The 57,671-nt window shown below is 60.6% G+C and carries 52 protein-coding genes, 1 tRNA gene and 3 pseudogenes (2 of these 56 cut by a window edge); 15 read left to right on the forward strand and 41 right to left on the reverse strand.

All coding sequences use genetic code 11. The annotated features are described in order from the left end of the window. Together KQH60_RS10930 and acnA are read left to right on the forward strand one after the other, a co-directional pair. Positions 1 to 247 carry the 3' portion of a hypothetical protein gene (locus tag KQH60_RS10930; RefSeq protein WP_237576795.1) on the forward strand. 11 nt of this gene lie to the left of the window's left edge, so only the last 247 of its 258 coding nucleotides appear in the window; the start codon falls outside the window, past its left edge; its stop codon occupies positions 245 to 247. A gap of 34 nt (positions 248 to 281) precedes the next feature. Beyond that, entirely contained in the window at positions 282 to 2,996 is a 2,715-nt protein-coding gene (acnA, locus tag KQH60_RS10935) for an aconitate hydratase AcnA (protein WP_237576477.1), read from the forward strand. A gap of 146 nt (positions 2,997 to 3,142) precedes the next feature. Here acnA and KQH60_RS10940 read toward each other — a convergent pair whose 3' ends face one another. Further along, positions 3,143 to 4,207 carry a 2,3-butanediol dehydrogenase gene (locus KQH60_RS10940; RefSeq protein WP_237576756.1) on the reverse strand — a complete coding sequence of 355 codons (1,065 nt, stop codon included), beginning with the start codon at positions 4,205 to 4,207 and terminating at the stop codon, positions 3,143 to 3,145. Between the two features lie 680 nt (positions 4,208 to 4,887). Here KQH60_RS10940 and KQH60_RS10945 point away from each other — a divergent pair. From KQH60_RS10945 to KQH60_RS10960, 4 genes are all read left to right on the forward strand, one after another. Continuing rightward, complete coding sequence (locus KQH60_RS10945) at positions 4,888 to 6,105, forward strand: DUF2863 family protein (protein WP_237576478.1); 1,218 nt, start codon at positions 4,888 to 4,890, stop codon at positions 6,103 to 6,105. Between the two features lie 186 nt (positions 6,106 to 6,291). After that, complete coding sequence (locus KQH60_RS10950) at positions 6,292 to 7,146, forward strand: response regulator transcription factor (protein ID WP_237576479.1); 855 nt, start codon at positions 6,292 to 6,294, stop codon at positions 7,144 to 7,146. Positions 7,147 to 7,215: 69 nt separating this feature from the next. Next, the gene (locus KQH60_RS10955) at positions 7,216 to 7,908 is read left to right on the forward strand and encodes an energy-coupling factor ABC transporter permease (protein ID WP_237576757.1); all 693 of its coding nucleotides are present in this window, start codon (positions 7,216 to 7,218) and stop codon (positions 7,906 to 7,908) included. 226 nt (positions 7,909 to 8,134) lie between these two features. After that, positions 8,135 to 8,713, forward strand: a complete 579-nt coding sequence (locus KQH60_RS10960) for a BspC domain-containing protein (protein ID WP_237576480.1) — start codon at positions 8,135 to 8,137, stop codon at positions 8,711 to 8,713. 58 nt (positions 8,714 to 8,771) lie between these two features. Here KQH60_RS10960 and KQH60_RS10965 read toward each other — a convergent pair whose 3' ends face one another. Then, entirely contained in the window at positions 8,772 to 9,914 is a 1,143-nt protein-coding gene (locus tag KQH60_RS10965; protein WP_237576481.1) for a M14-type cytosolic carboxypeptidase, read from the reverse strand. A 24-nt stretch (positions 9,915 to 9,938) separates the two neighbouring features. Further along, positions 9,939 to 10,721 (reverse strand): peroxide stress protein YaaA, encoded by a 783-nt coding sequence (yaaA, locus tag KQH60_RS10970; RefSeq protein WP_237576482.1) that lies wholly within the window; start codon positions 10,719 to 10,721, stop codon positions 9,939 to 9,941. Between the two features lie 153 nt (positions 10,722 to 10,874). On the opposite strand from yaaA, the gene KQH60_RS10975 reads away from it, so the two are divergent. After that, positions 10,875 to 11,417, forward strand: a complete 543-nt coding sequence (locus KQH60_RS10975) for a PIN domain-containing protein (RefSeq protein WP_237576758.1) — start codon at positions 10,875 to 10,877, stop codon at positions 11,415 to 11,417. A 59-nt stretch (positions 11,418 to 11,476) separates the two neighbouring features. Further along, a complete protein-coding gene (locus tag KQH60_RS10980; protein WP_237576483.1) occupies positions 11,477 to 12,661 on the forward strand; it encodes a pyridoxal phosphate-dependent aminotransferase in 1,185 nt (394 codons plus the stop codon). Positions 12,662 to 12,713: 52 nt separating this feature from the next. On the opposite strand, the pseudogene KQH60_RS10985 reads toward KQH60_RS10980, so the two are convergent. Beyond that, positions 12,714 to 13,370, reverse strand: a pseudogene (locus tag KQH60_RS10985) (glutathione S-transferase family protein). Positions 13,371 to 13,584: 214 nt separating this feature from the next. On the opposite strand from KQH60_RS10985, the gene KQH60_RS10990 reads away from it, so the two are divergent. The 3 genes and pseudogenes from KQH60_RS10990 (at position 13,585) to KQH60_RS11000 (ending at position 15,602) form a co-directional block, all read left to right on the forward strand. Next, positions 13,585 to 14,364: an oxepin-CoA hydrolase, alternative type gene (locus KQH60_RS10990; RefSeq protein WP_237576484.1), complete on the forward strand. Its 780-nt coding sequence runs from the start codon at positions 13,585 to 13,587 to the stop codon at positions 14,362 to 14,364. Between the two features lie 59 nt (positions 14,365 to 14,423). Then, positions 14,424 to 14,758, forward strand: a pseudogene (locus tag KQH60_RS10995) (acyl-CoA dehydrogenase family protein); the annotation flags it as partial. Positions 14,759 to 14,909: 151 nt separating this feature from the next. Then, on the forward strand, positions 14,910 to 15,602 hold the full coding sequence (locus tag KQH60_RS11000; RefSeq protein ID WP_237576485.1) for a glutathione binding-like protein: 693 nt from the start codon (positions 14,910 to 14,912) through the stop codon (positions 15,600 to 15,602). A 195-nt stretch (positions 15,603 to 15,797) separates the two neighbouring features. Here the strand turns inward: KQH60_RS11000 and KQH60_RS11005 are convergent, their stop codons facing one another. Both KQH60_RS11005 and KQH60_RS11010 read right to left on the reverse strand, forming a co-directional pair. Continuing rightward, on the reverse strand, positions 15,798 to 16,253 hold the full coding sequence (locus KQH60_RS11005; protein WP_237576759.1) for a DUF1178 family protein: 456 nt from the start codon (positions 16,251 to 16,253) through the stop codon (positions 15,798 to 15,800). A gap of 73 nt (positions 16,254 to 16,326) precedes the next feature. Further along, the gene (locus tag KQH60_RS11010) at positions 16,327 to 16,650 is read right to left on the reverse strand and encodes a hypothetical protein (RefSeq protein WP_237576486.1); all 324 of its coding nucleotides are present in this window, start codon (positions 16,648 to 16,650) and stop codon (positions 16,327 to 16,329) included. A 906-nt stretch (positions 16,651 to 17,556) separates the two neighbouring features. Here KQH60_RS11010 and ribA point away from each other — a divergent pair. Then, entirely contained in the window at positions 17,557 to 18,207 is a 651-nt protein-coding gene (ribA, locus tag KQH60_RS11015) for a GTP cyclohydrolase II (RefSeq protein WP_237576487.1), read from the forward strand. 81 nt (positions 18,208 to 18,288) lie between these two features. Here the strand turns inward: ribA and KQH60_RS11020 are convergent, their stop codons facing one another. From KQH60_RS11020 to cofC, 4 genes are all read right to left on the reverse strand, one after another. Then, positions 18,289 to 20,130 carry an ABC transporter ATP-binding protein/permease gene (locus tag KQH60_RS11020; protein WP_237576760.1) on the reverse strand — a complete coding sequence of 614 codons (1,842 nt, stop codon included), beginning with the start codon at positions 20,128 to 20,130 and terminating at the stop codon, positions 18,289 to 18,291. Positions 20,131 to 20,238: 108 nt separating this feature from the next. After that, complete coding sequence (gene cofD / locus KQH60_RS11025; RefSeq protein ID WP_237576489.1) at positions 20,239 to 21,225, reverse strand: 2-phospho-L-lactate transferase; 987 nt, start codon at positions 21,223 to 21,225, stop codon at positions 20,239 to 20,241. A gap of 209 nt (positions 21,226 to 21,434) precedes the next feature. Next, the gene (cofH, locus tag KQH60_RS11030; RefSeq protein ID WP_237576490.1) at positions 21,435 to 23,927 is read right to left on the reverse strand and encodes a 5-amino-6-(D-ribitylamino)uracil--L-tyrosine 4-hydroxyphenyl transferase CofH; all 2,493 of its coding nucleotides are present in this window, start codon (positions 23,925 to 23,927) and stop codon (positions 21,435 to 21,437) included. Continuing rightward, complete coding sequence (gene cofC, locus KQH60_RS11035; RefSeq protein ID WP_237576491.1) at positions 23,915 to 24,565, reverse strand: 2-phospho-L-lactate guanylyltransferase; 651 nt, start codon at positions 24,563 to 24,565, stop codon at positions 23,915 to 23,917. Before cofC ends, cofH begins: the two co-directional genes overlap by 13 nt. Before the next feature lie 341 nt (positions 24,566 to 24,906). Here cofC and cofE point away from each other — a divergent pair, with 341 nt between their 5' ends. Next, the gene (gene cofE / locus KQH60_RS11040; protein ID WP_237576492.1) at positions 24,907 to 25,689 is read left to right on the forward strand and encodes a coenzyme F420-0:L-glutamate ligase; all 783 of its coding nucleotides are present in this window, start codon (positions 24,907 to 24,909) and stop codon (positions 25,687 to 25,689) included. A gap of 26 nt (positions 25,690 to 25,715) precedes the next feature. Continuing rightward, a pseudogene (locus tag KQH60_RS11045) lies at positions 25,716 to 25,877 on the forward strand (IS3 family transposase); the annotation flags it as partial. Positions 25,878 to 26,056: 179 nt separating this feature from the next. Here the strand turns inward: KQH60_RS11045 and KQH60_RS11050 are convergent. The 25 genes from KQH60_RS11050 to KQH60_RS11170 form a co-directional block, all read right to left on the reverse strand. Further along, entirely contained in the window at positions 26,057 to 27,010 is a 954-nt protein-coding gene (locus tag KQH60_RS11050; RefSeq protein WP_237576493.1) for a triacylglycerol lipase, read from the reverse strand. Positions 27,011 to 27,079: 69 nt separating this feature from the next. After that, a complete protein-coding gene (locus KQH60_RS11055) occupies positions 27,080 to 27,559 on the reverse strand; it encodes a hypothetical protein (protein ID WP_237576494.1) in 480 nt (159 codons plus the stop codon). 7 nt (positions 27,560 to 27,566) lie between these two features. Then, positions 27,567 to 28,157: an NUDIX domain-containing protein gene (locus KQH60_RS11060; RefSeq protein ID WP_237576495.1), complete on the reverse strand. Its 591-nt coding sequence runs from the start codon at positions 28,155 to 28,157 to the stop codon at positions 27,567 to 27,569. Between the two features lie 27 nt (positions 28,158 to 28,184). Further along, positions 28,185 to 28,499: a DUF2818 family protein gene (locus KQH60_RS11065; RefSeq protein WP_237576496.1), complete on the reverse strand. Its 315-nt coding sequence runs from the start codon at positions 28,497 to 28,499 to the stop codon at positions 28,185 to 28,187. A 14-nt stretch (positions 28,500 to 28,513) separates the two neighbouring features. Continuing rightward, positions 28,514 to 29,986, reverse strand: coding sequence for an NADH-quinone oxidoreductase subunit NuoN (gene nuoN, locus KQH60_RS11070; protein ID WP_237576497.1), 1,473 nt, complete (start codon positions 29,984 to 29,986; stop codon positions 28,514 to 28,516). Positions 29,987 to 30,004: 18 nt separating this feature from the next. Next, positions 30,005 to 31,501 carry an NADH-quinone oxidoreductase subunit M gene (locus tag KQH60_RS11075; protein ID WP_237576499.1) on the reverse strand — a complete coding sequence of 499 codons (1,497 nt, stop codon included), beginning with the start codon at positions 31,499 to 31,501 and terminating at the stop codon, positions 30,005 to 30,007. Positions 31,502 to 31,514: 13 nt separating this feature from the next. Continuing rightward, positions 31,515 to 33,557, reverse strand: a complete 2,043-nt coding sequence (gene nuoL / locus KQH60_RS11080; RefSeq protein WP_237576500.1) for an NADH-quinone oxidoreductase subunit L — start codon at positions 33,555 to 33,557, stop codon at positions 31,515 to 31,517. 21 nt (positions 33,558 to 33,578) lie between these two features. Beyond that, positions 33,579 to 33,884, reverse strand: a complete 306-nt coding sequence (gene nuoK, locus KQH60_RS11085; protein WP_041753724.1) for an NADH-quinone oxidoreductase subunit NuoK — start codon at positions 33,882 to 33,884, stop codon at positions 33,579 to 33,581. A gap of 22 nt (positions 33,885 to 33,906) precedes the next feature. Then, positions 33,907 to 34,599, reverse strand: coding sequence for an NADH-quinone oxidoreductase subunit J (locus KQH60_RS11090; protein WP_237576501.1), 693 nt, complete (start codon positions 34,597 to 34,599; stop codon positions 33,907 to 33,909). A 67-nt stretch (positions 34,600 to 34,666) separates the two neighbouring features. Next, positions 34,667 to 35,155, reverse strand: a complete 489-nt coding sequence (nuoI, locus tag KQH60_RS11095; protein ID WP_237576503.1) for an NADH-quinone oxidoreductase subunit NuoI — start codon at positions 35,153 to 35,155, stop codon at positions 34,667 to 34,669. Positions 35,156 to 35,164: 9 nt separating this feature from the next. Further along, complete coding sequence (gene nuoH, locus KQH60_RS11100; protein WP_237576504.1) at positions 35,165 to 36,229, reverse strand: NADH-quinone oxidoreductase subunit NuoH; 1,065 nt, start codon at positions 36,227 to 36,229, stop codon at positions 35,165 to 35,167. Further along, on the reverse strand, positions 36,230 to 38,560 hold the full coding sequence (nuoG, locus tag KQH60_RS11105; RefSeq protein ID WP_237576505.1) for an NADH-quinone oxidoreductase subunit NuoG: 2,331 nt from the start codon (positions 38,558 to 38,560) through the stop codon (positions 36,230 to 36,232). A gap of 71 nt (positions 38,561 to 38,631) precedes the next feature. Further along, positions 38,632 to 39,957 (reverse strand): NADH-quinone oxidoreductase subunit NuoF, encoded by a 1,326-nt coding sequence (nuoF, locus tag KQH60_RS11110; protein ID WP_237576506.1) that lies wholly within the window; start codon positions 39,955 to 39,957, stop codon positions 38,632 to 38,634. After that, the gene (gene nuoE, locus KQH60_RS11115; protein ID WP_076786431.1) at positions 39,954 to 40,430 is read right to left on the reverse strand and encodes an NADH-quinone oxidoreductase subunit NuoE; all 477 of its coding nucleotides are present in this window, start codon (positions 40,428 to 40,430) and stop codon (positions 39,954 to 39,956) included. Before nuoE ends, nuoF begins: the two co-directional genes overlap by 4 nt. 121 nt (positions 40,431 to 40,551) lie before the next feature. Further along, positions 40,552 to 41,805: an NADH-quinone oxidoreductase subunit D gene (locus tag KQH60_RS11120; RefSeq protein ID WP_237576508.1), complete on the reverse strand. Its 1,254-nt coding sequence runs from the start codon at positions 41,803 to 41,805 to the stop codon at positions 40,552 to 40,554. An 83-nt stretch (positions 41,806 to 41,888) separates the two neighbouring features. Beyond that, positions 41,889 to 42,491, reverse strand: a complete 603-nt coding sequence (locus KQH60_RS11125; protein ID WP_237576509.1) for an NADH-quinone oxidoreductase subunit C — start codon at positions 42,489 to 42,491, stop codon at positions 41,889 to 41,891. Between the two features lie 15 nt (positions 42,492 to 42,506). Then, complete coding sequence (locus KQH60_RS11130; protein ID WP_237576510.1) at positions 42,507 to 42,986, reverse strand: NADH-quinone oxidoreductase subunit B family protein; 480 nt, start codon at positions 42,984 to 42,986, stop codon at positions 42,507 to 42,509. 59 nt (positions 42,987 to 43,045) lie between these two features. Next, a complete protein-coding gene (locus KQH60_RS11135) occupies positions 43,046 to 43,405 on the reverse strand; it encodes an NADH-quinone oxidoreductase subunit A (RefSeq protein WP_237576511.1) in 360 nt (119 codons plus the stop codon). Positions 43,406 to 43,570: 165 nt separating this feature from the next. Beyond that, positions 43,571 to 43,655, reverse strand: a tRNA-Leu gene (locus KQH60_RS11140). A 164-nt stretch (positions 43,656 to 43,819) separates the two neighbouring features. Next, a complete protein-coding gene (secG, locus tag KQH60_RS11145; RefSeq protein ID WP_237576761.1) occupies positions 43,820 to 44,212 on the reverse strand; it encodes a preprotein translocase subunit SecG in 393 nt (130 codons plus the stop codon). 5 nt (positions 44,213 to 44,217) lie between these two features. Next, positions 44,218 to 45,009: a triose-phosphate isomerase gene (gene tpiA / locus KQH60_RS11150; protein WP_237576512.1), complete on the reverse strand. Its 792-nt coding sequence runs from the start codon at positions 45,007 to 45,009 to the stop codon at positions 44,218 to 44,220. Positions 45,010 to 45,114: 105 nt separating this feature from the next. After that, positions 45,115 to 46,119: an NAD(P)H-quinone oxidoreductase gene (locus tag KQH60_RS11155; RefSeq protein ID WP_237576513.1), complete on the reverse strand. Its 1,005-nt coding sequence runs from the start codon at positions 46,117 to 46,119 to the stop codon at positions 45,115 to 45,117. 154 nt (positions 46,120 to 46,273) lie between these two features. Continuing rightward, positions 46,274 to 48,457: a polyribonucleotide nucleotidyltransferase gene (gene pnp, locus KQH60_RS11160; RefSeq protein WP_237576514.1), complete on the reverse strand. Its 2,184-nt coding sequence runs from the start codon at positions 48,455 to 48,457 to the stop codon at positions 46,274 to 46,276. A gap of 276 nt (positions 48,458 to 48,733) precedes the next feature. Then, positions 48,734 to 49,003: a 30S ribosomal protein S15 gene (gene rpsO, locus KQH60_RS11165; RefSeq protein WP_237576515.1), complete on the reverse strand. Its 270-nt coding sequence runs from the start codon at positions 49,001 to 49,003 to the stop codon at positions 48,734 to 48,736. Positions 49,004 to 49,101: 98 nt separating this feature from the next. Further along, on the reverse strand, positions 49,102 to 50,397 hold the full coding sequence (locus KQH60_RS11170) for a branched-chain amino acid ABC transporter substrate-binding protein (RefSeq protein ID WP_237576762.1): 1,296 nt from the start codon (positions 50,395 to 50,397) through the stop codon (positions 49,102 to 49,104). Between the two features lie 284 nt (positions 50,398 to 50,681). Between KQH60_RS11170 and KQH60_RS11175 the strand changes: the two genes are divergently transcribed. Next, positions 50,682 to 51,224: a hypothetical protein gene (locus KQH60_RS11175; RefSeq protein ID WP_237576516.1), complete on the forward strand. Its 543-nt coding sequence runs from the start codon at positions 50,682 to 50,684 to the stop codon at positions 51,222 to 51,224. A gap of 184 nt (positions 51,225 to 51,408) precedes the next feature. On the opposite strand, the gene KQH60_RS11180 is transcribed toward KQH60_RS11175, so the two are convergent. From KQH60_RS11180 to KQH60_RS11205, 6 genes are all read right to left on the reverse strand, one after another. After that, complete coding sequence (locus KQH60_RS11180; RefSeq protein ID WP_237576517.1) at positions 51,409 to 52,953, reverse strand: 2-isopropylmalate synthase; 1,545 nt, start codon at positions 52,951 to 52,953, stop codon at positions 51,409 to 51,411. Between the two features lie 263 nt (positions 52,954 to 53,216). Beyond that, complete coding sequence (gene pssA, locus KQH60_RS11185; RefSeq protein ID WP_237576518.1) at positions 53,217 to 54,209, reverse strand: CDP-diacylglycerol--serine O-phosphatidyltransferase; 993 nt, start codon at positions 54,207 to 54,209, stop codon at positions 53,217 to 53,219. Positions 54,210 to 54,228: 19 nt separating this feature from the next. After that, positions 54,229 to 54,867 (reverse strand): phosphatidylserine decarboxylase, encoded by a 639-nt coding sequence (locus tag KQH60_RS11190; RefSeq protein ID WP_237576519.1) that lies wholly within the window; start codon positions 54,865 to 54,867, stop codon positions 54,229 to 54,231. A gap of 155 nt (positions 54,868 to 55,022) precedes the next feature. Then, complete coding sequence (gene ilvC, locus KQH60_RS11195) at positions 55,023 to 56,039, reverse strand: ketol-acid reductoisomerase (protein ID WP_237576520.1); 1,017 nt, start codon at positions 56,037 to 56,039, stop codon at positions 55,023 to 55,025. A gap of 85 nt (positions 56,040 to 56,124) precedes the next feature. Beyond that, on the reverse strand, positions 56,125 to 56,616 hold the full coding sequence (gene ilvN / locus KQH60_RS11200) for an acetolactate synthase small subunit (protein ID WP_237576522.1): 492 nt from the start codon (positions 56,614 to 56,616) through the stop codon (positions 56,125 to 56,127). Between the two features lie 115 nt (positions 56,617 to 56,731). Next, positions 56,732 to 57,671 carry the 3' portion of an acetolactate synthase 3 catalytic subunit gene (locus tag KQH60_RS11205; protein WP_237576523.1) on the reverse strand. It continues 830 nt past the right edge of the window, so 940 of the gene's 1,770 nt are visible here — the last part of the coding sequence; its start codon lies beyond the right edge, outside the window; the stop codon is at positions 56,732 to 56,734.

Genomic DNA, 57,671 nt, shown 5'->3' on the forward strand with positions numbered 1-57,671 from the left:
GATCTCGAACGTGCGACCTGAATCGGATTCCGTGCGGGTCAACATCGTCGACTACGTGCAGCACGACCGCGTCAACAGCGCGCTCGCGCTGGAAACGGCGCGCTACTGCCTGCTCGACAAGTTCCGCGCGAATCTTACGCGGCGCTTCGCCGACAAGCAGCGCAACGCCATTGTCGACGTCTCGTTGGACCCGGCCCGCCTCGAGGCGACGCCCGCCAACGAGCATGTCGATTTGTACGTGATTTGACTGAACCCACGCGTATCAACCCAAGGGAAACACCATGGCCCACAATCTCCACAAAACGCTCAAGGAATTCGACAGCGGCTCAGGCAAGGGTAAGTACTACTCGTTGCCGCAGCTCGGCAAGGCCCTCGGTATCAAGATCGACCGCCTGCCCGTGTCGATTCGTATCGTGCTCGAATCCGTGCTGCGCAATTACGATGGCAAGAAGATCAGTGACGAGCACGTCGAGCAGTTGGCGAAGTGGCAGCCCAACGCCGCACGCACCGACGAGATCCCGTTTGTCGTGTCGCGCGTCGTGTTGCAGGACTTTACCGGCGTGCCGCTGCTGGCCGACATCGCGGCAATGCGCGGCGTCGCGCAGCGCGCCGGCAAGAATCCGAAGCGCATCGAGCCGTTAGTGCCGGTCGACCTGGTCGTGGACCATTCGGTACAGATCGACTACTTCCGGCAGAAGGATGCGCTGGACTTGAACATGAAGCTGGAGTTCGAGCGCAATAAAGAGCGCTACCAGTTCATGAAATGGGGGATGCAGGCATTCGATACGTTCAAGGTCGTGCCACCGGGCGTGGGCATCGTGCACCAGGTGAACCTGGAATACCTGGCGCGTGGCATGCACAAGAAGAGCGTGGACGGCGACACGGTTTATTACCCCGACACGCTGGTGGGCACCGACAGCCATACGACGATGATCAACGGCATCGGCGTGGTCGGCTGGGGCGTCGGTGGCATCGAGGCTGAGGCGGGCATGCTCGGCCAGCCAGTGTATTTCCTGACGCCTGACGTGGTCGGCGTCGAACTCAAGGGTCGGCTGCGCGAAGGCGTCACCGCGACGGACCTGGTGTTGACGATCACCGAGATGCTGCGCAAGGAGAAGGTGGTCGGCAAGTTCGTCGAATTCTTTGGCGAAGGTACCGCGTCGCTGACGCTGCCGGACCGCGCCACGATCGGTAACATGGCGCCGGAATATGGCGCGACGATGGGCTTCTTCCCGGTTGACGACAAGACGATCGACTACTTCAAGGGCACGGGCCGCACGAACGAAGAAATTGCCGCGTTCGAGAACTACTTCAAGGCGCAAGGTCTGTATGGCATCCCGGGCGCCGGCCAAATCGACTACACGAAGACGCTGACGTTAGACCTGAGTACGGTCGCGCCGTCGCTTGCCGGTCCGAAGCGCCCGCAGGACCGGATCGAGATCGGCAACGTGAAGAGCACGTTCGCCGACCTGTTCTCGCTGCCGGTCGCGCAAAACGGCTTCGCGAAGCAGGCCGGCGACCTAAGCAAAATATACAAGACCACCGATGGCGTTGAGTTAAAGAACGGCGACGTGCTGATCGCCGCGATCACCTCGTGCACAAACACATCGAACCCGAGCGTGCTGATCGCCGCCGGCCTGCTCGCGAAGAAGGCCGTTGACGCGGGCCTCACAGTGGCCCCGCACATCAAGACGTCACTCGCGCCGGGATCGCGGATCGTCACGGAATACCTGAGAGCCACCGGCCTGCTGCCCTACCTGGAGAAGCTCGGCTTCACGGTCGCGGCGTATGGCTGCACGACTTGTATCGGCAACGCCGGTGACTTGACCCCGCCGCTCAACGATGCAATCGTCAAGCATGACGTGGTCGCCGCCGCGGTGCTATCGGGCAACCGTAACTTCGAAGCACGGATCCACCCGAACATCCGCGCGAACTTCCTCGCCTCGCCACCGCTGGTAGTCGCGTACGCGATCGCGGGCACGATCACACGCGATCTGATGACCGAGCCGGTCGGCAAGGGCAAGGGCGGCCGCGACATCTACCTGGGCGACATCTGGCCGTCCAGCGATGAAGTCAACCAGCTGCTCAAGTACGCGTTGGACGCAAAGAAGTTCAAGCAGAACTACTCGCAGTTGACCAAGAAAGGCGACTTGTGGAGTCAGATCGAGGGCGCCGAAGGCCAGGTTTACGACTGGCCGCAGTCCACCTATATCGCCGAGCCGCCATTCTTCGGCGAGCACTTCTCGATGCAGCCGGCCCAATCGATCACGCCGGTCAAGAACGCCCGGGCACTGGGCATCTTCGGCGACTCGGTGACGACCGACCACATCAGTCCGGCCGGATCGATCAAGGAAGACTCGCCGGCCGGCCGCTGGCTGAAGGAGAACGGCGTGCAGAAGGCTGACTTTAACAGCTACGGCTCGCGGCGCGGCAACCACGACGTGATGATGCGCGGCACGTTCGCCAATGTGCGGATCAAAAACTTGATGATTCCAGCCAAGCCGGACGGCTCACGGGTGGAAGGTGGCTTGACCATTCACCAGCCGAGCGGCGAACAGACGTCAATCTATGATGCCGCGATGAAGTACATCGCCGAAGGCACGCCGACCATTGTATTCGCCGGCGAAGAGTACGGCACCGGCTCGTCGCGTGACTGGGCGGCCAAGGGCACGTACCTGCTCGGCGTGAAGGCGGTCGTGGCGCGCAGCTTTGAGCGCATCCACCGCTCGAACCTGGTGGGCATGGGCGTGCTGCCGCTGCAGTTCATCAATGAGGACAGCGTGCAGTCGCTCGGCATCACCGGCGAGGAAAGTTACGACATTGAGGGCCTCACGGATGAGTTCAAACCGCAACAGGAAGTCACGCTGGTCATCCGCGGCAAAAACGGTGTGAAGAAGGTGCCGGTGCTGCTGCGCATCGACACGCCGATCGAGGTCGACTACTACAAGCACGGCGGGATTCTGCCGTTCGTGCTGCGCCAGTTGCTGGCCGCATAACGCACGCCGTTGCAGACGCCGCACCGGACCTGCTGTACCGGTGCGGCAATGGAAAAGTCCGACGCCACTGCACCCCAAAGGTTGGATCGGCGTCCAACTTTTGGGGTGTAGTTCAACGGCGTCGGGCTTTTTTGACTTCGCGCGCGTCAGGCGGCGACTGGCGACACGATGATCTTGACGTTCGCGTCCTTATTGTGGACCAACTCCTCGAATCCTTTGCTCACGATGTCAGACAGCGCGATGCGACCGGTAATCAGCGGCTGCACGTCGATGCGCCCATCCGCAACATAGCGGATCACATCGGCGAATTCACCGTTGTAGGCTAGCGAGCCGATGACTTCCTTCTCGGTCGAGACGAGCTCAAAGAAATTGAACTCGCTCGGCTCCTCAAAGATACCGACCATCACGCACTTGCCGGCCTTGCGGATCACGTCGATCGCCAGCTTGGCCGTGGTGCGATGGCCGATGCACTCGAATGACACGTCCGCGCCATAACCACCGGTCAACGCGCGCACCTGTTCAATCGCGTCACCCTGAGTCGGGTCGATCACCGTCGTGGCGCCGATCTCCAGCGCCTTCTTCTTGCGCGCAGCGGACATTTCGAGCGCGATGATACGGCCAGCGCCGGCGGCCTTGGCGGACATGATCGTGCACAACCCGATGGTACCGCCGCCCACCACCACCACGGTCTGCCCGACGATGCTGCCAGCCTTCTTCACCGCGTGCAGCCCAACGGCGAGCGGCTCAATCAGCGCACCAGCCTCGGTCGGAAAATTATCCGGCAGTTTGTAGAGCAACTCCGCCGGCACATTCACGTACTCGGCGAACGCCCCGTTGTTCATCAGGCCGGTGAACGCTAGGTTTTCGCACATGTTATACAGGCCATGCTTGCAGTAGTAGCACGTGCCGCAGTGCTGGCATGCATCCGCCGTGACCCGCTCGCCGACGCGCAAACCGCTTACGCCAGCGCCGATGTCGGCGATCTCGCCACTGAATTCATGCCCGAGAATGCACTGGCCCTTCAGTCCAGTCAGCGGGTGAGGACGCTCGACCGGAATGAACACGGGTCCCGCTACATATTCATGTAGGTCGGAGCCGCAGATACCGCACCAGTGCACCCGGATCTTGACCCACCCTGGCGGAGGGGCGTCGGGAACCCGCACCTGCTCGACGCGAATGTCCTTGCGGCCGCGCCAAACGGCAGCTTTCATGCTGGGTTGCTGTACGGAAGTTGTATCGTTCATGATTGTGCCTCCATCCTAGTTGTTCGACACCCAATCAACGCATGGGCCAGCCAGGCACCACGCGTGCCAGCGTGTCTGCGTGCTATATGTGCTTTATGCCTGCATGCCGGGGGCTTGGCTCACCGCGTACGCTATACCTGCATGCTTGCGCGGCGGCCGCTACTTGCACGACGGTCATGAGTTGCGCGCTGGTATGCCAATGCAGGAACAGTGCCAGCCGGCGGACCTGCGGCAGGCTCGTCCACGGGCGGCACGATGTGGCAATGCAACGGGCCCGTAAAAGTCAGTACATCGGTGCAGTCCTGGATCCGCCGTGGCCGCAGTGCTGCGCCGCGCAACGCCGCCCAGCCGGGCGCGGACTGGCCGCCGGCGGCTTGCGCTAAGACGCGGCGTCGCAGCGCACGTGAGACCGTCGTCTCTGATGTCTTCCGTGCTTGTTTGGCCTTCCTTGCGACCGAAACCCGTGGCAGCGTGCCCGTGAGACGCGTGTATCACGCAAGCGCATCGCAACTTCGACACGACGCAGTCCTGCTGCGGCAGCGAACGCGCCATTGCACGAAAGCCCCCCTCCATGGACGACGGAAAATGTACCGTCAGCCCCGATCCGGACTAAAATGTAAGGTTCTTTGCACCTGAATTGGCACATCATGCGCTCGCGTATCGCTAAACGTCTCCCACCTGACGCCGACAAGCTGGTCGGTCTGTCACTCGCGCTTTTCGCGTCCGGCAGCCGCATCGAAGACCGCTTCTGGGAAGCAAAGCTCGATGCGCTCATCGAAAAAGTGATCCGCAATGGCAACCAGACGACACTGGATGCCGCGCTAGACCATTTGCAGCAAAACCATGCGGACGCCTATGGCGCCCTCGCCGACATGGCCGAGACCCATAGCGAATCGTTCCGCATCGAGCACGACGGTCAACCGTACGACGTGCTGCTGATCGCGGCACCGGTGCTCGCATGGACACGCTACATGATCCCATCCGGCCCGCTGAAAGGCGACGTCGTCGATGCGCTGCGCGCGCAGTTGCAAGCGCACATCTTCGCGGCACGGGCGCGCGTCGCGTTGGCGCCGTACCTGTACAGCATCGATCAGTTACCGCGCCATCACGTCGAGACCTTCCGGCTCGCGCAGCAACTTAGCCAAGCGGCGCTGAGCGGCGGCACGGCCAAGCTGAATCTCGGCGATCTTCCAGAAACATCGCCGATCCTCGCTGATCCTCGCTTCCTGCTGTCCGTGGTCGCCGTGCCGGCCGGCGAGCCACTGTTTCGCTGGCAGGAGGAGGAGAACGGTGCACGCGTCGAGCGCGGGCAATGCCTGGAACAATGGCGTGCGCAAGGCGGCATGAACCTGTTGGGCGTGCTGCCCGGCTGCGAATTCGACTGCTTGCTGCCGGACGCCTATTACTCGGCCTGCCGCGACGCGGACGAACAAATCCGCCCGCATACCGTGCGCACCGCAGTCAGGTATCTGGGCGACACGATCGGCGCCAAACCGGATGAACTGCGTGCGGTTGTCGCTGGGTTTGGCGAACGGCACGTAGACGAATATCGGATCGCTTTCACCCGGCGCGGCAGCAACGACGTGATCTACGGCGTGGTATGGCCGTTGTACGGCCGCGAAAACGGCGATCTCGGCCCGGATGACGACGTGCCGCCCGATGAGGACCCGGCCGGCGGCATGCTTGATGATGTCATCGGATTGCTCAAGCAAATCGGTGTCACCGATATCCGCCGTCACGCGGCACGATTCGAACCGGAGTACTGCGACGATTGTGGCGTACCACTGTATGCCGACCCACTCGGCGAAATCGTGCATGCCGAGATGCCTGAGGATGCCGAACCAGCGCAACCTCACTTTCACTGAAACCCGCGCTTCTCCCGCCCGCCACGTGCGTCGCGTTATCGGCCGAAGCGCCATCGCGACGCGGCCCGACTGGCCTTTTGGCTAATGCCGGCCCACTGCTGTTCTTGCCATCATTGATCTCTGACGCCCGCCGCGCTGGCCAACGCGGCGGTGCGGTTGTGTGGACTCAGTCAGGGAGAAGTGGTCATGAAAGTCTGCTTGCTGAATGAGCAAGCCGAGAGGCGCGAAGGGCTGAAAACATTGCTGCGCCAGATCAATCGACATGCATCATTCTACGATGCGCGTGACTGGCGACAAGCGCAGCGCATACTGCAACATGCCTGCCCGGACATGCTCGTCATCGACTGGCAAGACGGGATGAATGTGCAGGATATCTTTGATCTCCGGCGCCATTATCCCAACCTGCCGATCGCGGCGTTGGTCGATGATGACAGCCCGACGCGGGTCCGATCGCTGGTCGACGCTGGCGTGCTCGGCGTCGTGCCGCGGCGCCTCAATCCGCGTCTGATCGTTCGCGCGTTCGAGATCGTGCTGCTCGGCGGCCACTACGTGCCGCCCAGTGGGCTGAATCTGCACACGCCCACCGTTGTCCCAATCAATACGTACGAGGACAGCTCGCTGAACCGAGCAGCCTGCCGACGCCAAAGTGCGTCGTCTGGCCTACTGTCGCCGCGCCAGGAGCAAATCCTGCGACTTGTGCACATGGGCGCGACCAATAAAAGCATCGCACGCGCGCTGGGCATCAGCGAAGGAACGGTCAAGATCCATCTCGGCGCGATCTTCGAGAAGCTCGGCGCGACCAACCGCGCGGCCGCGGTGGCAATCTACAACGGCTGGCAGACTGGCGCGCTGGAAGTGCTGCGTGATGCGACCCAGCAGGCGCGGCAGCCGGTCTACGGCGAGGCCGGGCCGACGCCGCTGCGCGCGGCCACCCGCGAGTACCGGCGGCGCGACGCAGCCAATGGGCACGACCATACGGTACTGCAAGCCGCGGAGCCGGACGACGTGCCCTACAAGGTGATTCCGCGCAAGCGTCGCTGAATTGCAACGTCGCGTGCGGGCGTGCGATCTGCTTCCATCGGGAGCCGCGCAGCGAGTAATATGTCTGGTATGGGATTCCTCTATACGTCGTTACCATTGTGGTTGGCGATAGGCGGCAACCTTGCCGCTGTGGCCCTGCTTGCGCTCGCGGCACGAAAGCAGTCTTTCGCGCGGTTGCACGACGACACGCTCCAGCATCTGTGGCTCGGCATGACCGTGGCCATCGCGGTCATGTGGGCCATGAATGCATGGCTAAACGATGGCCCGGTAATGCATCTGCTTGGCGCGACACTGATGGTCACGCTGTTCGACTGGTCACTCGCGCTGGTGTCGATGGCGGCGATATGCACGCTCGTGGCGGCGGTCCTCGGCACACCGTGGGATGGCGTGGGCCTGACCTTTATCCTATTTGGGGCGGCGCCGGTCTTCGTCTCGACGCTGCTACAGCGAGCCATTGCCGCATGGTTACCCCGAAACTTGTTGGTGTTCATCTTCGGTCACGGCTTCGTGACCGCCGCGCTGGCGCTAGGCGCCGCCTGTGCCGGCGCACTGGGCCTGCAACTGATGCTTGCCCACGGCAATACGGCTGTGATCCCGCCCAGCTACGGGATGGCCGTCGGCGTGCTTGCCTCTGCCGAAGCGTGGTTCTGCGGCATGCTGACCGCGCTGTTTGCCGTCTATCGCCCGGCGTGGGTCACCACGTACGATGTGCGCCGCTATCGGTTCAATCGCAGCCACGTGGACCGGGGCCCGCGCGCGTGACCAGCGACCTGTCGGTCCGCTATATCGCATGCGACGGTGGCCGCGCGCTATGCCGTTCGGCCACGACGGTACACTTTCCGTTTTGCGTTAAGATGGCGTTCCAGCCCAACCGCGGGCCTCTGAGCGTATCCAAGTCCGGACCTGTGACACCGCGTGCGAATCCACTGGCCGCACGTCCGCTCACATCGACCGCGGCTTTTTCACGGCACCTAGCAACCAGGATTAGATGGATCGTAACTCTACGTCGCGCCCGATACAGCGACTGATCGGCGCCATGGCCTCATGCGCGCTGGCGGCCATGGCGATCGCCATTCCCACGATGGCCCGCGCCGATCAAGTCGAACACCACAACGAGCTAGTCTATCAATTCATCACGCAAATGAGCGCCAATCCGCTGGTCGCGGACTGCGCAGCGCACGGCGACTTTATCGTTGGCACGTCGAGCGCGTTCGACCATGTCGAGTTTCCACACAGTTCGTTCGATCCCGCGCACGCCGAGGTCAAGCCATGGCATGGCTCGTTCGACCGGGGCAAGCAGCGGGTCAAGGTCGACTCGGTCGTCACCGTCGAAGGGGTCGGCGTGCGTAAGGATGGTTCGACGATGCCCGACGCGCTTAAATTCCGCTGCGGGTATGTCGACGCGAAAATGCTTGCCTTTAGTTGGAACGATCCGGTCGCGCCGTTCAAGCGCGCCACGCCAAGCCGCCAAGCCGGTAAGGCCAAAAAGGCACTGCGCGGCTCAGGCCGCAAGAGCCCAGCGAAGGCGGCGGGCAAAGGCACTGGCAAGAAAGGCCGGCGGCGCTGAGCCCGCCGTGCACGCGCCCGGATGTGACGCGTGCTGCGCGCACGATGGCCGCGGCGCGTCACACCGCGTCGAGTTGCCAGCTGATGGCCTGTAGCATCGCCGCGCCCAGCGACGCACTGCGCGCGCCGTTCCAGCCGACGTGCGAGTCGGGCAGGTTCGCATCGTCCTTGAACGGCATTTCAAGCGTGAGCGATAGGCACTTGAACGTGTGGCCGACATACTTGGAGGCGAGCTTGAGCGCATCCTGCTGGTAACGCCCGGGCTTGTATCCGTGCTCATCCTGGAAGTGCGCGCTGGCGCGCTTGAAATGGCGGATGAATTCGTCGTGCACACGGCGTTGCGCGTCGGAGAAGTCGGGCAGCATTTCCGAGCCGGCAACGAAGACGTAGGGTAGCGCTTCATCGCCATGGATATCGAAGAACATGTCGCAACCGCTCGCATGGATGGCGTCGCGTACGGCCAGCACTTCGGGGCTGCGGCGCGGGTCCGGCTGCAGCCATTCCCGGTTCAGGTTCGCGCCAGCGGCGTTGGTGCGCAAGTTACCCAGCGCGCTGCCATCCGGGTTCATGTTGGGTACCACGTGAAAGACCGCGCGTTCGAGCACGATGCGGCCCAGCGGGTCGCCCCGCCAATCGCCAAGGCCACACAAGCGCCTAAGCAGCCCCTCGACGAACCACTGCGCCATCGTCTCGCCCGGATGCTGCCTTGCGATGATCCAGATATTGCGCTTGTGCGGCGCCGGTTCGCCAACGGTCAGCAGATCCAGCGCACGTGCCTGCACGGTACGGGTCAGTTCGGTTAAGCGCACACCGGGCTGCTGGGCCAGCGTATCGACCAACTGCGCATGTCGCGCATACGGATACGGCTCGAAATACGCGTAATAGACCCGGTCGCGCGCCGGCCGATGGCAGATGCGCAGCACTTGACCATCGTACGTGGTGGGCACCCGGAACCAGTCGATGCCATCATGACTTGCGGCAGCCTGATAACCGTGCCATCCATCCGGAAAAGCACTGTGCGACGCGTTCTCGAACGTGATCGTGCAGTCCACGTCTTTCGCACCGCTCAGCGAGAAATAGAACCACTGCGCAAACGTCGCTTGGGTGTCGGCGCGCAGCCGCAATCGAATGTCGTCCGCGCGCTCGCACGATACGACATCGATTGCCCCTGAATCGAATTGACTACTGATGTGAATGCTCATGGGTCGGGTCCACAACGAATCAAGTCAGTTGGCCTGCTTGCGACGAAATACATAGGTCGAATCGTTCGACGCCTTCGCATCGAACCGATAGCCATCGGCATCGAACGCGACGAGCCCGGCCGGTTCGTCGATCCGATTCACGACTGCAAAGCGGGCGAACGCGCCGCGCGCACGCTTGGCATAGAAGCTAATGATTGTGTATCGACCGTTTTTCCAGTCCTCAAACACCGGTGTGATCACCGGTGCATCAAGCTGGCGCGGCCTGACCGAACGGAAATACTCGTCCGACGCGCAATTGATCAATACCCGCGCGCCACCTGCACGCTTGAGCTGCGCGCTCAGCGCGGCGGTAATCTTATCGCCCCAGAATGCGTACAGGTCCTTGCCGCGCGGGTTGGCAAGCCGCGTGCCCATTTCGAGCCGGTACGGCAGCATCAGATCAAGCGGACGCAGCACCCCATATAAGCCGGAGAGCACGCGTATATGGCGTTGCGCATAATCCAGATCGGCGGCAGACAAGGACCGCGCGTCGAACCCGTCGTAGACATCGCCATTGAACGCGAGCATCGCCTGCTTAGCATGCGGTGGCGCGAACCGCGCGGCAGACCAGTCGCCGTACCGCGTATAGTTCAACCGCGCGAGCGGATCGGAAAGACGCATCAATGTGCCGATCTGCTGCGGCGAGAACGTGCGCAACTGCGTGATCAACTCGGCCGAGTCGTCAAGGAATGCCGGTAGCGTATGCTTGTGTACATGGGGCGGGGTGTCATAGTCCAGTGACTTGGCGGGCGACAAAACGATTATCATGGAAGACTGACTGAAAAAAGGCATCGCGCGGCGTGATTGGCCGCAAGCGTTGCCATTGTATCGACAATGACGCCCTCCCGTTCCGCCCCGCCGCTGCCGGCCTACCCTGTCGCACCATCGAGCGCCACTGCGGCTGCCTTCGCCCGTCCACGCGTGGTGCTCGACACGAACGTGTGGATCGACATCCTGGTATTCGACGATCCCGCGACCCGCCCGATTGCAACAGCGCTGCAGGACGGTGGCCTTGACGCCGTGCAGGACGAGCGCTGCGCCAACGAGCTGCAACGTGTGCTCGACTACCCGCAGTTCGTGCGCTACGCGATCGATAAGCCGGCGGCACTCGCGCGGCTCGCCCGACTATGCGCGCGCGTGGCACCGGCGCTGCGCACGAAGGGTGGCGCCGCAATGTCTGTGCCGGAAGCAGGCGCGAATGCGAGTGCAAGTGCGCACGCAGCCGGTGCCGCACCGCGCGCGCTGCCGCTGTGCCGCGACCGCGACGACCAGAAGTTCCTTGAATTGGCACATGACGCAGCTGCACAGTGGCTGGTCACCAAGGACAAGGCGCTGTTGAAGATGGCGCGCCGGATGGCGCGCGAGTTCGACTTGCGCATTGTGCAGCCGGCCCAGTTCGTCGCGGCCGCAGGCCTTGCCCAGTCGGCGGCAGACGACGCAACGCACGAGCCTACCGTACAATAGGCCCGCTGGAGTCGATCATCCGGTCGGACGGCTCTCCCTATCGACACGACGTTTATGCCATGAACGCCTCGCATCGCCCGCCCGATACGTCGCCCCGCGTGCCTGCCTTCCCGTCGCGGCTGCCGCAAGTCGGCACCACGATCTTCACGGTGATGAGCGCGCTCGCGTCCGAGGCCGGTGCCGTCAACCTGGGTCAGGGGTTTCCGGATTTCGACTGCGATCCACGGATCATCGACGCGGTCGCGCAAGCGATGCGCGACGGCTTCAACCAGTATCCGCCGATGGCCGGCCTTGCGTCGCTGCGCGCCGCGATCGCCGCGAAGATCGAACAGCTGTACGGACATCGCTACGACGCGGCCAGCGAAATCACGATCACTGCGGGCGCGACGCAGGCGTTGTTCACTGCCGTGCTGTGCTGCGTGCAGCCGGGCGACGAGGTGATCGTGATTGAGCCTTGCTACGACAGCTACTTGCCCGCGATTGAGTTGGCCGGTGGCACACCCGTGTTCGTGACGCTGAACGCACCCGATTATCGAATTGCATTCGACCAGCTTGCCGCGGCAATCACGCCGAAGACACGACTGATCATCGTGAACACGCCCCACAACCCTACCGGCACGGTCTGGTGCGACAGCGACATGCGGGCGCTGCAGGACATCGTGCGTGGCACGGACATCCTGGTGCTGTCCGACGAGGTCTATGAGCATATGGTGTTTGACGGCGCCCGCCACGAGAGCGTTGCGCGCTATCCGGAACTCGCGGCGCACAGCTTCGTCGTATCAAGCTTCGGCAAGACTTATCACGTGACCGGCTGGAAGCTCGGCTACGTCGCCGCGCCGCGCGAATTGAGCGCCGAGTTACGCAAGGTCCACCAGTTCAACGTGTTCACGGTGAATTCGGCCACCCAGGCAGGCGTCGCCACGTACATGGCCGACCCAGCGCCCTATCTGACGTTGCCGGCGTTCTACCAGGCCAAGCGCGACTTTTTTCGTGCCGGCCTGGAACGCACGCGTTTTAAGCTATTGCCATGTGAAGGCACGTATTTCCAGTGCGTCGATTATTCGGCGATCTCGGCACTGCCGGAAGCGGAGTTTGCCAGGTGGTTAACCGTCGAGATCGGTGTTGCGGCGATTCCCGTGTCCGCGTTCTATCATCGGGCGCACGACGCCGGCGTCGTGCGCTTTTGCTTCGCCAAGCGCGAGGCGACGCTGGCAAGCGCGCTCGAGCGCCTCGCCGCGCTGTAGCGTGCGGCGCACACCCTGTCCGGGCCGCGCCTGCGCGGCGATGCCCGCGCCGCTATTGTCCAGCACGCTGAGCTTCGATATACGCGTTGCGGTCGGCCTGTACTTTTTGCGCGGCGGGCCGAATGCCGACCTGTTTCACGTGCGCCTTCCAGTCGATACCTGCGTCGAGCACGTAGTCGGTGCCGTAGATCGCCTGGCTCGCCTGGCCGATCAACGGCAGATGCACGAACGCGGCGATGTCGGCCAACGTGAACGTATCGCCGGCAATGTACGGCGCAAACCGCGTCAGTTACTTGAACGCCGGCAGGTGGCGCTGCAGCTTGCGCTGGACCCGTTGTTTCGTGCCCTCCGAGATATCGGTATGGAAGAACGCCTTAGGGTACAGTTCGCGAGCCACCCACTCAAGGTGCAACTCCATGAACGTGATCAGCTCGCGCTGCTTGGCCGCCGCATACGGGTCCGCCGGCAAAATCGGCTTGTCTGGGTGCATCGCCGCCAAATACTCAACGATCGGCGTGGATTCGCACAACGGACCGTGCTCGGTCTCGATGAACGGCACCTTGCCCAGCGGGGACAGCGCGTCATAAGCCGGGTCCTGATGCGGAATCGGCACGACGCAGACTTCCTCGAATGCAATGCCGTGCTCAAGCAGAACAAATTTGACTTTGTTGTGGTAGTTGGACAGCGAAAACCCATACAGCTTCAACATGATCTTCTCCTTTGGCTGTACAACGATCGGGCTTTGGGGCAGGCGCGATCGCGCGTCCACAAACCGCGCGATCGCGCTATTCTAAATCCCGACTCGTCGGCACATTAAACGATCCGCGCTACCGGCCGTCGCCCTGGCTGGCACGCCACGCGCCACTGGGCTTGTCGCTGCCGCATATTAAGGGCGACACCCCCCAACATGAAGGAGCCCACCGATGACCGCCGAATTGCTCGCCACCCGCCGGGATGCGACGCTTGTGCTTACCCTATCCAATCCGGGCGCACGCAACGCGTTACACCCGGATATGTACGCCGCCGGCATCGAGGCGGTCGATTCAGCCGAGCGCGACCCCGAGATCCGGGCCGTCGTGCTAACCGGTGCCGACGGTTTTTTCTGCGCGGGCGGCAACCTGAACCGGCTGCTGGAGAACCGGGCTAAAGATCCATCGGTGCAGGCCGACAGCACCGACCTGCTCGGCGCGTGGATCAGCGCGATCCGCGCGTCGCGCAAGCCGGTGATCGCCGCGGTCGAAGGGGCGGCGGCCGGCGCGGGTTTCTCGCTCGCGCTCGCCTGCGACCTGTTGGTGGCGGCGGACAACGCACAATTCGTGATGTCGTATGCGCGCGTCGGACTCACGCCCGATGGCGGCAGCTCATGGTTTCTGTCCCGAGCGCTGCCGCGCGCGCTGGCCACTGAGATCATCCTGGAAGGCAAGCCAGTGCCAGCGCCGCGCCTGGCCACGCTGGGCGTAGTGAACCGGCTCAGCACGGCAGGTGCGGCGCTGGAGACCGCGCTCGCCTGGGCCGAGGAGCTGGCGCAGCTGTCGCCCAACGCGGTGGCCCGGACCAAGACGCTCGTCGACGATGCCTGCAGCCAACCGCTGGCCGAGCATCTGGTCGCAGAACGGGACCATTTCGTCGCGTCGCTGCATCATCGCGATGGTCTCGAAGGGATCAGCGCGTTTCTGGAAAAACGCGAAGCGCGCTACAAATGATCTCCGGCGCGATGCGCGGCCCGATCCGTGCCACGCATCGGCGCCACCGCCACGGCGCAGCGCGCGGCGGGATCGAGGGGGCTCGGCGGCTAATATTGAAGACCCCCTACCGCATGGACACTGTTAGCAACAAGCGAGCTCGCAGTGAGATGACGTGATCAACGTCGTGGCGCCAACGTCGCCGGCCAAGTGATTGACTGGGCTATCCAGGCCCATGGCGCAGCAGGCATCCGCGACGACTTCCTGCTAGCCTACGCGTACACGTCGATACGTACCGCCGCGGCTGGCCAACGGACCGGATAAAGTCCATCGTACCGCTAGAGCTCGCGTCGTATCGGAAAGACGGGGGCGGTGCGTCCCACGGGTGAGCCTGGCCCGTAACGCTGCAGTCTAGCCAGTTCTATGCTTAAATGGCGTGCACCTTGCAGCCGACAGCGCTCGATGCGCTGCCGGGTCATGCAAACATTCAACTTTCTACAGGAAGGGGCGCCGAAAGCGCGCGCGGGCCGGTTCCGTGCACAGGGGAAGCGCCTCGATCAGCGGACATGATCGATGTTTACAGCTGGGCCACGCCGAACGGCCACAAGATCCATATCATGCTCGAGGAACTGGCGCTGCCCTACACCGTCCATGCGGTCGACATCGGCGCAGGCGACCAGTTCAAACCCGAGTTCCTGGCGATCAGCCCGAATAACAAGATCCCGGCGATCGTCGATCACGATGGTCCCGGCGGCAAGCCGATCGCGCTATTCGAATCGGGTGCGATCCTGATCTACCTCGCGGAGAAGACCGGGAAGTTCCTGCCTGCCGATCCGGTCCAACGTTATGCGACATTGCAGTGGCTCATGTTTCAGATGGGGGGACTCGGCCCGATGCTCGGACAAGCGCACCACTTCCGGATCTACGCGCCGGAGCAGATCGAATATGCGATCAATCGCTACACAAACGAAGCGCGGCGGCTGTATGGCGTGATGGAGAAACAGCTCGGCAAGCATCTCTATTTGGCCGGTGATGACTACACGATCGCGGATATCGCGGCGTTCCCGTGGACGCGCTCGTGGAAGAACCAGGGAATCGATCTCGACAGCTTCCCGAACGTAAACGCATGGCAGCAACGCATCCATGCGCGGCCTGCGGTGCAGCGGGGCGTCGAAGTGTTGGTATCCGCGCGCAAGGCGCTGACCGACGACAAGTCGCGCGAAGTCCTATTCGGCGCCACGCAATACGCGCAGCGCTGAAAAGGCCGGGTCAGCAGGCCACGGCCCGGCGCGTGCCGGCCGCTCAAAACGGCTCGCCGAACACGACAACCCGCGTCGCATGGCTGCTACGCTGCCGTGCCACACCGCATCGATCATCTGCCCGTGGGCGCCGATGACGGCATGCGCTCGTCTCCTCGCTGCGCGCGGATGCGCGCCGCCGAAGCGCCGCACAGCTCATTGGAGCGGCTCTTTCAACAATGCTGGCAACGGCAGCGGCGTCACGTCGATGCCTTCGTCCAATAGGGCCCGCGCGTCGTCGGACGTCGTAACCCCGCGGATGCCGCGAGCCGGCGCCTCGTCATAGTGGATCCGCCGCGCTTCCTCTGCGAACTGCTCACCGACGTCTTCCGTGTGTTCGATCACCTGCCGCATCATCCGCAGCCACCGCGCCTGCAGCTCGCTCACATTCAGCGGCTGCCCGTCAGCGCCCGGCGCATCATTGCGTGGCGCCGGCGCGGTCGCACCCGACAGATTCAATCGGGGCGCCGATGGCACGCGATGCACCGCCCTCGAACCGCATATCGGACACTCGACAAGGTGCCGCTCTAGTTGCGACTCGAAGTCCTCGGCCGACTGGAACCAGCCTTCGAACCGGTGCGCGTGCTCGCAGGTTAAATCGAGAACTTTCATGCCCATGACAACGTACGATCCAATTTAGCGCAATTTGTGCACGATCGCTCGACATTGCTCGGACCGTGACCGATCATTCTAGCGCGTTTGCGCGTGACGAGTCTTCCCCGCCCGCCGCCCACCACGCCGCTCGTTGCGGCGGGTCCACGCCGGCTGCGCAGTGCCAGATCGACTGCACGGCACGATAAGCTCCGGCCACGTCAAACAAAATCTGCTCCAGCCAGAACGCGCCGAGGATCGCCTTTACGTCGCTAACCTCGCCGCACCGGACCCACTCGTACAATATGGCCGGTTCGACGGCGATCAATCCCACAAACTCACCGTCGTTCAACGTACGCTTCCCTTCAGGCAGAGCACGCTCCCAATACAGGTCGATTAACGAGCCAGAGGGCGCCATCGCCGCCGCCCCTTCCATGGTACGTTGGCCCCGGAACCGGCCTGCGTTGCGAATCAGCGACCGCTGCTGCCCATCAGATCTACACGTATGTTCGTAGTCGTTCGTCCTTGGCAAGCTTCGTGGCCTTCGGGCGTTTGGCCGCTCGCCCGGCTTCCGCTGCGCGACTGTGCCCGATACACCAGCGTACAATCACGCGTCGCTGCATGCTCTGAGAATGACAGATAGCGACCCGAGCGTGGCGACAACTTGGTCGGCGGCATGCAACCGGTTTTGTGAAACCATCGCGGCCCCAACGGCTGTGACATGCCGCTCGCCAACGCCGCGACGTCCCCTCCCATTCCTTCGGCAATCCATCTGCAGAACGCTTGCTTCGTCTCCCACTGATTGATACCTGATCTGCCAGGCGAAGACATCATTGGCCATCCCGTGGACTCCGAAGCCCAACCTTGGGATCGGCCCATATAACACCGCTCATTCGAAAGTGTTGCAACGACTGGTTGAATCTGCCGACGCGTTACCGCGCCGGACGAAACCACAGAGCAACAAAAACAATAGAGCAACAATTACGGCAATCTGCCGTCAAATAATGCTTTATGATTTACAATGAAACGCGCGCATCCATCACTTGCCGCCCGTATCGTACAGGCCTGCGCAACTGGCCATACCCTATGCAATTTTCTATTGCCATTTTCATACAAGTATGCAATCCTACTCAACGACATAGCCTAAAAACAACATTGCGCGCTGCCCTGTTAGGGCATCCGACATTACATAGCGACCTTTAAGCAAGAAGGCTTATCTGGCATCTTGTTAAGTGAGCCATGCTGGATAAAGATCAAGTTTTGTCGGATATAGCAAAATTTATGTATTGCAGCAGTACCACTTCAGCCTCCCGAGGGTGATCCGATGCTACTACAATGCCATGATAGAAGCAGCGAATGCGTAACGCATGTCGGCAAAGCAACGATGCCGACTCGTTACGGAAATTTTGTTGCCCATGCATTTCGTTCAAAAAATGATAACAATGAGTATCTCGCGCTGGTAATGGGCGACGTTTGCCAGCGTGAATCCGTGCTGACACGACTGCACTCCGAGTGCCTCACCGGTGATGTATTAGGATCACTGCGTTGCGATTGTGGCGAACAATTGGACGCGGCACTACGCTCTATCGCATCCGAGGGCGCCGGCGCGCTATTGTATTTGCGGGGCCATGAAGGACGCGGCATTGGCCTGTGCAACAAAATTCTTGCCTACGGACTCCAAGAGCAAGGACGTGACACGGTCGATGCCAATCGCGACCTGGGTTTGCCGGACGACGCGCGCGAGTATGACTGCGCGGCGAGTATCGTGCGCCAACTCGGCATCCTGTCGGTACGGCTGATGAGCAACAATCCGGATAAATTTAAGGCACTGCAGCGCCATGGCATTCCGGTATGTGAGCGCGTTGACCTCGCGATTGCATTACGCGAAGAAAACGAGCGTTATATCTGGGCTAAGCGTAATCGTTTCGGGCATTATTTCGACGAGAATGAGCTTCAGTGCCCGTTGTCATTGTAATTAGCTCGGCGCTCACCACGTAAAGCGGTGGATATAGTGTAGTGAGCGCCGATCAAAGCCATCGCTTTTATCTACGCACTTTTATTCAGGCTGCTTATGTTGCAATGCCCACATTTTAGCATATAGGCCGCCTGCATTCAGCAATGCTTTATGGGTGCCCCGTTCCACGATACGGCCTTGCTCCATGACAAGAATCTGTTGCGCATGCGTAATTGTCGACAGACGATGTGCAATGATCAGCGTTGTACGATGACGCGCAAGCTTTTTTAACTCATGCTGAATCGCGCGCTCGGCGCGTGAATCGAGTGCTGAGGTCGCTTCATCAAAAATTAGAATAGGTGGCTTCTTTAGCAATGTGCGAGCGATGGCGATGCGCTGCTTTTCGCCGCCAGATAATTTCAAACCACGCTCACCCACTATGGTGTTGTAGCCAGCGGGCAAGCTTTCAATAAAAGCATGAATATGGGCGGCGCGCGCAGCCGCCACCACTTCTTCTGGCGACGCAGACAACCGACCGTACGCAATATTGTAATAGATCGTGTCGCGGAAAAGCACCGTATCTTGCGGCACAATACCAATGGCCGTGCGCAGCGAATCTTGCGTCACAGTCCGAATGTCTTGGCCATCGATCATAATACGCCCAGCGCCATGATCCACATCATAAAATCGAAGCAACAGTCGTGCGAGTGTTGACTTACCTGAGCCGCTATGTCCGACAATTGCGGTCGTCGTACCCGCTGCAATCGTAAAGCTTACATCTCGCAAAATTTGCCGTTGCGTTTCATATGAAAAATTGACATGCTCAAAGCATACTTCAGCGCTTTGCACAGCGAGCGGAGCTGAAACTTCGAGATCGTCAACTTCACTTTTGAGCTTTAGCAGCGAAAACATCTGCTCCATATCGGTCAGACTTTGCTTCAAAGTTCGATACATATTTCCCAAAAAACTCAGTGGAATATATATCTGCAACATAAACGTATTAATTAACACAAAGTCGCCCAACGTCAACTGCTTATCTACGACCTGTTGCGTCGCGCGCCATAAAACGGCGATCATGCAGATTGCAATAATCGACTGCTGACCAAAATTCATGAAAGAGAGCGACTTTTGCGATCGAATCGCCGCATTATGATAAAGCATCATGCCTTCATCATAGCGCTGTACCTCGTGTTGCTCGTTACCGAAGCACTTGACTGTCTCATAATTAATAAGCGAATCGACCATTACCGTATTGGAGCGCGAATCAAGCGCATTCATCTCCTTCCTTAAACTCGTACGCCATTCCGTCACCATCACGGTAAACGTGATGTAAGCCACAAGCACGGATAATGTAATAATCGTATAATAAATATCGTAGCGAACAGCAAAAAAAATGAGTACCAACATGACTTCAACGCATATTGGCAGAATATTGTAGAGCGAATATGAAACAAGCGTCTTGACGCCACGCGTTCCTCGCTCGATATCGCGTGATAGCCCCCCCGTTTGCCGCTCAAGGTGAAATCCCAACGACAGCGTGTGCAAATGTCGAAATACTGCGAGTGCCACTTGTCGTGCCGCGCTGTAAGCTACTTTCCCAAAGATAATTTCACGCAGTTCAGCAAAAAGTGAGCTTGATAAGCGCACGACCGCATAAGCGACAATAAGAAAACTAACACCGTGAAACAAAGAAAATGACGACTGCTGCGTTGCCAACCGGTCAATTTCCGATAATTGGTCGACAATCGCTTTCATTACCACTGGCACGCCTAGATTAGCGAGTTTTGAACCAACCAGACAGACGAGCGCAAATGCGACACGCCCTTTATAAACCATCAAATAAGGAAATAGTGCAGCGATTGTTTGCCAATCACCGCACCGATTTGAAGATGACAGCGGAGAAACAAAAGCCCAAAAGCGGCGCAGGCGTAATGGATAGTGCATTCTTTGTAAGTAGTTCAGCAAGCGCTTGCCGTATCGCATGCCATTGATCATTATTTTATTTCTGTATAATAATTAATCCACCTTATAAAAAATCATGGTCAATTGGATTCAAGCGGCGCTGTACTGTGCAGCGTGGCTTGCCTGTCGATTGCTTCGGCGATGTTCAAGGCACGCCAGAACGTGTCGTGCAAGTGCGATACGCTCATCAGGTGTTTTCATGAGCGTCTTGACTTTATTGACTGCCACCCCGTCCGCGCGCAGGAGGTCATGATCGCATTCATCCGACGGATCAATGACCAAAAGATCAAGAAAATCGGCATAAAGCGAAGCAATCGCGTTAACCGAAGCATCCATGCCCAGTTCATGCATCATCTTGGTCAATGGGCCTTTGACTGCTTCGCCGCCGACAAGTGGTGCAACAGCTAAAACAGGCACATTGCAGGCACGCAGCCTGTCACGCACACCTGGTAGTGCCAGAATCGGTCCAATGCTGACAAAAGGATTTGAAGGACATAAGATCACGCCAGCCAGGTCAGGCGTACTCAACGCTGCGTCAAATGACGGCGATAATCGTGCCGACGAAGCCCCTTCAAAGCGAAACCCCGACACGCGTGGCTCACATCGCCGTTTAACAAAATACGTCTGGAAAGGCAAATCGCCTTCGTCTGTCTCGACGATGGTTCTGACCGAATCGTTAGACATCGGGACGATCGAATGCTTGACACCGAATGCTTTCGCAATGGTCGCGGTTAAATCACACAAACTGGCACCACCGTCAAGCAAACTGCGCCGATAGAGGTGCAGCGCGAGGTCTTTGTCACCCAGCTGGAACCAAACCGGTCCGCCTAAATGAGTTAGCGCTTCTTGCGAAGACCAGCTCTCGTTTGCACGCCCCCACCCTTTTTTTGTATCCGCCACATCGGCCAGCGTATAGACAACCGTGTCTAGATCTGGACAGATGAGCAAGCCAAGATGCTCAAAATCGTCACCCGTGTTCACAACGATCGTCAACTCGTCAGCAGACAGCACATGCGCTAGACCATAGGCTAGCTTAGCGCCCCCCACCCCGCCGCACAACGCAACATACTTTGCCATTACCTTTCTGCTTAAAGACCCAACATTTTTGACTCAAACAGATCACCATTTTGACCCTGTCAGGCCGGATAGCGTCTGTCTAGTTTGATATAGACGGTTGAGCATCTTGGTAAATCCATGGTGTGAAGCAATGCATGAGCCCCACCACAATACCGATTTGAGGACACCAGCACGCAAGCCACACCATGAATTTACCTATACAGGTCTAATCATTGTTTCACTTCACTTAAGACCTGATGGCCGTGCCCACGCACTAAGCGTCCGGCCTTATTGAACCGCACAGGTACCAGCGCAGGAGCCGCATACGAAGCCTGCTGCCGCTCAGGATTGACGCCACGATAAAGAGGGGTGCGCTGCATCGCACTGCGCCCGAGTCTAGCGGCCAGTGCTTCCATGGCGGCAGGTGGCATTTCCTGCCCGTGAGCTGCACCGGCTGCGCGGCTGATCGACTCATTCATTAAGGTACCGCCCAAATCGTTGGCCCCCGCCTGCAAGCAAAGCTGGGCACCCTGCTCACCCATTTTCACCCAAGACGTTTGAATATTGTCAATCAAGCCATGGAACGCCAGACGCCCGACTGCATGCATCAACACGGCTTCTCGTAAAGTCGGCCCCTGACGCGCGCCTTTCTTTTTGAATAATGGCGCTTCCTCATGGACAAAGGGCAATGGAACAAACTCAGTCAGTCCGCCTGTATCGCGTTGCAGCTCTGCAAGCCGGAGGATATGTCGTGCCCAGTGCTTATACGATTCGACATGGCCGAACATGATCGTGCAAGTGGTTCGCAATCCCAACTCGTGTGCCGATCGCACGACGGTCAACCATTCTTGCGTATTCAGCTTGTCCGGACAGATTTGTTGGCGCACTTCGTCGTCCAGGATCTCGGCTGCGGTCCCAGGCAAAGTACTTAACCCAGCACTTTTCAAATCAGACAAAAAAGCGCTGATTGATTTCCCCAAGCTAGTTGCGCCATGCAACACTTCAAGGGGCGAGAAAGCGTGAATGTGCATGTCTGGGCATTCTGTTTTAGCCGCTTCGCAGATATCAAGGTAAGTGCGTCCCGTATAGTCAGGATGAATGCCCCCTTGCAAGCAGACCTCCGTGGCGCCGCGATCCCACGCTTCTTTAACGCGGCGACGGATTTCGTCGAGGTCAACGATATAGGGCTTCTCACGCAAGGCCTCTTGTATCGGCCCGCGCGAAAAAGCGCAAAAATTGCAATGGTATTGGCAGACGTTTGTGTAGTTGATGTTCCGATTGACAACATAAGTGATCGTGTCGCCGTTTGTCTGCCTGCGCAAACGATCCGCCGTCTGTGTCACGTGCGTAAAATCATGACCGCGTGCGTTGAACAAATGCACAAGTTCGGCTTCTTCGAGGCGATCACCCGCCACGCATTTATCGACGATATCAATCGTCTGCGGACAAACACGGTCAACGTGTGAAGCCGTGGTAGTCACTGTCAGGCAACCGATATCCCCGATCGTCTTGGAGCCTGCTTTCCATAGATCGCTTGTTGCCAATCCACTGCAATCTGAATGACGCAGCACATCAGCATGCAAGTCCGGGTCGATCCAACGATCACGTTCCTCGATATAGGCAGGATAGACGGTTATCCGCTCGGTCAACGTCTTCCCACCCCTATCTGTGACCTCACTTAAGCGGTCAATTTGCGGCCACGGCGCCTCTGGATTAACGTGGTCAGGCGTGACTGGCGATACACCGCCCCAATCATTGATTCCCGCGCGAATCAAATCGGTCAGGTCACCGTCGAAAAGATTAGGCGGCACCTGAATGCTCATTGCGGAACCCAGAACCAACCGGGCGACGGCGGTTGTCCAACACAATTCGTCCATTGACGGCTCAGGCGCGTTGACCATTTTGGTGCCGGGTTTCGCGCGAAAATTCTGAATAATGACTTCCTGCAGATGGCCATAGCGATCATGCAAATCCCGCAGCGCAAAGAGCGATTCAAGCCGCTCACGGCGTGTCTCCCCGATACCAATCAATATGCCCGAGGTGATCGGTATATGCGCTTCGCCAGCCAGGCGAAGCGTTTCAATCCGTGCTGCCGGGTGTTTATCGGGAGAGCCGTAATGCGGCCCACCACGCTCGGAAAGACGTTCAGAAGCCGTCTCTAGCATCACCCCGAAGGAAGGGGCATGGGGCCGCAGCATCTGGTATTCCGCAGCACTTAGCACGCCCATGTTAAAGTGAGGCAGCAGCCCAGTTTCAGCTCGTACACGTTGCGCGACCTCAGCGACATAGCTGGCTGTCGTAGCATGACCCAGTTGCTGCAGCGCTTCGCGTGCAGCGGCATAACGCACTTCGGGTCGATCACCGAGCGTAAACAAAGCCTCACGACAGCCTACTGCAGCACCCGCCCGTGCAATGTCCAGCGCTTGGTCCACGGTAAGAAATGCTTGGCCAATGACTCGTGGCGCTTTGGCAAACGTACAGTAGTGGCAGACATCTCGACAAAGATGAGTGAGCGGAATAAAGACCTTGCGCGAATAAGTGATGACGTTGCCCCATCCGACGTCTCGCCATGCCGATGCCAGCCCCGCCAACTCACGCCAATCTTGCACCGCTTCAAGCTCATACGCCAAAGCTTTGTCATCTAGCCTTGGCTGGTTGCCCTTAGCGGAGCGTTCGATTTCTTGAATCATTCTATAAATAGGATTGCTTACTAGGTTTGACATAGCACTCTCCTCTTGACGTCTTTGATAGAAGACTCGAATTCCTCAAGGTCGGCAGGCAAATCAACATCCAACGCCCACGCTCTTGAACGGACAATCCAAACATCCATTCCGGCGCGCCGAGCGGCGTTTTGATGAGCGGAAAAGCTGGGCCCGCTGAAAAACAATGGAATAGCGCCAGGTCGGCAAATCAGTCCATTCGTGCCCTGACCGTCCCGGTTCGGCGCCATGCCAATCGCATCGACCGGAGCACGGCTCAACCTGTCGATGGCTGCCACGTCAAGCAGCGGCAAATCACCGGGGACAAACATCACACGCTCTCCACCTGCCGCCGCAATATGGGCCATCGCTCGCGAACAAGCATTCGCCATACCTTCATCCGGTGGTCCCCATAAGATCTCGGCACCGGCCGCCTGGGCCATTTCCGCCGTACTTTCTGACGGCGTCACCACCAATAGGGAAGCAATCCGAGGCGATGCGCGCAACGTGCCAATGACATGACTGGCCATGGAAAAAAACAGCGCTTGGCGCGCAGCATGACTCAAAACGCCAGCCAACCGAGTTTTGGCGCACTCAGGCGCTTTCAACGGCACCACCGCCCAGATTCCGGTATTGCGCTGGGCGACAGAAACAGGAGACATCCCATTGCATCTCATATTGTTTCACTTCCCGAAAAATCAGGTTAGCTGTGTCGAGCTCAAAGCAATCGAAACAATTACCTAGCTTAGGCACCTATTGCACAACGAATGGGTACGTTTGCTTCCTTCGTGAGTGTCGCTAGCTTGTGTACAAGCACTGCATTGCCATAGTTCAATGACATGTTTACAATATGTTTACATAGTAGCAAGCAAATTGTCTAGTCACTTGTTATTGACTGTGCACTTGTTATTGACTGTGCCCATTTTTTCTGAGAATCTTTTTACCACTCAAGGAAAGGTGCGGAGCTAAGAGGATGAGCCACGCTACAAGAACAGCAAGAAGCATGACTGTGTCCGCCATCGGTGGCATTCCCCTAATACAAACAGGGGATGATCTTGGCCAGATTATTACGGAGGCGATCCACAAAAACGATATCGTTTTACAAAATGGCGACGTGTTAGTGCTTGCACAAAAGATTGTTTCAAAATCTGAAGGAAGATGGGTTGCGCTATCCTCTGTCACGCCGGGCAAGCAAGCGATCGATTTGGCGCAGAAAGTCGATAAGGATCCGCGGCTCGTTGAACTTATCCTTTCTGAGTCGGCAGAAATCGTTGCACACAGGCAGGACGGTGTACTGATCACCGCTCACCGCCTCGGATGCGTGATGGCAAATGCCGGTATCGATCATTCCAATGTAGGTGATGAAGACAGTGTGCTTCTGCTTCCGAAAGACTCGGATCACAGCGCACGCGAATTAAAAAAGCAGTTTCATCGCTTGTGCGGCGTCGATATCCACATCATCATCAACGATAGTTTTGGCAGGGTGTGGCGCCATGGCACGGCAGGATGCGCCATCGGCGTAGCGGGCTTTTCCCCACTTAAAAATTATATTGGGAAGCCGGATCTGTTTGGGCAGCTCTTGCGCACAACCCAGGTGGCAGTGGCCGATGAACTCGCCGCAGCAGCTTCTTTCCTAATGGGACAAGCCGATGAAGGATCGCCTGTTGTGCTGATCCGCGGCGCGAATTTGCCCGCTGCGGATGGAACGGTCCAACAGCTTATTCGCCCCAAAGAGGAAGATTTATTTCGTGAAACCTCCTCTACATTGGCAGTAGAAATGGCCTGAGCATGAAATGAGAGGTGGCCGCGCAAAGCCAGTTCACGGCGAACGCGTTCACCGATGCTGTGTTGGGCCGAGACCTCGGACTGTCGATGGGCGGCAAAGGAAGCTGGCGTGATAACGTGTTCGTTGAACGCGTGTGGCGCAGCGTCAAGTATAAAGAGGTCTACCTAAAAGCGTACGAGTCGGTCAGTAGGCGAGGTCAATAAACGCGGAAGGTGGCATGTGGGCAGCCAAATTGAGAAAAGCAGCAGTTAAGTGGGGGCGGTCTTGTGGGCGGTGCAATGATCGGCCGCCTGTCCAAAACTAATGAAAATTCCAGCGAAGCGCAGAAGGTTCAGGCGCCACGTCCTGCGCTGTCCACTGGCCAGCCTTACAACCGTGTCGCTTGGGTTATCGCGGTGAGCAGCCCTAAAACGGCTTTCGAATGGAGTTCGCTATGGGTGGCGTCCGCCACATGAAGCTCGGTATTGGCCAACGGATTTCTTATCTTAGCCTTATTTAATCCCATTTTTTGGAAAAAATTGTCTTTAAATGGCGTGACAAAATCTAGGCCACCTTTGGGGGCAATGGTATCTTTGCCACCCGAAATATGAATATAATGTTCTACCGTTTCTCTAAGCTTCTTTGTCGTCGGCAAATGATCACCTCGGATGGGTGTGCCTAAGGTGACCAGTTGCTCAATATTACCTTGTGTCAGCTTAATCGCTTCAAAAGCGACATTGCCACCATGGCTATGGGCAATGACATTCGTGATGATACCGGCCCGTGTGTTTTCATCGATTTTTTTCGCAAGGGTTTGCGCCGCCTCAATACGGGCAAGTCGATGATTTTTTCCACTCCATTGTAAAGCACTCACTTTCCCGCCAAATCTTTCCCGGACAATATCGGCGTATTTCCCATTCGGGCTGGTCCACCCTACTTCGGCGGCAGTGGCGTTGAACGTGCCATGCACCAAAATGGTTTCAATGCCATTGTTTGATTGCTCGGACGGCCCGATAAAATTGGGTGGGCGATTAAGATAGGGCATTTTGTGCAAGAAATTCAATAAGCCATAGGTCATTTGCTCCTGTGTGGCTTCCGAGACGGCTTCTTTTTTGTCTTTGGGAATACTTTTATCGTGGCCTATCTCAAGATTGGTGGTATGAATCTCTTGCGATCCATTGTACAAGCGTCTCGAAATGGCTTCCACTCCCTTGAATGGCCTCTCTGAATCGATATCCAGCCAGCTGACCAGCCTGACAGATGAATCTTGGTCGGGTACAACCTGCGCTCGCCCTGCCTTTCTCTGTTGGTCGGACTGGACCTTGTAAGCCTTCTTTCCCATCATCCACCTCGTCAATGCAATGATTTTGCGCTAGGTTGACGTAGCAATACATCAAATAACAGCTGTATATCATCGGTTCGAATCTGACACAATACCGATTTGCCGTGCACGAGATCGCTTCAAGTCCGTGCGCATATAGTGGTAGGGCGTCGGGAGCAAGTGCAGCTGCGTGTCCGCTTCATCGACGACCAGTGCGTAGCCGGCAAGCGTCGTGCTTGATGCCCAGCGCTGTAGGATCTCGCGGATGCAAATATTGTCGTCTACCGTCACCACGCCCGAGAGCGTCACCCGCAAATGCTGGACAGTCGTGGAGACGTCTGTGTCGGGGCCCTCAACGGGCTGGCAGCTCAATTCAACCTTATCCAATGGGGCGCGATACGCTGCGCGCGCAGCGCTTGGATCGGCTTGTCTTAACACCGTACTCAACGCGGCTTTTAAAAGGGGCGCGGCCTGACGATTCCAATCAATTCCCGCGCCGCTGGCGATGCTACCCCAAGCCCCCTGCGGCAGTGCTTCCGTGGCCAACTCAGCGGCGCTTTGATCCGCCACGCCGGCATCAGACTACCTGCGCGGTATTTTCCGGCCAAACACCAGACAAAATTTTCTCAAGCCAAAACGCACCAATGATCGTCTTGACATCGCTAATGTCCCCGCGCCGAATCCACTCGTGCAATATGGCCGGTTCGACGACAATCGTTTCCAAAAACTCACCGTCGTCCAGCGCACGCTCACCTTCAGTCAGCCCACGCGCCAAGTACAGGTCGATAAACTCGGTCGAATACGAAATGACCGGGTGGATGCGGGTCAAGTAGATGAACTCGTTCGCGCGATAGCCGGTTTCCTCGCGCAACTCGCGTTGAGCGCACGCGAGCGCCCCTTCCTGCGGATCGAGCTTGCCGGCCGGAAACTCAACCATCACACGGCCAAGCGGGTAACGATACTGGCGCTCCATCAGCACGCGGCCGTCATCGAACAGCGGCAATACCATCACCGCACCGGGATGCTCAACAAACTCGCGCGTGGCCGTCTTGCCGTCCGGCAACCGTACGATATCGCGCTTGAGCGTCAGGAAATGACCGTTATATAGGGTCTGGCCGTCGAGACGGGTCTCGACCAGATGAGCGTCATCTTTCGGAATGCGTGTCATGTCGCGCCTTTTTGTGCAGTCGCCGATTCACGCGGCGCGCCGCTTGACGAGATACTGGTAAACGAAGCCGGGAAACGCAAGCACGACGAACAGGCTGAACGTGATCGCGTAAAACTGCCAGCCTTGCTCGAAGCGATTGCCAGCCCGCGCCTCGAGCGCGAAGCCAAGCAGTCCCGTGACACAGTAAAGCGCGATCAACTCGGCGATCCGCCACCAGGCGCTTTTACGTGCGCCCGGCGCGGCGCCAGGTACCGGCAGTATCGCCAGCAACCGCTGGTTGACGAACGGCAGGTTCGCGCCGAGCAGCGCGACCAGGACGATAAACCAGCCAGAGGGCGACATTATGAAAACCGCCGTTACAGCGACAGCGTCTGGCGCACCGCCTGCAGGCAACTCGACATCAGCGGTCCGGGAACGATGCCAAGCAACAGCACCGCGAGACCGTTGAGCGCGAGCAGTGCACGGTTGCCGCCGTAGGCGGTGATCGGCGTCGCGTCCACTGGCTCGTCAAAGTACATCAGCTTGACGATGCGCAGATAGTAGAACGCCCCGAACAGCGACGTGACAACAGCGAGCACCGCCAGCCACGTCAGGTTCGCATTCACAGCCGCCTCGAGCACCGCGAATTTCGCATAGAAGCCGACCGTCGGCGGGATGCCCGCCAACGAGAACATCATCAACAACATCACGAACGCGAACACTGGACTGCGCTTGTTCAAGCCTTTGAAGTCGTCCAGCGTGTCAGCCTCAAAATCGCGGCGCGCAAGCAGCATCACGATACCGAACGAGCCTAGCGTCGTCAGCAGATACGTGATGCTGTAAAACACCGCGGATCCGTACGCACTCGCCGCACCGCTCGCCTTACCATCGACGACGCCGGACAGCAGGCCGAGCAGCACGAAGCCCATATTCGAGATCGCCGAGTAAGCGAGCATCCGTTTCACATTGCGTTGCACGATACCGGTGATGTTGCCCACGATCAACGACAGCGCGGCCAGAATCACCAGCATCGTCTGCCAATCAACCGCCAGCGGCATGAGCCCCATCACCAGGAAGCGCAGCCCCCACGCGAAGGCCGCGACCTTCGGGCCGCCCCCAGTGAGCAACGTCATCGCGGTCGGCGCGCCATGATAGACGTCGGGTACCCACATGTGGAACGGTACGGCCCCCATCTTGAACGCGATGCCAGCAACGATGAAGATCACACCGAACAGCAGCACCGCATAGTTGATGCGGCCCGACGCGATCGCGGTGAACACGTCATGCAGCTCGAGCGAGCCGGTCGCGCCGTACATCATCGAGATGCCGTACAGCAGGAAGCCGGACGCCAGCGCCCCAAGCACGTAGTACTTCATCGCCGCTTCGCTGGACTGCGGCACGTCGCGACGCAGCGCGATGATCGCGTACAACGATAGTGACATCAGTTCCAACCCCAGGTACAGCGTCAGGAAATTGTTGCCCGACACCATCACCAGCTGTCCAAGCAGCGAGAACAGCGCCAGCAGATAGAAGTCGCCGCGGAACAGGTCACGTTCTTCGAGGTACTTGCGCGAATAGATCAGCGACACCGCAAAGCCGAGCGAGATGAACGACTTCATCAGGCTCGCGAACGGGTCGACCACATACATGTTCGAGAAGTAGTAGTGCGGATGCGGATCGGTCGCCATCACCGCATACCAGAGCGAGGCAATCAAGCCAGACGCGACCGCGATCATATAGGTCAGGCCGCGGCCCTTCTTGCCGGCGATGATGTCGTTCAGCCATGCGACGACGGTCACAATCATCAGGAATGCGTCGGGCAACAGGGCGTTGAGAGGAGCGTTTTGCATAGTGTTTTTAATCCTCCCTTACTGCGGCGACGCCGGCAGCTTCGACTGCGCGACATGGGAGAGCAGGTTAATCACCGATTCGTGCATCACGTTCGTGAACGGCTTCGGGAAGATGCCCATGTACAGCACGAGCAACGCCAGCACCGTCAACATCCAGAACTCGCGGCGGCTCAAGTCGACAAGCTTCGCGACATGGTCGTTGGCGACCGCGCCGAAATAGACGCGCTTGAACATCCACAGCGTATACGCGGCGCCCAGGATCAACGTGATCGCCGCGAGTAATCCAATCCAGAAATTGAACTTCACGGCCGACAGGATCACCATGAATTCGCCGACGAACCCAGATGTGCCCGGCAACCCGCAGTTGGCCATCGAGAACAGCATTGCGAACGCCGCGAACTTGGGCATTGTGTTGACGACGCCGCCGTAGTCGGCGATCTGGCGCGAATGCATGCGGTCATACAGCACGCCGATGCACAGGAACATCGCACCCGACACGAAACCGTGCGAAATCATCTGCACGATGGCCCCTTCGACGCCGAGCTGGCTAAACAGAAAGAAGCCGAGCGTGACAAGGCCCATGTGCGCGATCGATGAATACGCGACCAGCTTTTTCATGTCGGCTTGCACCAGGGCGACGAAGCCGATATAGATCACGGCAACAAGCGACAGCGTGATCACGACCGGCGCCAGCATGTGGCTCGCATCGGGCGCGATCGGCAGCGAGAAGCGCAGGAAGCCGTACGCGCCCAGCTTCAGCATGATTGCCGCCAGCACGACCGAGCCGCCAGTTGGCGCCTCGACGTGCGCGTCGGGCAACCACGTATGCACCGGCCACATCGGCACCTTCACCGCGAACGCGAGGAAGAACGCGACAAACAACAGCACCTGCGGCGTCATGCCGAGCGGCAGCGCATGCCAAGCTGACAACTCGAACGATTGCGACTGCGTGTACAGGTAAATCAATGCGACCAGCATCAGCAGCGAGCCAGCTAGCGTGTACAGGAAGAACTTGAACGCCGCATACACGCGGTTCGGGCCGCCCCAGACACCGATGATTAGGTACATCGGGATCAGTGTCGCCTCGAAGAACACGTAGAACAGCATCCCGTCGGCCGCCGAGAATACACCGACCATTAGACCTGACAAGATCAGGAAGGCGGCCATGTACTGCGCCACGCGGTCCGTGATGACCTCCCATCCGGCGATCACGACGATGACCGTGATCAACGCGGTCAGCACAACAAACCACATTGACAGCCCGTCGACGCCGAGGTGGTACGTGATGTTGAAGCGTTCGATCCATGGTGCGACTTCAACGAACTGCAGCGCCGACGTGCTTGCGTCGAAGCCGCTGATCAACGGCAGTGTGACGATGAAGCTGACCACTGAGCCGATCAGCGCGGTCCAGCGCGCGACACCCGGCGTCTTGTCTGAACCGACTGCAAGAACAGCGATACCGAACGCGATCGGCAGCCAGATTGCGAAAGTCAAAATGGGGAAATGAGCGTGCATACCTGTCCTCGCGTTATTTGCTCAGCGTAACGAACAGGGTTAGCAACCCCAACATGCCGATAATCATGGCGAACGCGTAGTGGTAGATGTAACCGGTTTGCAGGAAGCGGATCACGCCGGCAAACTTCGCGACCGCGCGTGCGCTGCCGTTGACCAGGCCGTCGATCACGACGACATCGCCCTCCTTCCAGAGTCCTTTGCCGAACGCCACCGCGCCCTTGGCGAACACGACCTCGTTGATCTTGTCCATGTAGTACTTATTGTCCAGCAACGTATAAATGCCCGAGAAGCGCCGGCGAATCGCTGCCGGGATGTCCGGCCGCTTCAGGTACAGGAACCAGGCGACGATGACACCGGCCAGCGCGAGCCAGACCGGCCAGCCCGAGACCGAATGCAACGCCATCGGCATCCAGCCGTGGAACGCGTCGGCCATCTCACGCAGCACGTCGTGATGCTCGCTGACGTAGACAACCTTGTCGAACACGACGCCGTGCGAGAAGAAGTCGCCGAAAATCATCGGACCAACCGCGATCGCACCGATCACGACGGACGGGATCGCGAGCAGCACCAGCGGCAGCGTGACCACCCACGGCGTCTCGTGCGGCTCGTGCGCGCCATGCCCATGATGCGCCCCGTGGCCATGCCCATTACCGTCGTGATGCACGTTGCGAAAGCGCTCCGGACCGTGGAACACCATGAAAACCATCCGGAACGAGTACAGCGCAGTCACGAACACACTGGCGGTCACCGCGAAGTATGCCAATCCCGAGCCCGGCAAGTGCGACAACTTGACCGCCTCGATGATCGAGTCCTTCGAGTAGAAGCCGGAGAAGAACGGCGTGCCGATCAGCGCGAGCGAGCCGACCAGCGATGTGAGCCACGTGATCGGCATGTACTTGCGCAGCCCACCCATGTTGCGCATATCCTGGTCGTGATGCATGCCGATGATCACCGAACCGGCGCCCAGGAACAGCAGTGCCTTGAAGAACGCGTGCGTCATCAGGTGGAATACCGCGACCGAGTAAGCGGAGGCGCCGAGCGCCACGGTCATGTAGCCGAGCTGGGACAGCGTCGAGTACGCGACGACCCGCTTGATATCGTTCTGTACGATGCCGAGGAAACCCATGAACAGCGCGGTAATCGCGCCGATCACCATCACGAACGACAGCGCAGCGTCGGACAATTCAAACAGCGGCGACATCCGCGTGACCATGAAGATGCCAGCGGTCACCATTGTGGCGGCGTGGATCAGCGCGGAGATCGGCGTCGGGCCTTCCATCGAGTCAGGCAGCCACACGTGCAGCGGGAACTGCGCGGACTTGCCCATCGCGCCGATGAACAGGCAGATGCAGGTCACCGTGATCAGCTGCCACTGCGTGCCTGGCAGCACGCCTGCGCTGGTCAGCGCGTCGCGATGCGCGAATACATCGCCATAGTTCAACGAGCCGACATACGCGAGCACCAGGCCGATGCCGAGCAGAAAGCCGAGATCGCCGACGCGGTTCACGAGGAACGCCTTCAGGTTCGCGTAGATCGCAGTCGGACGCGTGTACCAAAAGCCGATCAGCAGGTAGGACACCAACCCGACCGCTTCCCACCCGAAAAACAGTTGCAGGAAGTTGTTGCTCATCACGAGCATCAACATCGAGAACGTGAACAGCGAGATGTACGAGAAAAAGCGCTGGTAGCCCGGGTCCTCCGCCATGTAGCCGATCGTGTAGATGTGCACCATCAGCGACACGAAGGTGACCACGCACATCATCATCGCGGTCAGCGAATCGACCAGGAAACCGATTTCGAGCGTCAAGCTGCCCTGTCCCGGTACGATACTTGGCAGCGTCGCCCATTCGTAAATCGTGCTATTGAAGCTGGCGCCATCGAGCACGTCGACGAACACCAGCGCGGAGATCACGAAGGCGATCGCCACGCCGAGGATCGTCACGCGATGCGCATTGTGGCGACCGATGGTCTTGCCGAACAAACCAGCGATCAGTGAGCCGGCCAGGGGCGCCAGCGGGACCGCCAGCAGCAGGTTGGGATTGAGTGTCGTTACCATAACAGTCAGGGCCTTTTTTCTTTAACCCTTGAGCCGGTCGAGATCCTCGACGTTGATCGTGTCGAGGCTGCGGAACAATGTGACCAGGATCGCGAGGCCGATCGCCGCTTCAGCCGCGGCCACGGTCAGCACGAAGAACACGAAGATCTGGCCGTGCGCGTCGCCAAGATAGTGCGAGAACGCAACGAAATTGGTGTTCACCGCGAGCAGCATCAACTCGATCGCCATCAAGATGATGATCACGTTGCGACGGTTCAGGAAGATCCCAACGATCGAGATCGCAAACAGGATCGCGCCGAGCACGAGGTAATGGGCGAGGCTCAACATGGTTCTTTTCTCCTTGTCCCGGTCAGCGGGTGTTGCCGACCGCGCCAGCACCGGTGTTGCCCGGCGTCGCCGGTTGCGTCGATGCGTCCGGCGCCTGCTTTTCGGCGGCCATCCGTACCAGCCGCACGCGATCCTCGCGCCGCACCCGCACCTGCTCACTGACGCGCTGGCGCTTCACGTCCTTGCCGTCGCGGATCGTCAGTGCAATCGCCGCGACGATCGCGACCAGCAGCACGAGGCCCGCGACCTCGAACGCGAAGATGTAGTCGCTGTAGATGATCCGGCCGATCAGGCGGGTGTTCGACAGCGCGCCCCCGGCTCCGGCTGTTTGCATCGTCTGCACAGCGTCATGCACCGGCGAGACGGTCGCGCCGTAACCGTGCCAGAGGATCAGCGCGGTCTCGATCACGATGATTACGCCGACAATCGTGGCCATTGGCACGAAGCGGCGGAAGTCGCGCCGCAACACATCGAGGTCGATGTCCAACATCATCACGACGAACAAGAACAGCACCATCACCGCGCCGACGTAGACGAGCACCAACAGGATCGCGAGGAACTCGGCCTCGAGCAGCATCCAAATTGCCGCGGCGTTGAAGAACGCGAGCACCAGAAACAGCGCCGAGCTCACCGGGTTGCGCGCGGTGATCACCTTGAGCCCTGACGCGGTCATGAGCAGCGCGAAGATGTAGAAAAGGACGGTCGTGAATTCCATGTTTACCGGATCATCGTTAGGCGTGTCGTTATCGTTTCATGCGTCGGGGCAACAGGCCCCGCGACGCTCACCGGTACGGTGCGTCGGCCGCCTTGGCCGCCGCAATCTGGGCTTCGTAGCGATCGCCGACCGCAAGCAGCATGTCCTTCGTAAAATATAGGTCGCCGCGCTTTTCGCCGTGATACTCGAGGATCTGCGTCTCGACGATCGAATCGACCGGGCAGCTCTCTTCGCAGAAGCCGCAGAAGATGCACTTGGTGAGGTCGATGTCGTAGCGCGTCGTGCGGCGCGTGTTGTCGGCGCGCACTTCCGATTCGATCGTGATTGCTAGCGCCGGACAGACCGCCTCGCACAGCTTGCACGCGATGCAGCGCTCCTCGCCATTGTCATAGCGGCGCAGCGCATGCAGTCCGCGAAAGCGCGGCGAAATCGGCGTCTTTTCCTCGGGAAACTGGACCGTAATCTTGCGCTGGAACGCATACCGTCCAGTCAGCGCGAGCCCCTTGAGCAACTCGGTCAGGAAAAATGTCTTGAAAAAATTCTGAATTGCGTTCATGGCGACACCTTATTTCCAGATGTTCAGCGGCGACATGATCCAGAAACCGACCACCACCAACCACACGACACATACCGGAATGAAGATCTTCCAGCCTAGGCGCATGATCTGATCGTAGCGATAACGCGGGAACGTCGCGCGGGCCCAGATGAACACCGACAGCAGGAAGAACACTTTGAGCACCAGCCAGACGATGCCCGGGATGAACGACAGGAACTCGAACGGCGCGCTCCAGCCACCGAGGAACAGCGTCGCGGCGAGCGCCGAGATCACAATCATGTTGATGTACTCGGCGAGGAAGAACAGCGCGAACGCCATCCCCGAGTAGTCGATCATGTGCCCAGCAACGATTTCCGACTCCCCTTCGACGACGTCAAATGGGTGCCGGTTGGTTTCGGCGATGCCGGAGATGAAGTAGACGACGAACATCGGCAGCAGCGGCAGCCAGTTCCATGACAGGAAATTGAGGCCGAGCCCGGCGAACAACCCGCGCTGCTGCGAATGTACGATATCGGATAAGTTCAGGCTGCCCGACGTCATTAGCACGACGACCAGCGCGAAGCCCATCGCAATTTCATACGACACCATCTGCGCGGCCGCGCGCATCGCGCCGAGGAATGCGTACTTCGAATTCGACGCCCAGCCGGCGAGGATCACGCCGTACACGCCGAGCGACGAAATCGCCATCGCATACAGCAAGCCGGCGTTGATGTCGCCGAGCACCGCTTCGGCCTGGAACGGAATCACCGCCCAGACGGCAAATGCCGGCACCACCACCATGATCGGCGCGATGAGATAGATCCACTTCGTCGCCTGCGCCGGCTGGATCACTTCCTTCAGCAGCAGCTTGACCACGTCGGCGATCGGCTGCAAGAGCCCCTTCGGCCCGACGCGGTTCGGCCCGAGCCGCACGTGCATCCAGCCGATTAGCTTGCGCTCCCACAGAATCAGATAGGCGACGCACAGCAGGATCACGACCGACACGACGAGAATGCGCACCAGCGCCCATACGGTCGGCCACGCGACGCCCAGCAGATCGCTGCCAGTTGCATTGATCGTTTCGAACACGCCCATTTAAGCCTTCTCCACCAGCAGATCACCAAACAGGCTGCCAAGCTCGGCGGCGGCGGGCGTCGCCGCCGGCACGCGCACCACCGCGTCATGCAGCTTCGCATCGCGCAGCGCCGGCAGCGTCACCGATGCCTCGCGCTGTCGCACGCGTACCGCATCCCCTTCCTTCAGTCCGAGTTGGTCAAACAGCGCGGCGGGCAACGACACGCGCAGCGCAGCCTTCGCGGCCCCAGTCAGATGCAGTGACGGTGCACGGCGAACCAGCGGGTCGGCGTCGTAGATCGGCACGTCGGCAATCCGCTCGAATGCCCCAGCGGCGCGCGCCGCTGCGCCGCGCGCCAGCGGCGCGCGCGTCGCGTTCGACAGACGGGCCTGCACGTCCACGCCTTCCAATGCCGCAGTGGCCACTTCCTCGGCGCTCGTGTAGTCGAAATTCGGCAGCCCAAGCAGGTTGCCCAGCACGCGCAGCACCTTCCAGCCCGGCCGGGACTCACCCAGCGGGCGCACAACACCGGTGAACGATTGCACCGTGCCCTGCGCGTTGACAAACGTGCCGGCCGTCTCGGTGAACGGCGCGATCGGTAGCAGCACGTCCGCGTAGTCGGCACCGGTCTTGAACGACGACAGCGCAACGACCATGTCGGCCTGCGCCAGCGCCGCGCGGGCCTGCCGCGGATTCGCGACGTCGAACTCCGGCTCGACGTTGAACAACACATACGCGCGGCGCGGCGACGCGAATGCCTGCGCAGCGTCAGCACCGCCTTCGCCGGGCAGCGCGCCAATCAGATGGGCGCCGACGGTGTTGGCCGCCTCCGGCAGGAAGCCGAGCGTCGCGCCGCTCGTCTGCGCGATCCACTGCGCAACCGCGTGCAGCTTCGCAAATTCGGGATGGTTTACCGCGCTCGTGCCCAGCAGGACCACGCGCTGCTCGCCGTTCGACAGCGACGCGGCGATGTCCTTCGCAGCCGCGTCCGGCTGCACGCCGACGAGCTCGGCCGGCAACGCCGCGCCACGGATCTCGGCCACCGCGGCGGCCACGCCGGCCAGCGCGTCGACCCAAGCCGACGGTGCCGCGACGATCTTGTGCGCGACATTGATCAGCGAATCATCGGCGCTCGCGTGCAACAAGCTCACCTTGGCACCGCCGGTGGCAGCCTGGCGCAGCCGTGCTGCCAGCAACGGATGATCGCGACGCAGGAACGAGCCGATTACGAATGCGGAATCGACGCTGGACAGCGTCGCGAGCGGCATGCCGAGCCACGGCGCGCCTTGCAGCGGCGCGGAAAAATCGCTTTGGCGCAGCCGGAAATCCAGATTCGCGCTACCCAGCGCACGCGTCAGCGTCTTGAGCAGGAACAATTCTTCGAGTGTGCTGTGCGGGCTGGCGAGCGTAGCGATTGCGTTCGCGCCATGCTCGGCCTTCATGTTCTTCAAGCCGTTCACGACGTAGTTTAGTGCGGTTTCCCAGTCCACCTCGCACCACTTGCCGCCCTGCTTCAGCATCGGCTGCGTCAGGCGCTCCGCGCTGTTCAGCGCCTCGTACGAAAAGCGATCCTTGTCCGAAATCCAACACTCGTTGATCGCCTCGTTTTCCAGCGGCAGCACACGCATCACCCGATTGTTCTTCACCTGCACGATCAGGTTCGCACCGACCGAGTCGTGCGGGCTGACCGAGCGGCGACGCGACAATTCCCACGTCCGCGCGCTGTAGCGGAATGGCTTGCTGGTCAGCGCCCCGACCGGACACAGGTCGATCATGTTGCCCGACAACTCGGAGTCAACCGTGTTGCCGACAAACGTCGTGATCTCTGAGTGCTCGCCGCGGCCCAACATGCCGAGTTCCATGATCCCGGCCACTTCCTGGCCGAAGCGCACGCAGCGCGTGCAGTGGATACAGCGCGTCATCTCTTCCATCGAGATCAGCGGCCCGACGTTCTTGTGGAACACGACGCGCTTCTCTTCTGAATACCGCGACGCGGACTTGCCGTAGCCGACCGCCAGATCTTGCAGCTGGCATTCGCCGCCCTGGTCACAGATCGGACAATCCAGCGGGTGGTTGATCAGCAGGAACTCCATCACGGACTGCTGCGCCTTCACCGCCTTGTCCGACGTCGTGCGCACGACCATGCCGGCGGATACCGGCGTCGCGCATGCCGGCACGGCCTTCGGCATCTTCTCGACCTCGACCAGGCACATCCGACAGTTCGCCGCGATCGACAGCTTCTTGTGATAGCAGAAATGAGGAATGTACGTATCGACCTTGTGCGCAGCTTGGATCACCATGCTGCCTTCCGGCACCTCGACCTTCTTGCCGTCTATTTCAAGTTCAACCATGATGGTGAAGGGTCCCTAACCTAATCCTGTGCGCCCGCTCACGGCGGGCCTTGGCGACTTGCGGCGCCCGCTCACGCGGTCGCGGCGAGCGCTGTATCGCGTGGTATGCCACCTTGCGCCGGAACGAGGCAATGCTTGTGCTCGACGTGATACTCGAATTCGTTCCAGAAGTGCTTCAACATGCCGCGCACCGGCATCGCCGCTGCGTCGCCCAGCGCGCAGATCGTGCGGCCCATGATGTTCCCCGCGACCGAGTTCAGCAGGTCCAGGTCTTCCTGACGCCCCTGACCATGCTCGATCCGATGCACGACCCGATACAGCCAGCCGGTGCCCTCGCGGCACGGCGTGCACTGCCCACACGACTCCTCGTAGTAGAAGTACGACAGGCGCAGCAGCGAGCGCACCATGCAACGCGTATCGTTCATCACGATCACCGCGCCGGAGCCGAGCATCGAGCCGGCCTTCGCGATCGAGTCGTAGTCCATGTCCGTCTGCATCATCTGCTCGCCCGGCACCACCGGCGCCGATGAACCGCCCGGGATCACCGCCTTGATCTTGCCGCGCACGCCGCCGGCCAGCTCTATCAGCTTCGCGAACGGCGTGCCGAGTGGCACTTCGTAATTGCCCGGCAGGTTCACGTCACCGGACACCGAAAAGATCTTCGTGCCGCCGTTGTTCGGCTTGCCCAACTCCAGGTACTGCTGCGGCCCGATCGCCAGCAGGAACGGCACCGCCGCGAACGTCTCGGTGTTGTTGATCGTCGTCGGCTTGCCGAACGCGCCATAGCTGGCCGGGAACGGCGGCTTGAAGCGCGGCTGCCCCTTCTTGCCCTCAAGCGACTCGAGCAGCGCGGTTTCCTCGCCGCAAATATAGGCGCCATAGCCGTGGTGCGCATGCAACTCAAACGAGAACCCGCTGCCCAGAATGTTATGGCCGAGATAGCCGGCAGCACGCGCCTCGTCCAGCGCCTGCTCGAAGCGCTCGTAGACTTCCCAGATCTCGCCGTGAATGTAGTTGTAGCCGACGGTAATACCCATCGCGTACGCGCCGATCGCCATGCCTTCGATCAAGGCGTGCGGATTCCAGCGCAGGATGTCGCGGTCCTTGAACGTGCCGGGCTCGCCCTCGTCGGAGTTGCACACTAGGTACTTCTGCCCGGGAAACTGACGTGGCATAAAGCTCCACTTGAGTCCCGTCGGGAACCCTGCGCCGCCACGACCGCGCAGGCCGGACGCCTTCACGTCCGCGATCACCTGCTCCGGCGGGATCTTCTGCTCGAGAATGCGGCGCAGTTGCTGGTAGCCACCGCGTGCGACGTAGTCCTGCAAATGCCAGTTCTCGCCGTTCAGGCCCGCGAGAATCAGCGGATTGATATGCCGATCGTGCAAAGACGTCATTTGGACAGCTCCTCGAGCAACTGGTCGATCTTCTCGCGGCTCATGAAGCTGCACATCCGATGGTTGTTCAGCAACACCACCGGCGCATCGCCACAGGCGCCAAAACACTCGCCTTCTTTCAGCGTGAACTTGCCGTCCGGCGTCGTCTCGCCAAAATCGATTCCCAGTTTCTGCTTCAGATATTCCGCGGTCTCTTCTGCACCGCCCAGTTGGCACGGCAGGTTCGTGCACAGCGTGATCTTGTGCTGACCGACTGGCGCGGTCTCGTACATCGTGTAGAACGTCGCCACTTCCTGTACCGCGATGGCCGGCATCTTCAGATAGTCGGCGACGAATTGCATCAGCTCCGGCGACAGCCAGCCCTGCTCCCGCTGCGCAATCGCAAGCGCTGCCATCACGGCAGACTGCTGGTGACCGGCGGGGTACTTCGCCACCGCGCGATCGATTTCCTTGAGGCCTTCAGCTGAGATCATTTTCAGACACGACTTATTCAATGCTTACCGAACGAAAACCTGCCGGCGGACCGCTACCGGCAGACCTGACGCTCCTTGATACGACAGCATCGCGCCACGCGCGATGCTCCAAGCTATGACGCTATCGGTCGACTTCGCCGAACACGATGTCCTGTGTCCCGATGATCGTGACCGCGTCGGCGATCATGTGACCGCGCGCCATCTCGTCGAGCGCGGACAGATGCGCATAGCCGGGCGCACGAATCTTCAGCCGGTACGGCTTGTTCGCGCCGTCCGACACCAGATAGATACCGAACTCACCCTTCGGGTGCTCGACGGCGACGTACGCTTCGCCCTCGGGGACGTGCATACCTTCCGTGAAAAGCTTGAAATGGTGGATCAGCTCTTCCATGTTCGACTTCATGTTCAGCCGCGACGGCGGCGCGACCTTGTAATTGTCGACCATCACCGGCCCCGGATTCTTGCGCAGCCATGCAATACACTGTTTGATGATCCGGTTCGACTGGCGCATCTCCTCGACGCGCACCAGATATCGGTCATAGCAGTCGCCACCCGCGCCGACCGGAATGTCGAAATCAAGCTGGTCATACACTTCGTACGGCTGCTTTTTGCGCAAGTCCCATTCAACCCCCGAACCGCGCAGCATCGGTCCGGTCATGCCCAGTTGCAGCGCACGCTCCGGCGTGACGACGCCGATGCCGACCAGCCGCTGCTTCCAGATCCGGTTATCGGTCAGCAGCGTCTCGTACTCATCGACGCAGCCAGGGAAGCGATTCGTGAAGTCTTCGATGAAATCGAGCAGCGAACCCTGGCGATTCTCGTTGAGCCGGGCGAGCGCCTTTTCGTTGCGAATCTTCGAGGCCTTGTATTGCGGCATCGCGTCCGGCAGATCGCGGTAGACGCCACCCGGCCGATAGTACGCCGCGTGCATACGTGCGCCGGACACCGCCTCGTAGACGTCCATCAAATCCTCGCGCTCGCGGAACGCGTACAGGAACACCGCCATCGCGCCGACGTCCAGTGCATGGGCGCCGATCCACATCAAGTGATTCAGGATCCGCGTGATCTCGTCGAACATCACGCGGATGTACTTGGCCCGGACCGGCACGTCGATACCGACGAGCTTCTCGATCGCCATCACGTACGCGTGCTCGTTGACCATCATCGACACGTAGTCGAGGCGGTCCATGTACGGCACCGACTGGAGGAACGTCTTGTGCTCGGCGAGCTTTTCGGTCGCGCGATGCAGCAAACCGATGTGTGGATCGGCACGCTGGATCACCTCGCCGTCCAACTCAAGCACGAGACGCAGCACGCCGTGCGCTGCCGGATGCTGGGGACCGAAGTTCAGCGTGTAGTTCTTGATGTCAGCCATGTTCGCGGGCTTACTAGAAATTCAATGACTCGCATGGACCGCATGCGCTCGCGCAAGCGGTCCGCATCCGACCAGGCAAGCAATCAGTGCTTGAGGCCGCCATAGCGCTCTTCGCGAATCACACGCGGCGTGATCTCGCGCGGCTCGATCGTGACAGGTTGGTAGACAACGCGCCTTTCTTCCGCGTCATAGCGCATCTCAACATAGCCAGACACCGGGAAATCTTTGCGGAACGGATAACCGATGAAACCGTAGTCGGTCAGGATCCGACGCAGATCGGGATGACCTTCGAACACGATCCCGTACAGATCGAACGCCTCGCGCTCGTACCAGTTCACCGAATTCCACACGTCAATCAGCGACGGCAGGATCGGCACATCATCATCCGGCGCGAAGACCCGCACGCGCAGTCGCCAGTTGTTGCGGATCGACAGCAGGTGCGACACCGCGGCAAAGCGAGGACCGTCGTATGCACCATCGCCGTACGTCGAATAATCGACGCCGCACAAGTCGATCAATTGCTCGAAGCCAAGCGCCGGGTCATCGCGCAGCCGCGTTGCGACGTCGATCAGATCGCTGGCGGCGACGACGATCGTCAATTGCCCGAGTGACTCCGTCGCGCTTTTCAGCTTGTCGCCAAACGCGTTGTCGAGGTTCGCCTTTAGGATCTCGAGTTTGCTTGCCATGTGGGGAACTCCGCGTTACGGCCGGGCGATGGTGTGGGTGCGGCGAATCTTCGCCTGCAACTGGATCACGCCGTAGACCAGCGCCTCGGCAGTCGGCGGGCAGCCGGGCACGTACACGTCAACCGGCACGATCCGGTCACATCCGCGCACGACCGAGTACGAGTAGTGATAGTAGCCCCCGCCATTCGCGCACGATCCCATCGAGATCACCCAGCGCGGCTCGGCCATCTGGTCATAGACCTTGCGCAGCGCAGGGGCCATCTTGTTGCACAGCGTACCGGCCACGATCATGACGTCGGACTGACGCGGACTCGGTCGGAACACGACACCGAAACGGTCCAGGTCATAGCGTGCGGCGCCGGCATGCATCATCTCAACCGCGCAGCAGGCGAGCCCGAACGTCATCGGCCATAGCGAACCGGTCCGCGTCCAGTTGATCAGCTTGTCAGCCGTTGTGGTGACAAAGCCTTCCTTCAAGACCCCTTCGATACTCATTGCTTTCGACTCCAGACGGGCAGCAAGCGTTGCGCCCGACATTCAAGCGTGATTTGCGTTCATTCCCAGTTCAGGCCGCCCCGTTTCCAGATATAGGCGAAGCCCAACAGAAACTCGAGCAGGAAGATCATCATCGCGATGAAGCCTGGCCAACCAATGTCGCGCAATGCAACACCCCAAGGGAACAGAAAAGCCGTTTCCAGATCGAAAATGATGAAGAGAATGGCAACCAGGTAGTAGCGCACGTCGAACTTCATGCGCGCGTCCTCGAACGCCTCGAAACCGCACTCGTACGGGGAATTCTTGTCGCTGTCTGGCTTGTTCGGACCTAGGAACTTGCCGATACCGACCAAAGCAATCCCCAAACCAAGGCCCACGAGAAGAAACAGCAGGACGGGGAAATAGGCAGCGAGGTTCAAGACTATCCTCTATCGGTTGGTTCAAGGTGTCGGCCGGTCCGACCGCCCCGACCAGGATACTGCGCGGATGTGTCACTTCGACGTCGCAACACCACGACGGAAGCAGCGCTCAAAAAATAAATGCCAGCCGAAGCGTAAATGCAAGCGGCTGGCATTGGATAACGTTGGTGCCGACGATGAGACTCGAACTCATACGGCTTTCGCCACTACCCCCTCAAGATAGCGTGTCTACCAATTTCACCACGTCGGCACTGTCTGCAATCCGGGCGGCCACTCGGAGCATGAACCCGTCGTTACCACTGTTACCGCGAATCGCTTCAAGACTTGAATTGTAACTGGGTTAGTTCGTTTGTTCAACGCACAAAATACGTTTTTCTGTCCGCCGCGGAAAACATCGTTTTGCCAACTTCCGCGTTATTTCGGCACATCCTGTCCCGGCGTGGACGCGGCTGCAGACGACGCTGCGCTGCCCGGCACCGCGGCACCGGCAGCCGATCCCGAACCCGCTGCCGGCGCGCTCGCCGCCAGGGGCACCGCACCGCCCAACAAGCCGCCGCCCGTCTTCGGCCGGTAGCTACCCAGCGCGGTCAGCGCGAGCGTGCTGACGAAGAACACGGTGGCGAGAACCGCCGTGGTACGCGACAGGAAGTTGGCCGAACCACTGGCGCCGAACAGGCTGCCCGACCCCCCGCTGCCAAATGCCGCGCCCATGTCGGCACCCTTGCCGTGCTGCAGTAAAACAAGCCCGATCACGCCGAGCGCCGACAGCACTTGCACCACGATAATCAACGTCTTCAAGAACAACATTTGCATCACCTAGAATGAGCCGGATCCCCGGCGAGTGCCGCGGCTGCCGCCGCGCCGATCGCAAGGAAATCGGACGCGGACAACGATGCGCCACCAATCAGGCCGCCGTCGATATCTGCCTGCGAAAACAATTCCTGTGCATTGCCTGGCTTCACGCTGCCGCCATATAGCAGCGGTACCTGCACGCCCCCCTTGGCCGTGAGCTGCGCCCGCAACGCGGCGTGGACCTGCTGCGCCTGCTGCGCCGTCGCGCTCTGTCCGGTCCCAATGGCCCAAACCGGCTCGTATGCGACAACCAGCCGCGCCACATCGGCCTCGTCCAGCACGTCGAGCACTGCTGCAAGCTGTGCACGCACAACGCTGTCGGTCTGCCCAGCCTGCCGCTCATCCAGCGTTTCGCCGACGCAGACGATCGGCGTGATACCCGCCTCGAGTGCGCGCTGCGCCTTGGCCGCCACCCACTGCGACGATTCTGCATGCAACGCACGGCGCTCCGAGTGACCAACGATCGCCAGCGTCGCGCCAAACTCGGCGACCATCGCAGCAGCGACTTCACCCGTATACGCGCCCTGCGTGTGCGCGGACACATCCTGCGCGCCATACGCGATTGGCGTGCCGGCAAGACGCGCGTGGACCTGCGCGAGATAAGGATGCGGCACACACACGCCAAGCCGCACCTGCGGCCCAAGTGCCGCCACGTGTTGCACGAGCGCTTGCAGCAGCGCATCGTTGTCGGCGATGCGACCGTGCATCTTCCAGTTTCCGACTACCAGCTTCGATCGTTGTTGCTTCGACATGGGTCTCGTGGATCTGTGACGCGCAGGCGTCAATCAATAAGCAAAAGCCGTGCACAAACGTGCAATTGTACTGTGCAGCGCGAGTCGCGGTCAAACCAGCATGGCTCACCAGGTCAGCACGATTTTCCCGATGTGCTCGCCCCTCTCCATCATCGCGTGCGCCGCGGCCGCCTGCTCGGCCGGAAACACCTGGTGGATCACCGGCTTAATCGCGCCCTGCTCAATGAGCGGCCACACCCGCTCGTGCAATTGCGCGGCGATGGCGGCTTTGAACGCCACCGGACGCGGCCGCAGCGTCGAGCCAGTCAACGTCAAACGCCGGCGCAATACCTCGCCCAAGTTGATCTGCGCTTTGGCACCGCCGAGCAACGCGATCAGCACGATGCGGCCACCCTCGGCCAGCGCACTCAACTCGCGGCCCACATAGGCGCCGCCCACCATGTCCAAGATCACGTCGACACCGCGGTCATGGGTCAGCGACTTGACGACGGCGACAAAGTCCTCGGTCTTATAGTTGATCGCGCGCTCGGCACCCAGCGCTTCGCACGCGGTGCACTTATGTGCGTTGCCGGCCGTGGCAAACACCCGATGACCGAGCGCATGCGCGAGCTGGATCGCGGTCACGCCGATACCACTGGAGCCACCGTGCACCAGCAGCGCCTCGTCGGGACCGCCCTCGCCCGCGCCCAGCCGAGCGCGATCGAACACATTGCTCCAGACGGTGAAGAACGTCTCGGGCAACGACGCGGCCTGCACGTGCGACAAGCCCGCTGGCACGGGTAGGCACTGCGCGAGCGGCGCGCTTGCATACTCGGCGTATCCGCCGCCTTGCACCAGCGCGCACACGCGTTGCCCGCGCGTCAGGCCAAACGGATTGTGCGCACCGTCGAGATCGCCATCGACGATTTCGCCAGCGATTTCCAGGCCAGGAATGTCCGACGCGCCCGGCGGCACAGGGTAATTGCCAGTGCGCTGAAAAACGTCCGGGCGGTTCACCCCGGCTGCCGCAACCTTGATCAGCACTTCGCCAGGCTTGAGTTCCGGCATCGGGCGCTCACCGGGTTTCAATACGTCGGGGGCACCGTATTCGGTAATCTCGATCGCTTTCATGCGGAACTTTGCGCGGTCGTTAGGTTGACGACGATGATAAAGAAAAACGGCCGGCAGTGCGCGAAGCACTCCGGCCGTGCGAACCGAATGCGGCGCGGCGACGCCACCGCGCGCGATCTTGTCAGACCCGCGTGGTAACCGACGCCCGCTCGCGTTACTCTTGCTCCGTCGGCGGCGTCGCAGGCGGCATCACTGGCGTGGCGGGCGGCGTCGCGGGCGGCGTGGCCGGCACCTCGTTGAGCAACGCCTTTGCAGACAACCGTACCCGGCCCTTCTCGTCGGTCTGGATCACCTTGACCTTCACCTGCTGGCCTTCCTTCAGGTAGTCATTAATGTCCTTGATCCGCTCGTTCGCAATCTCGGAAATATGCAACAGACCGTCGCGCCCCGGCAGGATGTTCACGATCGCGCCGAAATCCAGCAGCTTCAGGATCGCGCCCTCGTAGATCTGGCCGACCTCCACTTCCGCCGTGATGTTCTCGATGCGCTTCTTCGCCTCAGCCATGCCCTCGGAGCTGGTGCTCGCGATGGTCACGATACCGTCGTCGGAAATATCGATTGTCGTGTTGGTTTCCTCCGTCAGCGCCCGGATCACCGAGCCGCCTTTGCCGATTACGTCGCGAATCTTTTCCGGATTAATCTTCACCGTGATCATCCGCGGCGCGAACTGCGACAGCTGCGTGTTCGTCGACGGCACGGCCGAGGTCATCTTGTCCAGGATGTGCAAGCGGCCTTCCCTCGCCTGCGCAAGGGCGACCTGCATGATTTCCTTCGTGATGCCCTGGATCTTGATATCCATCTGCAGCGCGGTCACGCCCTGCGCGGTACCTGCCACCTTGAAGTCCATGTCGCCCAGGTGGTCCTCATCGCCCAGGATGTCGGTTAGCACCGCGAACTTGTTGCCTTCCAGGATCAACCCCATCGCGATGCCTGCTACGTGCGCCTTCATCGGCACACCCGCATCCATCAACGCCAGACAGCCGCCGCACACGGACGCCATCGACGATGAACCGTTCGACTCGGTAATCTCGGACACGACACGGATCGTGTAGCCAAACTCATCATCGCCCGGCAAGCACGCGACGAGCGCGCGCTTGGCAAGCCGGCCGTGACCGATCTCGCGGCGCTTGGGCGAGCCAACGCGGCCCGTTTCGCCAGTCGCGAACGGCGGCATGTTGTAGTGCAGCATGAACCGCTCGCGGTATTCGCCTTCGATCGCGTCGATGATTTGCTCGTCGCCCTTCGTGCCAAGCGTGGCCACCACCAGCGCCTGCGTCTCGCCCCGGGTGAACAGTGCCGAGCCGTGCGCGCGCGGCAGCACGCCGGTCCGGATTTCGATCGGACGCACGGTGCGCGTGTCGCGTCCGTCGATACGCGGCTCGCCGTTCAGAATCTGACTGCGCACGATCTTCGCCTCGAGATCGAACAGGATGTTGCCGACCGTCGCGGCATCGACGACGGCCGTCCCGGCTGCCACGGCTTGTTCGGCCAGCTTGGCCGTGACCGCCGCATACACCTCCTTCAGCTTGGCCGAGCGCTGCTGTTTCTGCCGGATCTGATATGCCGCCTGCAACTCGGCAAGCGCCAACTGCGTCACGTGCGCAATCAACGCTTCGTCCTTCGGCGCCGGTTGCCAATCCCATTCAGGTTTGCCGCCCTCCTTAACGAGGTCGTGGATCGCGTCAATCGCCACCTGCATCTGCTCATGACCGAACACGACCGCGCCAAGCATCACCTCCTCCGGCAACTGGTCCGCTTCGGACTCGACCATCAGCACCGCGCGCTCGGTACCGGCGACCACCAGCTCCAGTTTCGATGCCTTGGACTGAGAGCGGGTCGGATTGAGCACGAATTGATTGTCGATATAGGCGACGCGCGCCGCGCCGATCGGCCCATTGAACGGAATACCGGAGATCGCCAACGCCGCCGATGCGCCGATCATCGCCGGAATGTCAGCCGGAATGTCCGGGTTGATTGACAGCACATGGATCACAACCTGCACTTCGTTGTAGAAGCCTTCCGGGAACAGCGGACGCAGTGGGCGGTCGATCAGCCGCGAGATCAACGTCTCACCCTCGGAAGGACGGCCTTCGCGACGGAAGAAGCCGCCCGGAATCTTGCCGGCCGCATACGTCTTCTCGATGTAGTCGACAGTCAGCGGGAAAAAGTCCTGGCCGGGCTTGGCTGACTTGGCCGCCACCACCGTCGCGAGCACGACGGTGTCCTCGACATCGACGATCACCGCACCGCTTGCTTGACGGGCGATCTCGCCCGTTTCGAGCCGCACGTTGTGCTGGCCCCATTTGAATTCTTTGACGATCTTATTGAACATTTTCACTCCTTCGAGACGCCGCGCCTACGCGCGGCCGGTCCATCGGCCGCTCCTCAACCGTCGTCAGCCGCTCGAAAACAGGGAAGTGTTATGCCATTCCAGCGCGACAGCAGCACCGCTGCCTCGCTGGAATGACACAAAACCCCGCCTCGCTTGCCAGACGGTCGCACGCTCACGTGCGGAACGCATCACACTGGAAACGCTAAAAATAAAATGCCTGCATCAGCATGCTGACGCAGGCATCTTTGGCATGTTACAGGCAGAAGTCTGCCATCGAGCCGCTTACTTGCGCAGACCCAGCTTCTGGATCAGCGCACGATAGCGGTCGGCATCCTTGGCCTTCAAGTAGTCGAGCAGCTTGCGGCGGCGGCTCACCATGCGCAGCAGACCACGACGGCTGTGGTGATCCTTCATGTGAGCCTTGAAGTGCACCGTCAACTCGTTGATACGGCTCGTGAGCAACGCGACCTGCACTTCCGGGGAACCGGTGTCATTCGTACCGCGCGCGAATAGCGCGACGACTTCCGATTTATTGATATTCGCTACAGACATGATTTTCCTTTATCGATCAACAGGCGGTCACGGAAGAAAGGCCGTGCCGTGGGTTTACAGCAGAACATTCATTTTAACATAGCTGGGGCAGTCTAGGATCAGCGCCGGCGCATCCGGCATGTGCTGGCCGGCACCGTCTGCTCAGGCGTGAGCGTCAGCAACGTGCGAAAACCATAGCCGGAACCTTCATTGTCAAAGCGCACGTGTGCGGTACCTGCCTTCTCCATCTGCATGACGTAAAGGGGTTGGATCATTTGGTGATCGTCGGCACGCATCCACGACGGATGAAAACCACTGCCGTAGCCGGTGCGCGCGCCTTCCAGCGCGGTCGCCACCGCCCGTGCGTCGTCCGAGCCGGCGCGCGTGAGCGCGTGAGCCAGCATGTCGATCATCACGCTGATTCGGAGTAACGGATAATCGTCCAACGGCGCCGGATACCGCGCCCGGAACGCCGCGTAGAACGCGTCGGACGCCGCCCCGCCCACATTGGGATGCCAATCCGCCACCGCGATTACGCGGCCCACGCCAGCATCGCCGAGCGCCGCCGGCGCGCCGAGGCTATTGCCGTAGAAGGTGTAGAACCGCAGCTTCAGGTTCTGCTCGCGCGCCGCGCGCACCAGCAGCGTCAGATCGTTGCCCCAATTGCCGGTCAGCACCGCGTCGGCGCCGCTCGCCCGGATCTTCGCCAGATACGGCGCAAAGTCCTTGACCCGCCCCACCGGCACAAACTCGTCGCCCACGATTGCCACGTCGGGCCGCTGCGTGGCGAGCGCCGAGCGGGCCAGCGCGCTCACCTGGCGGCCGAAGCTGTAGTCCTGGTTAAGCAGGTAGACCTTCTTGAGCGACGAGTCGCCGCGCATCACCTCAGTCAACGCGTTGATCCGCATGCCCGCGTGCGCGTCAAAGCGGAAATGCCAGAAGCTGCAGTCGTCCTCGGTCATCGCCGGATCATCAGCCGAGTAATTCAGCAACAGCATGCGACGGTTCGGTTCGCGCACATTGTGCTTGTTGATCGCGGCGATCAGCGCCGCGGCCACCGCGGAGCTGTTGCCTTGCAGCACAAAGGCGATCCGCGCGTCGGCGGCGGCGCGCAGCTGCACCAGTGCCTCGTCCGTAGCCCCTCGGCTGTCCAGCACAACCAACTGCAGCGGATGCGCGCCGTCTCGCAGCATCACCCCGCCGCGGGCGTTGACCCGCTCGATTGCAAAGCGCAGGTTGCGCTCGACTGCCGCGCCGGCGTTCGCAAACGCGCCAGACATCCCTTCGATCAGCGCGAGCCGCACCGGCGCGCCGGTCGGCCCGCCGCCGGACAGCGCGCGCTGCGCCAACACCGGACCGGACGTGGCCGCCGCGCTTGCCTGAGCGTGCGCCGCGCAAGCAAGCGTCATCGACATCGGCAACGCTACGGCCACGCCGCGCAAGCGCCGCCATCCGGCACACACGGACTGCACGATGCGCCCATGCGCGCGACGCGCCACGGCCAGCGTCCTCCCCGCCGGCAAGCCCCCTACACGCCCGTTCGTCCGATTCTGTCCGCGCTGCTCAGTGCTCATCCGATCCTCGCCGTTCACATCAAAGCGCGGATCATAGGCCAGCGCGCCCTCGTGCGGCAAGGCCGGTGCGATCTTTTGCGTCAATGCATGTCAAAATCACTGCAATGGAAGAAGGAGTTCGGACCATGTCATTATCGGATTCGCCCGCGTGGCCGGCATGGGCCGCGCCCGCTCGAGCACGCGTCGCCGCCGCGCTTGCCGTGCTAGCGCTGTGCGGTTGCGTACAGCCCTGGCAGCGCTTCAAGCCCGGTGACGATGCGTCGATGCTGATCGCGCGGCTCGGCGCCCCTCGTGAAGTGTATGACCTGCCCAATGGAGGCAAGCGGCTGATGTGGCCAACCCAGCCGATGGGCGAGACGACGATGACGGCCGACGTCGATGGCACGAGCAAAGTCGTCGACGTGCGACAAGTGCTGCAGAACAGTGAATTCTACAAAGCGGAGATCGGCAAGTGGACGAAGAACGATGTGCTGCTCCACTTCGGTAAGCCGGAGGAAACTGTCTATTTCCCGAGAATGAAGCGGGAAGTGTGGAGTTATCGCTACATGGATGACGGCGTCTGGTACCAGTTGTACCACTTCTACTTCGACGACGCCGGTGTATTGCGGCTCACGCAGAAGACGCCTGACCCACTGCACGATCCAGAGCGCCGGCGCTTCCTATTTTAGCGGCACCGCGCCAGTGCGAGCGGCGACCACGTCGGTGGCGGCGGCGGGCAGCAGCGCCACGTCCGAGCGCGGGCGTGGCAGCGAGCAGCGCCGCGCGACACGGACGGCGGCGCGTGCCGCACGGCACGGAGGGTGACATGCGACGTGCGGCACGAATGGCAACGTGCGACGTGCGGCCACACCACTACGAGCGCTGTGGATTGAGTTTTTCGGCGTTCGAATCAAGCTTGTTCAACGCCGCAATATAGGCTTTTGCCGACGCGGCGACGATATCCAGGTCGGTGCCAACACCATTGACGATGCGCCCCGCCTTTGACAGCCGCACGGTCACCTCGCCTTGCGCCTGCGTGCCGGTCGTGATCGCGTTGACCGAATACAGGATCAATTCCGCGCCACTATTGACCCATGACTCGATCGCATGCAACGTCGCATCGACCGGGCCGTTACCGTGCGCCTCGCCGATCGTCTCGCGACCGTCGATGGCGAACACCACCTTCGCGTGCGGCCGTTCACCGCTTTCCGAATGCTGCGACAATGACACGAACCGATAGGTCTCGTGATCGCGCGCGGCATGGGCCTCCTCGCTGACGATCGACAAGAGATCCTCGTCAAAGATCTCCACTTTGCGATCGGCCAGTTCCTTGAAGCGCGCGAACGCGACGTTCAACTCTGCCTCGCTGTCCAGCGCCACGCCCAATTCCTGCAGCCGCTGCTTAAACGCGTTGCGGCCTGTCAGTTTGCCGAGCACGATCTTGTTCGCGCTCCAGCCCACGTCTTCCGCACGCATGATCTCGTACGTGTCGCGCGCCTTAAGCACCCCGTCCTGGTGAATCCCCGACGCGTGCGCAAACGCATTGGCGCCCACCACCGCCTTGTTCGGCTGCACCACGAAGCCCGTCGTCTGCGACACCAGCTTCGAGGCCGGCACGATCTGCGTCGTGTCGATGCCCACCTCCAGCCTGAAGTAGTCACGGCGCGTCTTCACCGCCATCACCACTTCCTCCAGCGATGTATTCCCGGCGCGCTCGCCAAGCCCGTTCACCGTGCACTCAATCTGCCGCGCGCCGCCCAGCTTCACCGCCGCCAGCGAGTTCGCCACCGCCATGCCCAAATCATTGTGGCAGTGCACCGAGAATACCGCCTTGTCCGAGTTCGGCACCCGTTCGCGGATCTGCCGGATCAGCGCCGCATAGCCGTCCGGCACCGCATAGCCGACGGTATCTGGAATGTTGATCGTGGTGGCGCCCTCCGCAATCACCGCCTCCAGCACCCGGCACAGGAAATCCATGTCCGAGCGGCTGCCGTCCTCCGGCGAAAACTCGATATCGTCCGTGAACCGTCGGGCAAAGCGTACTGCCAGCCGCGCCTGCTCGTGGACCTGCTCCGGCGTCATGCGCAGCTTCTTCTCCATATGCAGCGCCGAGGTCGCAATGAATGTATGGATTCTGAACCGCCCCGCTGGCCTGAGCGCGTCGGCTGCACGCGCGATATCCTTGTCGTTGGCGCGCGCCAGTGAGCAGATCACGCTGTCCTTGACCTGCGAGGCGATCGCCTGGATTGCGTCAAAATCCCCGTTCGAGCTGGCCGCGAAGCCCGCCTCGATCACATCCACCTTCATGCGCTCGAGTTGTCGTGCAATGCGGATCTTCTCCTCCTTCGTCATCGACGCGCCCGGCGATTGCTCGCCATCACGCAACGTCGTGTCGAATATGATCAACTTGTCTGCCATGTCAGTCTCCGGACTCGAATCAGTGAGGGTAAACGGCAACATCATCTGTCGGCATCACCGCAGGTGACGCCGCGCGAACAGGCGAGACGAAGCGGAGGCGGGATCGATTCAGCGCGATAGACACACCGACGCCGGCACGCTGGACAGCGCGCCGGCCGGTAACGATGGTAGAAGCCGTGCAGCCATATTTATTCGGACAACTATAGCGTCAATTAGACCGACACGCAACGCGACTAGCCACGCCAGCGGCTCATAGCCGGCGGCTAGGGCCGCTTTCCCGCAGAGCGCTCGTTGTCCACCGTCTTGTCCGCGATACGCTCGTTGGTAACGGATTGTTGCGCCGCGCGCGCCCTGTCCGGCGCCTTGTCCATGATGGGCTCGTGAACGGCCGGCTTGACCGTACCCGACGCGACCGGATGGGGCTTGCGCGACATCGCGCGCCACATCCACAGCACATAGCCGGACAAACCGTACAGTACGAACAGGCCGAACAGCATCAGCGGCGGATCGGACGACACGAGCACGAATGCGACCACGACCAGCAGGATCGCCGCAAACGGCACCCGATGCCGGACGTCGAGCGCCTTGCCGCTGTAGAACGGCGCATTGGAGACCATGGTGACGCCCGCGTAGATCGTCAGGCCAAATGCGACCCACGGCAGCCAGCCGAGTTTGAGTGGCACCCGGTTATCGGTCACCAGCCACACGAAGCCGGCCACCAGCGCGGCAGCGGCCGGACTCGGCAAGCCCTGAAAATAGCGCTTGTCGACCACGCCGATGTTCGTATTGAAACGCGCCAGGCGCAGCGCGGCGCCGGCGCAATAGACGAACGCGGCAAGCCACCCCCAGCGGCCCAGATCCTTGAGCACCCACTCGTACATCACCAGCGCCGGCGCGACACCAAACGACACCATGTCCGACAGGCTGTCGAATTGCTCGCCGAACGCGCTTTGCGTATGCGTGATGCGCGCCACGCGGCCGTCCATGCCGTCCAGCACCATCGCAACGAAGATCGCGATCGCGGCGATCTCGAAACGCACGTTCATCGCCTGCACCACGGCGAAGAAACCACAGAACAATGCAGCGGTCGTGAATGCATTGGGCAGCAGGTAGACGCTGCGCTTGCGCAGCAATTGTTGGCGCTCGGCCCGCAGACTGCGCCGCGCGATCTGCTCCTGCACCGTGCGGCTGCGCCGGAACGCACGCGCTAGGCGCGGCCCGCCCGCCCGCGAGCGTCGCGGTTTAAAATCAGCCATCAAGCCCTCCTTGCGCCGCTCAAAGCTCAGCCAGGATCGTCGCCGACGCCTGCACCTTCTCGCCGATTGACACCCGCGGCTTGCTGCCCAACGGCAGATAGACGTCCACACGCGAGCCAAAGCGGATGAACCCATAGCGCTGGCCGCGAGCGAGCGGCTCGCCGGAGCGCACGTAGCACAGAATGCGCCGAGCAATCAATCCGGCCACCTGCACCGAGGTGACAATATGGTTGTCCGCGGTCTGCAGCACGATCGCGTTGCGCTCGTTCTCCAGCGACGCCTTGTCGATTGCCGCGTTCAGGTAGGCGCCAGGGAAATACTCGACGTGGGTCACCGCGCCGTCAACCGGCGAGCGTTGCGAATGAACGTTGAACACGTTCATGAACACGCTGATCTTCAGCGCGTCGCGGTTCACGTACGGATCGTGCGCGGTCTCGACCGCGACAATCCGTCCGTCGGCTGGGCACAACACGGCATTCGGCTGCTGCGGCACCGACCGCTGCGGATCGCGAAAAAACTGCACGACGAACAGCGTCAGCAGCCAGAAGGGCCACGCCCAGCCGAAGCCCACGAATGCATGGATCAGCAGCGTCACGACGAACACGACAGCGATGAAGGGCCAGCCTTCGCGAGCAATGATTGGGTGAGGATAAGTCATATAGGCAGCGCCATTTCCAAGAAAATAGAAGGATAACAAACCCCGGCCACCTGCCGCGCCCGCAGCCTACGCGCGAATAAAGCAAAGCCGCCCGGGCATGACGCCTCAGGCGGCTCGAACGCGCGATAGCGCGCGCGTGGTGCAAGCGCGCGAGATCAGTTCTTCGACTGGTCAACCAGCTTGTTCTTCGCGATCCACGGCATCATTGCACGCAACTTCGCGCCAACCGTCTCGATGGGGTGCTCGGCCGTCAGGCGCCGCCGCGATTGCAGCGTCGGCGCACCGGCACGGTTCTCGAGGATGAAGCTCTTCGCGTACTCGCCGGTTTGGATGTCACGCAACACGTCCTTCATCACCTTCTTCGTCTCGTCGGTGATCACGCGCGGGCCGGTCACGTATTCACCGTACTCAGCGTTGTTCGAGATCGAGTAGTTCATGTTCGCAATGCCGCCTTCATAGATCAGGTCGACGATCAACTTCAACTCGTGCAAGCATTCAAAGTACGCCATCTCGGGCGCGTAGCCTGCCTCGACCAGCGTCTCGAAGCCGGCCTTGATCAACTCGACCGTGCCGCCGCACAGCACGGCCTGTTCGCCAAACAAATCGGTCTCGGTTTCCTCGCGGAAGTTCGTCTCGATGATGCCCGCACGGCCACCCCCGTTGGCCACCGCATACGACAGCGCGATGTCGCGCGCCGCGCCCGACTTGTCCTGCGCGACCGCGACCAGGTGCGGCACGCCGCCACCCTGCGTGTAGGTGCCGCGCACCGTATGGCCCGGCGCCTTCGGTGCGATCATGATCACGTCGAGGTCGGCACGCGGCACCACTTGGCCATAGTGCACGTTGAAGCCATGCGCGAACGCGAGCGCCGCGCCTTGCTTGATGTGCTCATGCACGTCGCGCTTGTAGACGTCGGCGATCTGCTCGTCTGGCAGCAAAATCATCACGATGTCGGCACCCTTCACCGCTTCGGCCACTTCCTTCACGCTCAGGCCGGCGGTCTCGGCCTTCGCCCATGACGCGCCGCCGCGACGCAGCCCCACCGTTACGCTCACACCACTGTCGCGCAAGTTCAGCGCGTGCGCGTGGCCTTGTGAGCCGTAGCCGATGATCGTCACTTGCTTGTCCTTGATCAGCGAGAGATCGGCATCTTTATCGTAATAAACTTTCATGTGATTTCCTTTGCATATTGTCGCTTCGATTCAGTGTTCATCATTGCCCCCGGCACCATGCCAGCCGCCACGGCACCGGAACAGCTCAGACCTTCAAGGTCCGCTCGCCGCGGCCAATGCCCGAGCCGCCGGTACGCACCGTCTCCAGGATCGCCGTGGCGTCGATTCCGTCGATGAACGCGTCAAGCTTGCCGCTAGCCCCGGTCAACTCGATTGTGTAGGTCTTCTCAGTGACGTCAATGATGCGGCCGCGGAAGATATCCGACATCCGCTTCATCTCGTCCCTTTCCTTGCCGACCGCCCGCACCTTGATCAGCATCAACTCGCGCTCGATGTGGGCGCCCTCGGTCAGGTCGACCACCTTCACCACCTCGATCAGGCGGTTCAAATGCTTCGTGATCTGTTCGACCACGTCGTTCGAGCCAATCGTCACGATCGTCATGCGCGACAGCGAGCGGTCCTCGGTCGGCGCCACGGTCAAGGTTTCAATGTTGTAGCCACGCGCCGAGAACAGGCCGACCACGCGCGATAACGCACCGGGTTCATTCTCCAGCAGCACGGAAATGATGTGTCGCATCTCGTTTCTCTTTCCAGTTTCGATATCCCTGCGCCCGGCGCCGCCCGTGGCATGCCGCTCGTCGCGTGTGGCAACGCGTACGACGCCGCCTTCGCGCGCGCCAACGCGCGCTTCGTCAGAGGTCTTCGGCGCCGAGCAGCATCTCGGTGATGCCCTTGCCGGCCTGAACCATCGGCCAGACGTTCTCGGTCGGGTCAGTCTGGAAATCGAGAAACACGGTACGATCCTTGAGCCGCAACGCCTCCTTCAACGCCGGTTCAACGTCTGCCTTGCGCTCGATGCGCAGGCCGACATGGCCATACGCTTCGGCAAGCTTCACAAAATCCGGCAGCGCGTCCATGTACGAATGCGAATAGCGCTTGTTGTACTCGAGTTGTTGCCACTGCCGGACCATGCCCAGGTAGCGGTTATTCAACGACACGATCTTGACCGGCGTCTCATACTGCTTGCACGTGGACAGCTCTTGGATGCACATTTGGATCGAGCCCTCGCCGGTGATGCATACCACGTCGGCGTCTGGATGCGCGATCTTCACGCCCATCGCGGCCGGCAGACCAAAGCCCATCGTCCCGAGCCCTCCGGAATTGATCCAGCGGCGCGGCTTGTCGAAGCGGTAAAACTGCGCCGCCCACATCTGATGCTGACCGACGTCTGAGCACACAAACGCGTTGCCGCCGGTCAACTCGTGGAGCGTCTCGACGACGTACTGCGGCTTGATGATCTCGCTGTCGCGGTCGTACTTCAAGCAATCGCGGGCGCGCCACTGCTCGATCTGCCGCCACCACGCGTCCAACGCGGCGCCGTCCGGGCCGTGCGGCGCGGCCTGCAACTGCTCGACCCATTCCTTGAGCACTTCCTTCACGTCGCCCACGATCGGGATGTCGACCTTCACTCGCTTGGAGATCGACGAGGGGTCGATGTCGATATGGATGATCTTGCGCGGCGTACTCGCGAAATGCGCGGGGTCGCCAATCACGCGGTCGTCGAAGCGGGCACCGATCGCGATCAGCACATCGCAGTGCTGCATCGCCATGTTGGCCTCGTACGTGCCGTGC

It is taken from the genome of Mycetohabitans sp. B8 (assembly GCF_021991875.1).
In the GTDB taxonomy this organism is placed as follows: Bacteria; Pseudomonadota; Gammaproteobacteria; order Burkholderiales; family Burkholderiaceae; genus Mycetohabitans.

Bases quoted from the DNA above. Each gene is read 5' to 3' on its own strand.
- KQH60_RS10960 (WP_237576480.1), top strand. From the start codon at position 8,135: ATGGATCGTAACTCTACGTCGCGCCCGATACAGCGACTGATCGGCGCC.
- KQH60_RS11190 (WP_237576519.1), bottom strand. From the start codon at position 54,867: ATGACTTATCCTCACCCAATCATTGCTCGCGAAGGCTGGCCCTTCATC.
- KQH60_RS11175 (WP_237576516.1), top strand. From the start codon at position 50,682: ATGTCATTATCGGATTCGCCCGCGTGGCCGGCATGGGCCGCGCCCGCT.
- cofH (WP_237576490.1), bottom strand. From the start codon at position 23,927: ATGTCAAACCTAGTAAGCAATCCTATTTATAGAATGATTCAAGAAATC.
- rpsO (WP_237576515.1), bottom strand. From the start codon at position 49,003: ATGTCTGTAGCGAATATCAATAAATCGGAAGTCGTCGCGCTATTCGCG.
- cofD (WP_237576489.1), bottom strand. From the start codon at position 21,225: ATGGCAAAGTATGTTGCGTTGTGCGGCGGGGTGGGGGGCGCTAAGCTA.
- nuoH (WP_237576504.1), bottom strand. From the start codon at position 36,229: ATGGGCGTGTTCGAAACGATCAATGCAACTGGCAGCGATCTGCTGGGC.
- ilvC (WP_237576520.1), bottom strand. From the start codon at position 56,039: ATGAAAGTTTATTACGATAAAGATGCCGATCTCTCGCTGATCAAGGAC.
- KQH60_RS11020 (WP_237576760.1), bottom strand. From the start codon at position 20,130: ATGCACTATCCATTACGCCTGCGCCGCTTTTGGGCTTTTGTTTCTCCG.
- yaaA (WP_237576482.1), bottom strand. From the start codon at position 10,721: ATGATAATCGTTTTGTCGCCCGCCAAGTCACTGGACTATGACACCCCG.
- tpiA (WP_237576512.1), bottom strand. From the start codon at position 45,009: ATGTCGAAGCAACAACGATCGAAGCTGGTAGTCGGAAACTGGAAGATG.
- KQH60_RS11130 (WP_237576510.1), bottom strand. From the start codon at position 42,986: ATGAGTATCGAAGGGGTCTTGAAGGAAGGCTTTGTCACCACAACGGCT.
- KQH60_RS10965 (WP_237576481.1), bottom strand. From the start codon at position 9,914: ATGAGCATTCACATCAGTAGTCAATTCGATTCAGGGGCAATCGATGTC.
- cofE (WP_237576492.1), top strand. From the start codon at position 24,907: ATGACTGTGTCCGCCATCGGTGGCATTCCCCTAATACAAACAGGGGAT.
- KQH60_RS10980 (WP_237576483.1), top strand. From the start codon at position 11,477: ATGAACGCCTCGCATCGCCCGCCCGATACGTCGCCCCGCGTGCCTGCC.
- KQH60_RS11180 (WP_237576517.1), bottom strand. From the start codon at position 52,953: ATGGCAGACAAGTTGATCATATTCGACACGACGTTGCGTGATGGCGAG.
- pssA (WP_237576518.1), bottom strand. From the start codon at position 54,209: ATGGCTGATTTTAAACCGCGACGCTCGCGGGCGGGCGGGCCGCGCCTA.
- nuoF (WP_237576506.1), bottom strand. From the start codon at position 39,957: ATGACGTCTTTGCACGATCGGCATATCAATCCGCTGATTCTCGCGGGC.
- KQH60_RS10945 (WP_237576478.1), top strand. From the start codon at position 4,888: ATGCGCTCGCGTATCGCTAAACGTCTCCCACCTGACGCCGACAAGCTG.
- KQH60_RS11125 (WP_237576509.1), bottom strand. From the start codon at position 42,491: ATGGCAAGCAAACTCGAGATCCTAAAGGCGAACCTCGACAACGCGTTT.
- KQH60_RS11090 (WP_237576501.1), bottom strand. From the start codon at position 34,599: ATGGAATTCACGACCGTCCTTTTCTACATCTTCGCGCTGCTCATGACC.
- nuoK (WP_041753724.1), bottom strand. From the start codon at position 33,884: ATGTTGAGCCTCGCCCATTACCTCGTGCTCGGCGCGATCCTGTTTGCG.
- KQH60_RS11060 (WP_237576495.1), bottom strand. From the start codon at position 28,157: ATGACACGCATTCCGAAAGATGACGCTCATCTGGTCGAGACCCGTCTC.
- ilvN (WP_237576522.1), bottom strand. From the start codon at position 56,616: ATGCGACACATCATTTCCGTGCTGCTGGAGAATGAACCCGGTGCGTTA.
- KQH60_RS11050 (WP_237576493.1), bottom strand. From the start codon at position 27,010: ATGGGAAAGAAGGCTTACAAGGTCCAGTCCGACCAACAGAGAAAGGCA.
- nuoG (WP_237576505.1), bottom strand. From the start codon at position 38,560: ATGGTTGAACTTGAAATAGACGGCAAGAAGGTCGAGGTGCCGGAAGGC.
- secG (WP_237576761.1), bottom strand. From the start codon at position 44,212: ATGTTGTTCTTGAAGACGTTGATTATCGTGGTGCAAGTGCTGTCGGCG.
- KQH60_RS10940 (WP_237576756.1), bottom strand. From the start codon at position 4,207: ATGAAAGCTGCCGTTTGGCGCGGCCGCAAGGACATTCGCGTCGAGCAG.
- nuoL (WP_237576500.1), bottom strand. From the start codon at position 33,557: ATGGTAACGACACTCAATCCCAACCTGCTGCTGGCGGTCCCGCTGGCG.
- KQH60_RS10950 (WP_237576479.1), top strand. From the start codon at position 6,292: ATGAAAGTCTGCTTGCTGAATGAGCAAGCCGAGAGGCGCGAAGGGCTG.
- KQH60_RS11065 (WP_237576496.1), bottom strand. From the start codon at position 28,499: ATGTCGCCCTCTGGCTGGTTTATCGTCCTGGTCGCGCTGCTCGGCGCG.
- nuoI (WP_237576503.1), bottom strand. From the start codon at position 35,155: ATGAACGCAATTCAGAATTTTTTCAAGACATTTTTCCTGACCGAGTTG.
- KQH60_RS10955 (WP_237576757.1), top strand. From the start codon at position 7,216: ATGGGATTCCTCTATACGTCGTTACCATTGTGGTTGGCGATAGGCGGC.
- nuoE (WP_076786431.1), bottom strand. From the start codon at position 40,430: ATGATCTCAGCTGAAGGCCTCAAGGAAATCGATCGCGCGGTGGCGAAG.
- KQH60_RS11005 (WP_237576759.1), bottom strand. From the start codon at position 16,253: ATGAAAGTTCTCGATTTAACCTGCGAGCACGCGCACCGGTTCGAAGGC.
- KQH60_RS10990 (WP_237576484.1), top strand. From the start codon at position 13,585: ATGACCGCCGAATTGCTCGCCACCCGCCGGGATGCGACGCTTGTGCTT.
- KQH60_RS11120 (WP_237576508.1), bottom strand. From the start codon at position 41,805: ATGGCTGACATCAAGAACTACACGCTGAACTTCGGTCCCCAGCATCCG.
- KQH60_RS11170 (WP_237576762.1), bottom strand. From the start codon at position 50,397: ATGTCGATGACGCTTGCTTGCGCGGCGCACGCTCAGGCAAGCGCGGCG.
- KQH60_RS11075 (WP_237576499.1), bottom strand. From the start codon at position 31,501: ATGCACGCTCATTTCCCCATTTTGACTTTCGCAATCTGGCTGCCGATC.
- KQH60_RS11010 (WP_237576486.1), bottom strand. From the start codon at position 16,650: ATGGCGCCCTCTGGCTCGTTAATCGACCTGTATTGGGAGCGTGCTCTG.
- cofC (WP_237576491.1), bottom strand. From the start codon at position 24,565: ATGTCTCCTGTTTCTGTCGCCCAGCGCAATACCGGAATCTGGGCGGTG.
- KQH60_RS11155 (WP_237576513.1), bottom strand. From the start codon at position 46,119: ATGAAAGCGATCGAGATTACCGAATACGGTGCCCCCGACGTATTGAAA.
- ribA (WP_237576487.1), top strand. From the start codon at position 17,557: ATGCTACTACAATGCCATGATAGAAGCAGCGAATGCGTAACGCATGTC.
- acnA (WP_237576477.1), top strand. From the start codon at position 282: ATGGCCCACAATCTCCACAAAACGCTCAAGGAATTCGACAGCGGCTCA.
- nuoN (WP_237576497.1), bottom strand. From the start codon at position 29,986: ATGCAAAACGCTCCTCTCAACGCCCTGTTGCCCGACGCATTCCTGATG.
- KQH60_RS11000 (WP_237576485.1), top strand. From the start codon at position 14,910: ATGATCGATGTTTACAGCTGGGCCACGCCGAACGGCCACAAGATCCAT.